Source organism: Cohnella sp. AR92 (genome assembly GCF_003990975.1).
In the GTDB taxonomy this organism is placed as follows: domain Bacteria; phylum Bacillota; class Bacilli; order Paenibacillales; family Paenibacillaceae; genus Cohnella.
In genome coordinates this window covers 57,672-113,866 of sequence record NZ_RZJR01000003.1, presented here as the reverse complement: position 1 = coordinate 113,866, position 56,195 = coordinate 57,672, and the positions used below count along the sequence as shown (strand labels likewise).

The 56,195-nt window shown below is 53.6% G+C and carries 60 protein-coding genes and 1 pseudogene (1 of these 61 only partly in view); 14 read left to right on the top strand and 47 right to left on the bottom strand.

Going from position 1 to position 56,195, the window contains the following annotated elements; genetic code table 11:
- Nucleotides 1-377: 377 nt before the first annotated feature.
- From ELR57_RS05340 to ELR57_RS28040, 3 genes are all read right to left on the bottom strand, one after another.
- Nucleotides 378-602 carry a DUF1450 domain-containing protein gene (locus ELR57_RS05340; protein WP_126957992.1) on the bottom strand — a complete coding sequence of 75 codons (225 nt, stop codon included), beginning with the start codon at nt 600-602 and terminating at the stop codon, nt 378-380.
- A gap of 91 nt (nt 603-693) precedes the next feature.
- A complete protein-coding gene (locus ELR57_RS28045) occupies nt 694-840 on the bottom strand; it encodes a hypothetical protein (RefSeq protein ID WP_192896522.1) in 147 nt (48 codons plus the stop codon).
- Nucleotides 837-1,064, bottom strand: a complete 228-nt coding sequence (locus tag ELR57_RS28040; protein ID WP_192896521.1) for a hypothetical protein — start codon at nt 1,062-1,064, stop codon at nt 837-839. Before ELR57_RS28040 ends, ELR57_RS28045 begins: the two co-directional genes overlap by 4 nt.
- Nucleotides 1,065-1,091: 27 nt before the next feature.
- Between ELR57_RS28040 and ELR57_RS05330 the strand changes: the two genes are divergently transcribed.
- Nucleotides 1,092-1,952, top strand: coding sequence for a metallophosphoesterase (locus ELR57_RS05330; protein ID WP_126957990.1), 861 nt, complete (start codon nt 1,092-1,094; stop codon nt 1,950-1,952).
- Nucleotides 1,953-2,030: 78 nt separating this feature from the next.
- Here the strand turns inward: ELR57_RS05330 and ELR57_RS05325 are convergent, their stop codons facing one another.
- The 5 genes from ELR57_RS05325 to ELR57_RS05305 form a co-directional block, all read right to left on the bottom strand.
- On the bottom strand, nt 2,031-2,399 hold the full coding sequence (locus ELR57_RS05325; protein WP_126957989.1) for an IDEAL domain-containing protein: 369 nt from the start codon (nt 2,397-2,399) through the stop codon (nt 2,031-2,033).
- A gap of 181 nt (nt 2,400-2,580) precedes the next feature.
- On the bottom strand, nt 2,581-3,393 hold the full coding sequence (locus tag ELR57_RS05320; RefSeq protein WP_126957988.1) for an alpha/beta hydrolase: 813 nt from the start codon (nt 3,391-3,393) through the stop codon (nt 2,581-2,583).
- 229 nt (nt 3,394-3,622) lie between these two features.
- Nucleotides 3,623-4,345: a class I SAM-dependent methyltransferase gene (locus ELR57_RS05315; protein WP_238162412.1), complete on the bottom strand. Its 723-nt coding sequence runs from the start codon at nt 4,343-4,345 to the stop codon at nt 3,623-3,625.
- 9 nt (nt 4,346-4,354) lie between these two features.
- Entirely contained in the window at nt 4,355-4,810 is a 456-nt protein-coding gene (locus tag ELR57_RS05310; protein WP_126957987.1) for a GNAT family N-acetyltransferase, read from the bottom strand.
- A 167-nt stretch (nt 4,811-4,977) separates the two neighbouring features.
- Nucleotides 4,978-5,922, bottom strand: a complete 945-nt coding sequence (locus ELR57_RS05305; protein WP_126957986.1) for an acetylxylan esterase — start codon at nt 5,920-5,922, stop codon at nt 4,978-4,980.
- 316 nt (nt 5,923-6,238) lie between these two features.
- Between ELR57_RS05305 and yyaC the strand changes: the two genes are divergently transcribed.
- Together yyaC and ELR57_RS05295 are read left to right on the top strand one after the other, a co-directional pair.
- On the top strand, nt 6,239-6,805 hold the full coding sequence (gene yyaC / locus ELR57_RS05300; RefSeq protein ID WP_126957985.1) for a spore protease YyaC: 567 nt from the start codon (nt 6,239-6,241) through the stop codon (nt 6,803-6,805).
- Between the two features lie 5 nt (nt 6,806-6,810).
- Nucleotides 6,811-7,911 carry a CapA family protein gene (locus tag ELR57_RS05295; RefSeq protein ID WP_126957984.1) on the top strand — a complete coding sequence of 367 codons (1,101 nt, stop codon included), beginning with the start codon at nt 6,811-6,813 and terminating at the stop codon, nt 7,909-7,911.
- An 88-nt stretch (nt 7,912-7,999) separates the two neighbouring features.
- Here the strand turns inward: ELR57_RS05295 and ELR57_RS05290 are convergent, their stop codons facing one another.
- Nucleotides 8,000-8,869: a stalk domain-containing protein gene (locus ELR57_RS05290; protein ID WP_126957983.1), complete on the bottom strand. Its 870-nt coding sequence runs from the start codon at nt 8,867-8,869 to the stop codon at nt 8,000-8,002.
- A gap of 181 nt (nt 8,870-9,050) precedes the next feature.
- Here ELR57_RS05290 and ELR57_RS05285 point away from each other — a divergent pair, with 181 nt between their 5' ends.
- The gene (locus tag ELR57_RS05285) at nt 9,051-9,512 is read left to right on the top strand and encodes a hypothetical protein (protein ID WP_126957982.1); all 462 of its coding nucleotides are present in this window, start codon (nt 9,051-9,053) and stop codon (nt 9,510-9,512) included.
- 89 nt (nt 9,513-9,601) lie between these two features.
- On the opposite strand, the gene ELR57_RS05280 is transcribed toward ELR57_RS05285, so the two are convergent.
- Entirely contained in the window at nt 9,602-10,738 is a 1,137-nt protein-coding gene (locus ELR57_RS05280) for a hypothetical protein (RefSeq protein ID WP_126957981.1), read from the bottom strand.
- Between the two features lie 88 nt (nt 10,739-10,826).
- Here ELR57_RS05280 and ELR57_RS05275 point away from each other — a divergent pair, with 88 nt between their 5' ends.
- Nucleotides 10,827-11,768 carry a VanW family protein gene (locus ELR57_RS05275; protein ID WP_238162411.1) on the top strand — a complete coding sequence of 314 codons (942 nt, stop codon included), beginning with the start codon at nt 10,827-10,829 and terminating at the stop codon, nt 11,766-11,768.
- 2 nt (nt 11,769-11,770) lie between these two features.
- Here ELR57_RS05275 and ELR57_RS05270 read toward each other — a convergent pair whose 3' ends face one another.
- From ELR57_RS05270 to ELR57_RS05260, 3 genes are all read right to left on the bottom strand, one after another.
- Nucleotides 11,771-12,682: an EamA family transporter gene (locus tag ELR57_RS05270; protein ID WP_126957980.1), complete on the bottom strand. Its 912-nt coding sequence runs from the start codon at nt 12,680-12,682 to the stop codon at nt 11,771-11,773.
- Between the two features lie 234 nt (nt 12,683-12,916).
- Nucleotides 12,917-14,011: a threonine aldolase family protein gene (locus tag ELR57_RS05265; protein WP_126957979.1), complete on the bottom strand. Its 1,095-nt coding sequence runs from the start codon at nt 14,009-14,011 to the stop codon at nt 12,917-12,919.
- 28 nt (nt 14,012-14,039) lie between these two features.
- On the bottom strand, nt 14,040-14,852 hold the full coding sequence (locus ELR57_RS05260) for a helix-turn-helix transcriptional regulator (RefSeq protein ID WP_126957978.1): 813 nt from the start codon (nt 14,850-14,852) through the stop codon (nt 14,040-14,042).
- Between the two features lie 154 nt (nt 14,853-15,006).
- Between ELR57_RS05260 and ELR57_RS05255 the strand changes: the two genes are divergently transcribed.
- Complete coding sequence (locus ELR57_RS05255) at nt 15,007-16,986, top strand: glycoside hydrolase family 127 protein (RefSeq protein ID WP_126957977.1); 1,980 nt, start codon at nt 15,007-15,009, stop codon at nt 16,984-16,986.
- An 85-nt stretch (nt 16,987-17,071) separates the two neighbouring features.
- Here ELR57_RS05255 and ELR57_RS05250 read toward each other — a convergent pair whose 3' ends face one another.
- The 4 genes from ELR57_RS05250 to ELR57_RS05235 form a co-directional block, all read right to left on the bottom strand.
- The gene (locus ELR57_RS05250) at nt 17,072-17,611 is read right to left on the bottom strand and encodes a VanZ family protein (protein ID WP_126957976.1); all 540 of its coding nucleotides are present in this window, start codon (nt 17,609-17,611) and stop codon (nt 17,072-17,074) included.
- Between the two features lies 1 nt (nt 17,612).
- Nucleotides 17,613-18,476: a M15 family metallopeptidase gene (locus ELR57_RS05245; RefSeq protein ID WP_126957975.1), complete on the bottom strand. Its 864-nt coding sequence runs from the start codon at nt 18,474-18,476 to the stop codon at nt 17,613-17,615.
- A gap of 82 nt (nt 18,477-18,558) precedes the next feature.
- The gene (locus ELR57_RS05240) at nt 18,559-19,668 is read right to left on the bottom strand and encodes a sensor histidine kinase (protein ID WP_126957974.1); all 1,110 of its coding nucleotides are present in this window, start codon (nt 19,666-19,668) and stop codon (nt 18,559-18,561) included.
- Complete coding sequence (locus ELR57_RS05235) at nt 19,661-20,350, bottom strand: response regulator transcription factor (protein WP_126957973.1); 690 nt, start codon at nt 20,348-20,350, stop codon at nt 19,661-19,663. Before ELR57_RS05235 ends, ELR57_RS05240 begins: the two co-directional genes overlap by 8 nt.
- Nucleotides 20,351-20,517: 167 nt before the next feature.
- Between ELR57_RS05235 and ELR57_RS05230 the strand changes: the two genes are divergently transcribed.
- On the top strand, nt 20,518-21,504 hold the full coding sequence (locus ELR57_RS05230) for a copper amine oxidase N-terminal domain-containing protein (RefSeq protein ID WP_158629937.1): 987 nt from the start codon (nt 20,518-20,520) through the stop codon (nt 21,502-21,504).
- A gap of 80 nt (nt 21,505-21,584) precedes the next feature.
- Here the strand turns inward: ELR57_RS05230 and ELR57_RS05225 are convergent, their stop codons facing one another.
- From ELR57_RS05225 to ELR57_RS05170, 12 genes and pseudogenes are all read right to left on the bottom strand, one after another.
- The gene (locus ELR57_RS05225) at nt 21,585-22,151 is read right to left on the bottom strand and encodes a GNAT family N-acetyltransferase (protein WP_126957971.1); all 567 of its coding nucleotides are present in this window, start codon (nt 22,149-22,151) and stop codon (nt 21,585-21,587) included.
- Between the two features lie 24 nt (nt 22,152-22,175).
- Nucleotides 22,176-22,622, bottom strand: a complete 447-nt coding sequence (locus ELR57_RS05220; protein WP_126957970.1) for an aminoacyl-tRNA deacylase — start codon at nt 22,620-22,622, stop codon at nt 22,176-22,178.
- Nucleotides 22,623-22,673: 51 nt separating this feature from the next.
- Nucleotides 22,674-23,138 (bottom strand): hypothetical protein, encoded by a 465-nt coding sequence (locus tag ELR57_RS05215; RefSeq protein WP_126957969.1) that lies wholly within the window; start codon nt 23,136-23,138, stop codon nt 22,674-22,676.
- 324 nt (nt 23,139-23,462) lie between these two features.
- Nucleotides 23,463-23,897: a hypothetical protein gene (locus ELR57_RS05210; RefSeq protein ID WP_126957968.1), complete on the bottom strand. Its 435-nt coding sequence runs from the start codon at nt 23,895-23,897 to the stop codon at nt 23,463-23,465.
- A gap of 32 nt (nt 23,898-23,929) precedes the next feature.
- Nucleotides 23,930-24,316 carry a tautomerase family protein gene (locus ELR57_RS05205; RefSeq protein WP_126957967.1) on the bottom strand — a complete coding sequence of 129 codons (387 nt, stop codon included), beginning with the start codon at nt 24,314-24,316 and terminating at the stop codon, nt 23,930-23,932.
- A 16-nt stretch (nt 24,317-24,332) separates the two neighbouring features.
- On the bottom strand, nt 24,333-24,863 hold the full coding sequence (locus ELR57_RS05200; RefSeq protein ID WP_126957966.1) for a hypothetical protein: 531 nt from the start codon (nt 24,861-24,863) through the stop codon (nt 24,333-24,335).
- 19 nt (nt 24,864-24,882) lie between these two features.
- A pseudogene (locus ELR57_RS05195) lies at nt 24,883-25,347 on the bottom strand (GNAT family N-acetyltransferase).
- A gap of 25 nt (nt 25,348-25,372) precedes the next feature.
- Nucleotides 25,373-25,867, bottom strand: coding sequence for a signal peptidase I (gene lepB / locus ELR57_RS05190; protein WP_238162410.1), 495 nt, complete (start codon nt 25,865-25,867; stop codon nt 25,373-25,375).
- A gap of 75 nt (nt 25,868-25,942) precedes the next feature.
- Nucleotides 25,943-26,572 carry a pyridoxamine 5'-phosphate oxidase family protein gene (locus ELR57_RS05185; RefSeq protein ID WP_126957965.1) on the bottom strand — a complete coding sequence of 210 codons (630 nt, stop codon included), beginning with the start codon at nt 26,570-26,572 and terminating at the stop codon, nt 25,943-25,945.
- A gap of 176 nt (nt 26,573-26,748) precedes the next feature.
- Nucleotides 26,749-27,225, bottom strand: a complete 477-nt coding sequence (locus ELR57_RS28575) for an inositol monophosphatase family protein (protein ID WP_158629936.1) — start codon at nt 27,223-27,225, stop codon at nt 26,749-26,751.
- 136 nt (nt 27,226-27,361) lie between these two features.
- Nucleotides 27,362-27,763 (bottom strand): hypothetical protein, encoded by a 402-nt coding sequence (locus tag ELR57_RS05175; protein WP_126957964.1) that lies wholly within the window; start codon nt 27,761-27,763, stop codon nt 27,362-27,364.
- Nucleotides 27,764-28,067: 304 nt separating this feature from the next.
- On the bottom strand, nt 28,068-28,907 hold the full coding sequence (locus ELR57_RS05170) for a PHP domain-containing protein (RefSeq protein WP_126957963.1): 840 nt from the start codon (nt 28,905-28,907) through the stop codon (nt 28,068-28,070).
- Between the two features lie 375 nt (nt 28,908-29,282).
- On the opposite strand from ELR57_RS05170, the gene ELR57_RS05165 reads away from it, so the two are divergent.
- Nucleotides 29,283-29,528 (top strand): hypothetical protein, encoded by a 246-nt coding sequence (locus ELR57_RS05165; RefSeq protein WP_126957962.1) that lies wholly within the window; start codon nt 29,283-29,285, stop codon nt 29,526-29,528.
- A 123-nt stretch (nt 29,529-29,651) separates the two neighbouring features.
- On the opposite strand, the gene ELR57_RS05160 is transcribed toward ELR57_RS05165, so the two are convergent.
- The gene (locus ELR57_RS05160; RefSeq protein ID WP_126957961.1) at nt 29,652-30,062 is read right to left on the bottom strand and encodes a VOC family protein; all 411 of its coding nucleotides are present in this window, start codon (nt 30,060-30,062) and stop codon (nt 29,652-29,654) included.
- A 1,018-nt stretch (nt 30,063-31,080) separates the two neighbouring features.
- Here ELR57_RS05160 and ELR57_RS05155 point away from each other — a divergent pair.
- Together ELR57_RS05155 and ELR57_RS05150 are read left to right on the top strand one after the other, a co-directional pair.
- Nucleotides 31,081-32,028, top strand: a complete 948-nt coding sequence (locus tag ELR57_RS05155) for a phosphodiester glycosidase family protein (RefSeq protein WP_126957960.1) — start codon at nt 31,081-31,083, stop codon at nt 32,026-32,028.
- Between the two features lie 13 nt (nt 32,029-32,041).
- Nucleotides 32,042-33,052 (top strand): bifunctional glycosyltransferase family 2/GtrA family protein, encoded by a 1,011-nt coding sequence (locus tag ELR57_RS05150; RefSeq protein ID WP_126957959.1) that lies wholly within the window; start codon nt 32,042-32,044, stop codon nt 33,050-33,052.
- Between the two features lie 39 nt (nt 33,053-33,091).
- Here ELR57_RS05150 and ELR57_RS05145 read toward each other — a convergent pair whose 3' ends face one another.
- Nucleotides 33,092-33,295, bottom strand: a complete 204-nt coding sequence (locus tag ELR57_RS05145; protein ID WP_126957958.1) for a helix-hairpin-helix domain-containing protein — start codon at nt 33,293-33,295, stop codon at nt 33,092-33,094.
- 15 nt (nt 33,296-33,310) lie between these two features.
- Nucleotides 33,311-33,937: a TetR/AcrR family transcriptional regulator gene (locus ELR57_RS05140; RefSeq protein WP_238162409.1), complete on the bottom strand. Its 627-nt coding sequence runs from the start codon at nt 33,935-33,937 to the stop codon at nt 33,311-33,313.
- Between the two features lie 281 nt (nt 33,938-34,218).
- Between ELR57_RS05140 and ELR57_RS05135 the strand changes: the two genes are divergently transcribed.
- Nucleotides 34,219-35,658 carry a DHA2 family efflux MFS transporter permease subunit gene (locus ELR57_RS05135; protein WP_126958294.1) on the top strand — a complete coding sequence of 480 codons (1,440 nt, stop codon included), beginning with the start codon at nt 34,219-34,221 and terminating at the stop codon, nt 35,656-35,658.
- 60 nt (nt 35,659-35,718) lie between these two features.
- Here ELR57_RS05135 and ELR57_RS05130 read toward each other — a convergent pair whose 3' ends face one another.
- From ELR57_RS05130 to ELR57_RS05100, 7 genes are all read right to left on the bottom strand, one after another.
- Nucleotides 35,719-36,045 carry a hypothetical protein gene (locus ELR57_RS05130; protein ID WP_126957956.1) on the bottom strand — a complete coding sequence of 109 codons (327 nt, stop codon included), beginning with the start codon at nt 36,043-36,045 and terminating at the stop codon, nt 35,719-35,721.
- A 21-nt stretch (nt 36,046-36,066) separates the two neighbouring features.
- Complete coding sequence (locus ELR57_RS05125; protein ID WP_126957955.1) at nt 36,067-36,294, bottom strand: hypothetical protein; 228 nt, start codon at nt 36,292-36,294, stop codon at nt 36,067-36,069.
- 193 nt (nt 36,295-36,487) lie between these two features.
- Nucleotides 36,488-37,534 (bottom strand): ABC transporter substrate-binding protein, encoded by a 1,047-nt coding sequence (locus ELR57_RS05120; protein WP_126957954.1) that lies wholly within the window; start codon nt 37,532-37,534, stop codon nt 36,488-36,490.
- 28 nt (nt 37,535-37,562) lie between these two features.
- The gene (gene yjfF, locus ELR57_RS05115) at nt 37,563-38,528 is read right to left on the bottom strand and encodes a galactofuranose ABC transporter, permease protein YjfF (protein ID WP_126957953.1); all 966 of its coding nucleotides are present in this window, start codon (nt 38,526-38,528) and stop codon (nt 37,563-37,565) included.
- A complete protein-coding gene (locus tag ELR57_RS05110; RefSeq protein WP_126957952.1) occupies nt 38,518-39,561 on the bottom strand; it encodes an ABC transporter permease in 1,044 nt (347 codons plus the stop codon). Before ELR57_RS05110 ends, yjfF begins: the two co-directional genes overlap by 11 nt.
- Nucleotides 39,562-39,565: 4 nt before the next feature.
- On the bottom strand, nt 39,566-41,077 hold the full coding sequence (locus ELR57_RS05105; RefSeq protein WP_126957951.1) for a sugar ABC transporter ATP-binding protein: 1,512 nt from the start codon (nt 41,075-41,077) through the stop codon (nt 39,566-39,568).
- Between the two features lie 94 nt (nt 41,078-41,171).
- Nucleotides 41,172-42,239: an ABC transporter substrate-binding protein gene (locus tag ELR57_RS05100; RefSeq protein WP_126957950.1), complete on the bottom strand. Its 1,068-nt coding sequence runs from the start codon at nt 42,237-42,239 to the stop codon at nt 41,172-41,174.
- A 246-nt stretch (nt 42,240-42,485) separates the two neighbouring features.
- Here ELR57_RS05100 and ELR57_RS05095 point away from each other — a divergent pair, with 246 nt between their 5' ends.
- The 3 genes from ELR57_RS05095 to ELR57_RS05085 are packed head-to-tail and all read left to right on the top strand — an operon-like array spanning nt 42,486 to nt 46,862.
- Nucleotides 42,486-44,279 carry a sensor histidine kinase gene (locus ELR57_RS05095; protein WP_126957948.1) on the top strand — a complete coding sequence of 598 codons (1,794 nt, stop codon included), beginning with the start codon at nt 42,486-42,488 and terminating at the stop codon, nt 44,277-44,279.
- 14 nt (nt 44,280-44,293) lie between these two features.
- Nucleotides 44,294-45,889, top strand: a complete 1,596-nt coding sequence (locus ELR57_RS05090) for a response regulator transcription factor (RefSeq protein ID WP_126957946.1) — start codon at nt 44,294-44,296, stop codon at nt 45,887-45,889.
- Nucleotides 45,879-46,862 carry a sugar ABC transporter substrate-binding protein gene (locus tag ELR57_RS05085; protein ID WP_126957944.1) on the top strand — a complete coding sequence of 328 codons (984 nt, stop codon included), beginning with the start codon at nt 45,879-45,881 and terminating at the stop codon, nt 46,860-46,862. The genes ELR57_RS05090 and ELR57_RS05085 overlap by 11 nt, the downstream gene beginning before the upstream one ends.
- A 55-nt stretch (nt 46,863-46,917) precedes the next feature.
- Here the strand turns inward: ELR57_RS05085 and ELR57_RS05080 are convergent, their stop codons facing one another.
- The 8 genes from ELR57_RS05080 to ELR57_RS05045 all read right to left on the bottom strand — a co-directional run.
- Nucleotides 46,918-48,078 carry a family 8 glycosyl hydrolase gene (locus ELR57_RS05080; protein ID WP_126957942.1) on the bottom strand — a complete coding sequence of 387 codons (1,161 nt, stop codon included), beginning with the start codon at nt 48,076-48,078 and terminating at the stop codon, nt 46,918-46,920.
- 71 nt (nt 48,079-48,149) lie between these two features.
- Nucleotides 48,150-49,724: a response regulator transcription factor gene (locus ELR57_RS05075; protein ID WP_126957940.1), complete on the bottom strand. Its 1,575-nt coding sequence runs from the start codon at nt 49,722-49,724 to the stop codon at nt 48,150-48,152.
- Nucleotides 49,725-50,055: 331 nt separating this feature from the next.
- Nucleotides 50,056-51,372 carry an extracellular solute-binding protein gene (locus ELR57_RS05070; protein WP_238162408.1) on the bottom strand — a complete coding sequence of 439 codons (1,317 nt, stop codon included), beginning with the start codon at nt 51,370-51,372 and terminating at the stop codon, nt 50,056-50,058.
- Between the two features lie 62 nt (nt 51,373-51,434).
- Nucleotides 51,435-52,289 (bottom strand): carbohydrate ABC transporter permease, encoded by an 855-nt coding sequence (locus ELR57_RS05065; RefSeq protein WP_126957936.1) that lies wholly within the window; start codon nt 52,287-52,289, stop codon nt 51,435-51,437.
- Nucleotides 52,290-52,292: 3 nt separating this feature from the next.
- Complete coding sequence (locus tag ELR57_RS05060; protein WP_238162407.1) at nt 52,293-53,144, bottom strand: carbohydrate ABC transporter permease; 852 nt, start codon at nt 53,142-53,144, stop codon at nt 52,293-52,295.
- A gap of 190 nt (nt 53,145-53,334) precedes the next feature.
- Nucleotides 53,335-54,747, bottom strand: a complete 1,413-nt coding sequence (locus ELR57_RS05055) for an ABC transporter substrate-binding protein (RefSeq protein WP_126957933.1) — start codon at nt 54,745-54,747, stop codon at nt 53,335-53,337.
- A gap of 112 nt (nt 54,748-54,859) precedes the next feature.
- On the bottom strand, nt 54,860-55,648 hold the full coding sequence (locus ELR57_RS05050) for a response regulator transcription factor (RefSeq protein WP_126957931.1): 789 nt from the start codon (nt 55,646-55,648) through the stop codon (nt 54,860-54,862).
- On the bottom strand, nt 55,645-56,195 hold the final stretch of the coding sequence (locus ELR57_RS05045; RefSeq protein WP_126957929.1) for a cache domain-containing sensor histidine kinase. Its footprint extends 1,240 nt past the window's final position; 551 of the gene's 1,791 nt are visible here — the last part of the coding sequence; the start codon falls outside the window, past its right edge — the gene reads right to left on this strand; its stop codon occupies nt 55,645-55,647. The genes ELR57_RS05050 and ELR57_RS05045 overlap by 4 nt, the downstream gene beginning before the upstream one ends.

Genomic DNA, 56,195 nt, shown 5'->3' with positions numbered 1-56,195 from the left:
CATCGGAGACTAACTCGAGCGCTTACGCACGCTGGGGGGCGGAGTTAGTCTCATTGGAGACTAACTCGAGCGCTTACGCACGCTGGGAGGCGGAGATAGTCTCATTGGAGACTAACTCGTGCGCGAACGCACGTTGGGAGACGGAGTTAGTCCCATTGGAGACTAACTCGAGCGCTTACGCACGCTGGGGGGCGGAGTTAGTCCCAAATGAGACTAATTTGAGTACGCACACACGCTCGAAGGTGGAGTTAGTCCCAAATGAGACTAATTTGAGGACGCGCACGTCCGCTGGGGGCGGAGATAGTATCGCTGGAGACAATTTCACAAAAAAGAGCCTCCCGAATTCGGGGGCTCCCGCTTTACCTATCTCTCGTTCTTTATCCGATCCGCTGCTTCAGCTTCTCATAGAGCAGCTCCGGCGTCTTCGCCCTAACCAGCTCCGTCTTGCCGATGCGAGCCATGCATACTCTTGAGCATGCCCCGCAGCTGCCGATGCAATCCTTCTTCTTGTGCTTGTAATCGGGAAACTCGTTCTTCATCGCTTTGTAGACGGACTTCGAGCCCAGCTTGAAGTTCCTGCAGCAATACTTGATCTTGACCATTCCTCATCCGTCCTTCGCGCTTCATCTCGAAGATCCCTCCTTCAAATGATAAGTATTCTCAATGGATGTGTCAATGAAAATAATTCTCACTTTATCCGATCTGCCGAAGTGCCATCGTCCGGGAAGTCTCCTCTTCCTCTTCCTCTTCCTCTTCCTCTTCCTCTTCCTCTTCCTCTTCCTCTTCCTCTTCCTCTTCCTCTTCCTCTTCCTCTTCCTCTTCGGCTCTCTCCCTCCTCACCCTCTTCGGCTCTCTCCCTCCTCTCCCTCTTCTTGCTCTTCTTCCTCTTCTTGCTCTTCTTCCTCTTCTTGCACTTCTTGCACTTCTTGCACTTCTTGCACTTCTTGCTCTTCTTGCTCTTCTTCCCCCTCCTCCTTCCCCTCTCCCCTCCATTTTTTGTGATCGGCTATCATTTCTGGTAATCTAAAAAAATAGACTGACTTCGAGGACAAGAACACCGGCATTCGCCCCATGCAGAGAGGAGCTTTGCGATGAATGACGTTGTCCTGGTCATCCTGATTCTAGCGGCCGCTGGAGCGCTGATTGCCGCCTATGCCATCGCCGTCGAGCCGCGCAGGCTTAAAGTGACGCGGCATGAGGTACGTTCGCCGCACGTTCCTTCTGGCTTCGACGGCAAGACGATTCTCCAGTTCAGCGATGTCCATATCGGCCACTATTATTCCCTGAGGCGGCTTGAGAGGTTGGTCTCCTTGATCAACGATCTGAAGCCCGACATCGTGGCGTTCACCGGGGATTTGTACGACGCCAGAAGTCCGAAGACGGAGAGCGACCCTGCGGCTTCTCCTATTCTGGAACGGATTCGCGCGCCGCTCGGCAAGTTCGCCGTGTACGGCAATCACGACTTCGGCTACACGCGCAACAAGCGCACGTCCGGTCCGCTTCTTGCTAACGGAGGCTTCGACGTTCTCGTTAACGAGACGAGAACGATCGCTCTTCCGAACGGAGAAGCGATCTCTATCGCGGGCTTGGACGATTATGTAAGAGGGCGTCCGGATGCGGCGGGAACGCTGTCGCAGCTGCGCGAAGAGACATTCAATCTGCTGCTCCTTCATGAAGGCGATCCGGCGGATGAGCTTGCTGCGTATCCTGTCGATCTGCATCTGGCGGGGCACAGCCATAACGGCCAGATCTGCCTCCCGCTCGTCGGGGCCTTGCACCGGACGAATCTCGGCAGGGTGTATATCGGAGGCATGTATGCCATCGGCGCTTCGAGACGAAGAGATCGTCCCTATCGCCTATATGTCAACCGGGGGATCGGAACGACGACGTTCCCGATCCGATTCGGGAGCGTCCCGGAGATCAGCGTGTTCACCCTCCGGTCCGGCAAGTAAGAACAAGAAAGGGCTATTCATCTTCTCGGTCGGGATCGACCTCGGGATGGATAGCCCTGCTGCTAATATAGGCGCCCGTCACGAACGGAATACGATGCGATTGCGCCCCTTCGCGGTGATCGAAGCCGCGCTGTCTTGACGCTTGGCGCGGGAGCGAACCGACCCCAGCTTGGCCGACAGCTCCTTGAACCAGTCTTCATCCTTGGTCATCAACGCCATATCGATATAATTGAGCAGACCGCTCTCGTCGTTGCCGGTATAGCTCGGCAGCTTGCGAACGGATGAGTTCCGCAGGGCAATCGCGCTGCCGATAGCGGCTTCCCGATCCGAATCCGTCACGAAGATCTCCACCGTTCCTTGGCTGGCATGAACCGCTTCGATGAAGCCGCGCACCAGTTCTCCCTCGCTCGAATGCCCCGACACCCAATCTCCCACTTCAAAATTCATGATCGTCCACCGCCTTTTCGCTCTTTTTTAGAAAATTTCGAATTCATCGCTTAGGCCAGCCGTTTTGCAGCTTCGCTTTACTGTAATAATAATAGTTACAGTAGCGGATGTCAATGGGTCGGTTATGGAGAAAAAGCCGGACCCGGTCATCACCTCCGACGACGGGACCCGGCTTCTGGTTTTATCCTTCCATTGAGGCCATTCGTTCCTTCGCCTTGCGGCCGAACAGCGCCAGCGCCTCTTGGATATGAGCGTCCCAATAGCCCCACTCATGATCTCCCGGACCTTCCTCGTAACGATAATTAGGGTACCCCGCCTTGCGGATCGCGTCGCGGAATCGGATATTGTCCTCGTACAGGAAGTCCTCCGTCCCGCAGCATTGATAGAGCTCCGGAAGCTCCGCGCTTCCTCGGGGAAGCCTTCCGAGAAGCTCGAACAGATCGTCCGGGGACCCCGTCACGGCCCGCTCCCCGAAGATGAGATCGAAGGCTCGCCCGATGGCGGGGTTGCTGGGATTCGCCTTCAGCGCCGCGATGTCCAACACGCCCGATAGGCTGGCCGCGGCGGCGAAGCGGTCCGGATGCGTCAGCGCCCACTTGAACGCGCCGTAGCCTCCCATGGATAACCCGGCCACGAAGTTCAGCTTCGGATCGTCGGACAGCGGGAAGAATGACCGCGCGACCTGCGGAAGCTCCTCCGTCAGGAAGGTCCAGTACGGATCGCCGTATTCCATGTCCGTATAGAAGCTCTTGTGCGCGTTGGGCATCACGACGGCGATACCAAGCGAAGCCGCGTAGCGCTCAAGCGAGGTGCGGCGGCTCCAGATCGTGTCGTCATCCGAGAAGCCATGCAGCAGGAAGAGCGTCGGGTGCTTGCCGGCGAACGCTTTGCCCTTCATTCCTATCTGGTTGATCGTCTCTTGCGGTAGAATGACCGTCATGCTCGTGTTGATCCCGAGAACTTCCGAGTTGAATTGACATTGGATAAGCGCCAAAGCGAGTCCCTCCAAGATGTAGGCTTTAGTAGGTTTGGATGTTTGGATAGCCGAACAAAGAATACTATCGTAGATTTGGACGGACGATGTCAAGGAGGGCGCGGTTCCATTATCCGATCATTCGGTCATTCAATCATTCGGTCATTCAATCATTCGGTCATCCAATCATTCAGTCATCCAATCATTCAGTCATCCGATCTACCGATCATCCGATCCTTCGATCATCCGTCTAAACGATCGGCTCTCCGTTCTTCGTGCGCCACCATACCCCGGTGCATTCGGGAACGATCGCAGACCCTTCTTGTTGGATTCGGTCGCCCGCCTCATCTCCGAAGAAATCCCGGCATAGCTGCTCGGCTTGTTCGGCCGAATCGAACCGATAATCCGTTCTTATCGCCGTATGCTGGAAGCCATACGGCCCCTCCAGCGCTTGATAATAAGGCAGCAGGTATTCGGGAGGCATCGGCGTCTCTTGTCCGGTTCCCAACGTCTCCAAGATAATAACCGTCCCGTTCGGTCGAAGAACCCGATCGATCTCCCTCATGACTTGACGGATATCCTCTTGCCATCCCGGATTGTTCGAGCTTCCGGCATAGCAGATGCTCCATCCGGCCATGACCACGTCCACGCTCCGGTCATCAAGCGGAAGCCTCCGATAATCGGAGACGACGGCTCTCCAATTCGTCAATCCGAGATCGGTTAATTTGGAGGCGGTCTTCCGAAGCATGTCCGCGGCGGAATCGACCGCTACGACGCTATGGGCCAGCGATGCCACCAGCGTCGTCAGTCTCCCGGTTCCCGCTCCCAGATCCGCCGCATCCTTGCCGTTGAAGTCGCAGATGCCGAATAGCGTCTTCGGAATGTTGTTCAAGTAATCTTCCTTGGAGATCAACAGATCGTAAGGAGTCGAGATATGGCCATACGCATCGTCATTTCGTAACAGGCCGATCACCTTCCCTTGTCATAGGCTCAGAAAGTAATGGTAGAACTCCTCGTCCCTCTTGTAGCCCTTGCTCTCGTAAAGTCTTTGGGCTCTCACGTTATCGAGAGCCGTCGACAGCTCGAGTCCTTTGGCTCTCGTTCTCTCCGCATGCTCCTTGGCCGTTTGCAGCAGCAGCGAGGCGGCTCCGCGCTGGCGGTGCTCCTTCCGGACGAACAAATCGTTCAATACCCATGTTCTCTTCATGGAGATGGACGAGAAAGAAGGATACAGTTGCGTGAATCCGACATACTGGTTCTCTGCCTTGTCTACGGCGACGTATAGAACCGATTCCGAGCGTTCGAAACGATCCAACAGAAACCGTCTTGCCCCTTCAAGGTCCGAAGCCTGTCCATACCAGACCCTATATTCATCGAATAGGGCTGCCGCTTCCTCTACATCCGCAACGGTTGCTTGACGAACGATAATCCCGCTCATGACTGCCATTCCTCCCGATTTTATTTTGCAAACCCGCTCTTCTATTCTGCTTCAAGAGTGATCGCGGAGCCATGAATTCGATGACGGACTGTTTGGATTTCTTGCAAGCAAAAGAGAGGCCCAAAACCAAGACCTCTCCTGTCATCCGGTTTCTCTATCCTTCGGCTTCAGTCGCCCCTCAAGAAAGCGATCTGCTTGCTGAAGTGGTTCTCGCTCGTAAAATGGCCGTTGAACGGATAGACGACAAGCTCCTTGGGCGCATCGATCCGGTTGTATACGGCGAAGATGGTCTCCGGCATGCAGATCGTATCCTTCAGGCCTACCGACACGAGAAGCGGCGCCCGCAGACGATCCGACAGGTTCAGCAGATCGAAGTAGCTTAACGTATGAAGAACCGTGTCCAGATGCTCCGGATGATCGGAGACGAAGCCGGCGGCCTCGGTCAGAGAGCCCGTCGACTGGGAGATCCCGAAGTCCATATGGCACATGTTCGGCACGTCCGCAATCGTCTTATGAGGCACGTCGCTTAGCGCGGAGACGATCAGAGAGAGTCCTCCCCCCTGGCTGGTTCCGACGGTTGCGATTCGCGAAGCATCCGCTTCCGGTTGGCGCGAGACCCATTCCACGGCCTTCAACGCGTCCACGGTGATCGCCCGATAATAGCTTAGATAAGGATCCAACAGCCCTTGGTTCATCCAGCCTCTCGTCATTCCGTACGTCTGGGGAAGCAGGTTGCCCGTCTCCCCGCCCTGGCCTCTCACGTCGACGGCGAACACCGCGTAGCCTGCCAGAAGCCAATGGGCGTAATCTTCCGGATACCCCTTGCTGCCGGTATAACCGTGATAGATAACGACGCAAGGGAACGGCCCCGCTCCCGCAAAAGAAGGCACCAGGTACCAGCCGTGAATCGGCGTCTCGTCGAAGCCTTCATAACGGACGCGGTAATGCGTGATGTATGGCGATATTCCGTTCACTTTCTCTTTCCTATCTTTTAGCGGGCGCTGCGCCGCTTCCGTAAGCGTTCGTTCCCAGAACTCGTCCAGATCCTTCGGCGCCGTTCGGTCCGGACGGTAGCTCTTCAGCTCCGCCACTCTTCTCTCCAGATAATTCACGAATACTCCTCCGTTCTACTCCAGCTGACGACAATCCCTATCTTCCCTATCTTCTATCTTACCGGATTTCGGAAATTTCGGAAGCCGCCAGAAACGATTTCCGTCAGAAACGCCTTGTTTTCGCATTTGCCAGTCTCCGCCATTCCATAAACGGCGGCTTGTTCCGGATAATCCGACAGGAAAGGGCGCCGATCGCGCCCAAATCAAGACTTGAGACCTAAACTCGCCCTTCAGCAACTGACAGACTTTTTGTGATACGTTTCGTATCATTGAAGAAATTGCGACTTCTTGGTCCGAAAGGAGATACGATCGATTCATGCTCAGCTTGCCAACCGATAAGGCTCCGCTCAAAGTATCCTATACGGACCCTACCGCTTCCCTTCAAATCTCCGCAAGGCTCGCCCGATTCTTCCAGGAGCTGCACGACGGCAGGAGATTGGCGATCGTCTGTCTGGGAACGGACCGTTCCACCGGCGACTCGTTAGGCCCTCTGGCGGGAACGGTTCTTAGCCGATACTCCTCCCGTCGCTTCCACCTCTACGGCACGCTCGAGAACCCCGTTCACGCCCGCAATCTGGACGACACCCTGGTCCGCCTGCATAACGAGATCGAGCGTCCCTACGTGGTCGGAATCGACGCCTGCCTGGGCAAATCGTCGAGCGTAGGCTGCATTCTTCTGGGCGAAGGCCCCATTCATCCCGGCGCGGGAGTGAACAAGCAGTTGACTCCCGTCGGAGACGCCCACCTCTCCGCCGTCGTCAATGTCGGCGGCTTCATGGAATACCACGTTCTGCAGAGCACTCGCCTTCACGTCGTCATGTCGATGGCCGAGCTTATCGCGGCAAGCTTGATGAATGCCGTGAATAGCTCGCTGCCCAGGTGATCCCCATGAAGGCGCTAGGTTACGTTCTCATCTCTCTATGGCTGAGTCTCCACTCCTCCGCGGCGTCCCCGCTTCCGCATCCGGCGGCCGCCGCGAAAGCCTCTTCGTCTTCTTCGATCTTGGAAGAACCGTTAGCGGCAGCGGCCGACGCAGAGGAAGCTCCCCCTCCCGAGCTCCCGATAACCCTGAACTTGGTCGGCGATATCCTGCTGGATAACCCAATCGATTCCTATATCCGCAAATACGGAATCGACTACCCGTTCCAGCGGACGGCAGACACGCTTGCCAACGCGGACATTACCTTCGGCAATCTGGAGACGTCGGTATCCAAGCGCGGCAGCCCGGCGGACAAGCAGTTCACGTTCCGTTCTCGCCCCGAGACGCTCGAATCGCTCGTGAACGCGGGCTTCGACGGCGTGAGCATCGCCAACAATCACACGCTTGATTACGGCTTCCAAGCGCTCGACGATACGATTGCCAACCTTCAAAGCTACCATCTGGGGCATACCGGAGCCGGTCAGAACAACGACGAGGCGTTCACTCCATATGTGAAGGAAGTGCGCGGCAAGAAGGTCGCCATCATCGGCATCAGCCGCGTGCTTCCGTATGCCAGCTGGTATTCGGGTAAGAACAAGCCGGGCATTGCCCATGGCTATTCGATGGAGCCGATGATGTCCTACGTCAAGAAAGCCGTCAAGGACGCGGACTACACGATCGTGTTTATCCATTGGAATAAAGAGCGCGAGGATTATCCGGAAGACTACGCGAGGAGCTATGCCAAAGCCTTCATCGATGCCGGAGTGGACGCCGTCGTCGGCGCGCACAGCCACTGCCTGCAAGGGATCGAATGGTACAAGGGCAAGCCTGTCTTCTATTCGCTGGGCAACTTCGTCTTCACCTCCAAGACGGAGAAGAGCAGCGACTCGATGATTCTTCAGTTGGCCTTATCGGATTCGGAGATCGGAGCCAAGGTCGTGCCGGCCAAGATCGTCCAGACCCAGCCGAGGCTGATGGACGACAAGTACAACCAGGCCGCCTATGCCAAGCTCAACAAGATCTCCTTCAACGCGAAGGTTCTTCAAGACGGAACGGTCGTGGAGAAATAGAAGCGGCACCGAGCAAAAAAACGCATCGCAAAAGCCGGGAACGTGTCGTCCGACGCGTTCCCGGCTTTTGGCGGTTGTGCGGCTAGGATTAGTTGAGCGGCTGAACGGTCAGTCCGGAGCCTTCCTCCGTCGAAGCTCCGCCGTTGTCGTTCAACACGACCAGATAGAACAGCGAGCTCTGAGGCGGCAGGCTGCGCGTGGTGGCCGGACCGTAGTAGGCGCGAACCTTCGTGCCTTCCTTCAGATCCTTCCATTCCACCGGCTGGCCTTCCTCGTTGATGACGAACGTTTCCTTGCCGGAGTTCAGGACGAGGTCGGTCGTCTTCTCGCCGTTCTCCGCGGCGGCGAAGCTGACTCTCCAGCCTTCATCCGTCTTCTCGATCGCTTGGATCGCATCCTCCCTCACGAGACGGGAGATTCCGACCGTGATCGATGCGGCATGCGATTGGCCGGGATAGCTCATCGCCACGATCGGGCCGTAATCGGCATTGATCTCGGTGCCGGCCTTCAGATCGGAAGCCGCGACTGCCTTGCCTTCCTTATCCTTAATGACGGTATCCTTATCGGCGTACAAGATGATCCAGTTCGCCGCGCCGCGGCCCAAGACTTCCAGACGGTATTGTCCGTCATCCGTCTTCGTGACGGTCTTCAGGATGCCCGCGATATGCGCGTATTCGATCTGTTCTTCCTGTTGAACCTTGTTCAATTCGATTCTCTTCTCCGCGGAGTTATAGCTAACCTCGTAACCAAGTGCGGCAGCTTCATCCCGAATAGGAAGATAAGCTTGTCCATTGATATAGACCGGTTGAAGGTTCGTCGACTCTCCGTCTACCGATATTTTAACGTCGTTGCGAATCAGGCCGGTTACTTTATCGAAGACTCCGGTCGCTTGCGCCGCGGCGGACGTGCCAAGCAGGCCGACCAACGTCGCGACGACTACCCATTTTTTCTTATTCATTCGAACATCTCCTCTCTAATCTTGGTGCAGCACCCCTATAAACGCACAAGGATTTCATAAGGTTGCACCTGTCGCATAATTTTTCCTCCAAGCTTCCTTCCGGCATAAACTAAACGAACGTACAAGCGGCAATAGGTCAATGGAATACAATGAAGAAACAGGCGAAAGCGAGGTGAACGGCATGAGTTTACCAGCCCGCAGCAGATTAAGCGTTCGCGAGCAAGCTGCCCGAACGGCCGATGCGCCTGTCCTCGTTACTCTGACGGACGGACGCCAATACGTCGGCAGAATCCAAAGGATCTGCAACGGCCAGCTGTATCTAGCGGGAATGGAAGTGCAGAGCAAGCCGAAGAAAAGACAGCGGTCCGCCGCGAAAAGCTCGGCTAAATCCTCCCGCCGCCAAGCTCGGACGTCCGCATTTCTGGTTCCGCAGCTTCAGACGGGAGTGGATGAAGCCACCGCCGGCACGGTCCAGGCGGAACAGGCTTTAGCCTCCGCCCAGCAAGGAGGCGGCTTCGGCTTTGGCGGTTTAGGAGGGTTAAAGGATTGGATGGGGTTCATGGAGAAGGCATTGCCAATGATAAAGATGGGGATGGGCGTCATTAAATCGATTATGCCCCTGCTTGGCGCCTTGAAGATTTAAATCCCGCTTCGTCCGGCAGGCTGGTCTGCAGCGAAGACCCTTACTCGCCTCTTCTTCTCTGCAGGCCAGCGAAAGCCTTGTTTCAGCGCTTAAAGCTCTTCCGTCATCCGATGAATCCGCCAGGGGGCGGCCGGGGACAACCGGACGAATTCGAATCGCAGCGGCTTCGACTTCTTGCCTTTGCCAGACCTCTCGTAGGCGACCGTCAGCTCGCCTTCGGCGGTCAGCAGGTCCTCCTCGAAATGCATCCGTTCGGGCGACGCAGGACGGATAGCCAGGATGGTATCCGTTATGCCCAGCAGCCGATCCGTCTGCGCCTTCCCCGCTCTTTCCAGGAACAATCGCACCCATTCCCGATCCTGCTGATTCATCGCCTCGGACAAGCTCTCCGCCTGCGTGAGCGGGGTCAATCGCTGAAGCAGCGCGCGGGGCTGGCCGGCCGCCTTGAACACCATCAGCTGATGGGCCAGATCCGGCACCTCGGATTTGTGGGTCGAGCTGTCCAGGAAGTGAATGCAGAAGTGTCCTTTGAAGTCGTTGCCCGGAATTCCGTCTCCGCCGTGAGGCATTCCGTTCATCGAAGCCGCCAGCTGCCTTCCGTCCGCGCGGACCAGGATCGCTTTGCGGCGCCAGCTCCATCTGCCCTCGTAGATTTGCTTCATAATCGCGCTGTCTTCTCTCGATACCGGCTGCACGTCGGCATGATCCCTTCCCGCTCTTCTCTGCACGCGGAAGGACAAGCCCGTCTCCAGATCGACAACCGTAAACACCTTCAATCTCGGAACGATCCGGCTGGCTTCGTTCCAATCGACGAGTTCTCCGAAGTGGGCGCGGCTAAGTCTCTCCGCTTCCTTCCGCAGGAGAAGGGCGGATTCCCGCGGCAGCTTGACGGCCCCGCCATTGTCTTCGCTCCATAGATTGCCGGAGACGTCCATCCGATACAGGCTCGCCCTCCCGTTCTTAGTCGTCTCTACATAGAGATCTCCCAGCTCGGGAGCTTCTTCCGACGTGCGAGGAACCGCCGTTTCGAGCGTCTTCGCCAATTGGGAATCGCTCCACTTCTCATGCAGAGCATAGACGGCGGTCGGGCTGGACTTGACGAGGATTCGGACGGTAAGCTCCTTGGAGTCCTCTCCTCTTGCGATAGCGGGCATTGCGAGAATGCCGACCAATATGGCGAGGACGGCTTTTCCGACGAGAAACCGGCGTGATAAGGATCGGTTCATGCGAATGCGCTCCTTCCCGTAATAATTCGGCAGCCGAAAGGGGATGGTATGGAATCGGGCAGACAGGATATCTCATTCGAGGTGCTTTATGAACAATTGGCTATGGGCGTTAGGCGTAACAAGCATGGTTCTAGGCAGCGAACCGAACAGCGGCGTCCGGCCGGACACCATCTCTCTTCTGCACAATGGGGAGAAAATCGCTCAAGTGGAACGCTCTTCCTATACGTTGCCCTCATTCCCTCTCGTTAATCCGATTCGCATGGATGAGCTGCTGGCCAAGATAGACCGCAAGGTGCTTACCCCGCCGCAGAACGCGTATATCGGCGACAGCGGCCGAATCGTGCCGGAGAAGGCCGGGGCGAAGCTGGATTCGCGCAAATTCGCGGATCGGTTCCAGCACTATTACTACGGCGGCGGACAAGTCTCGTTCGAGATTCCGCTGAAGCCGACCTACGCGAAGGTAGACAGCGAGCTTCTCTCCTTGATTCGGGAGAAGCCCATCGGCCAGTACGCGACCTACTTCAATTCGAACAACCGCAACCGGGCCAAGAATATCGCTTTATCCGCGAAGGCGATCGACAATCGGGTGGTTTTTCCAGGGGAGAAATTCTCGTTCAACCAGACGGTGGGCAGGCGGGATTCGTCCAAAGGGTACGTTCGCGCTCCCATTATCGTTCGAGGGGAATTATCGGAAGGGATTGGAGGAGGGATCTGCCAGGTCTCCTCCACCTTGTTCAATGCGGCCGACCGGGCAGGCCTCCGCATTCTGGAGAGGTATTCGCACAGCCGCCACGTTCCTTATGTAATGCCCGGACGCGATGCGACCGTCAGCTGGGGCGGCCCCGACTTCGTCTTCTCGAACCCGTACAACCAACCGGTCTTGATTCGGGCATTCGCCGGAGCCGGCTCCCTCTACGTATCCATTTACTCCTCGGAGCAATTGGATTACGCGCCGCGTCACGTTCCGCGCATGTCGAGGCGGATTCCGGAAGAGATCGCGGTCGACGGTATCGAAAATAAACCTGATTGACTTTAAGAAGCAATGCGGAGCACCACGATGCCGCCCAGCGTCAGGACGATCCCGATCATCTCCCGGCGGCGCATCTCTTCCTTGAGGAAGAACTTCGCATAGCCGAGAACGATGGCGGCATTCATCGCTCCCAACGCGGACACGATCCCCGTCGTCCCTTGCTGGAAGGCGGGGATCAGGAACAGCATCCCGGCGATGTTGGTCAGGCCGACGGTCATGCCCCACCATAAGGTGCGGCTTGTCGTCCATCCCGTTGCGTGAACGCGGATGCCCCCATCCGCTTCCTGCTCCAGGCCTGCCGCCGTCTCCCGCTTGATACGGGAGGCGCTAATAGACCCGAATAGCCATTGTCCGGCGAACAGGAGGGTTCCCGTTGCGTACATAAGGATCAAGGTCGGCAGCGTCTCCCCTCCGCTAAGGGTGGACTGCTTCGACGTCAGGTCCGTGAAGCCGAAGAAGAACAGCGTAAGCAGTCCCCATTGCAGACCGCGCAGCTCGCCGTTACGAAGGTCGCTCGAATAGCGGATGGCGATAAGGCCGATCAGAACGACGACGAATCCGGCGAGCTGCCCGAATCCCAGCTTCTCTCCCCAGAGGAAGAAGGCAACGGACGCCACCACCAATGGGGGCAGAGCGGTCAATAAGGCGATAAGGGAAGCCTTGCCGACGGCATAGCCTTTGTACATGGATGCATTCGCCACGAACGAGAAGCTGCCCATCAGCACGCCCCACCACGCTCCGTCGGTCCATTTTTGCCCCAGTGCGGCATTGATAAGAATGGCCACCAGCATTCCGCTCAGATAGACGCCGAACAGCAGGGCATTCCTATTCAGCCTCCGCTGCGACGACCATTGATACAGAATCCCTCTCACTCCGAAGCAAGCCGCAGCCGCTATGCCATAGACGAACCACATGACGATGTCCTCCAAATTCTGTCTAACGCGTATTCAACATTCCAAAGTGTATTGCCCATTGGCGAACGAATTGCCTGTAATAAAAAGCAGACCGCCTGTTTAGGAGGACTGCTTTGGGTCGGATGAACATTGTTGCAAGAACCCCGTAACCCGACTTTATCGGGTTACAGCTTCAAAATCGACGCTCGCGCTCCCTGCAACCCGGCTTTATCGGGTTACAGCTTCAAACCAGAATCACTTGGCCGCAAGCTGCTCGTTCAAGAGGAGGAACGCCCGCCGCAGCCGATCCTTCGGCAGCGTCTCGTACAGGTCGCCGATGCTGATCTCGAAGGAGCAGGCTTCCTCGTTGACCGAATTCACGCGCGCCGTCAAGCCGATTCCCGTCTGCCCGTAAACCGCGATCAGCGCGGCCTCCAGCATCGGCGCCGGAACGGAGGCATGAACATGGAACATGTTCGTGACCGGAACGGCCGGGCGGGTCTCGATGGAGTCGACGCCGTTGTACAGCTCGGCCAATTCAACGGCTCCGCGGTAATACGACTCCATCTTCGGGAGTCTCCTCTCGAAGTAGTAGTCGGAGCTCAGGATGTACGGATACAGCGAGATCAGGTCTCCGCCGTGCCTTCTTTTCCAGATCTTCGACGCTTCCGTCAGCTCGGTGTCCCCGGCAAGAATCGCTCCGGCGATGCCGCCGATTCCCTTGTAGAAGCTCACGTACGCGCTATCGAACAAGCTGCAGATCTCCGCCGCCGTCTTCCCGTAATACGGAAGAGTCTCGAACAATCGCGCGCCGTCGAGATGAAGCTTGATGCCCTTCCTGCGGCAATAAGCCGCGATCGCTTCCAGCTCTTCGAACGAAGGCAGCTGCCCGCCGATCTCCCGCTGCGGAAGCTCCAGCAGCAGCACAGCCACTCCGTCCGGAAGCCCTCGCACATCCTCCAGAGTAATCAACCGATCCTTGTCGGCCAGCAGAATGGGCTCGATCCCGTGAAGCTCCTTCAGCCCGTCCTGCTCGTGAATCTCCAGGTGGCAGAGCGGATGGTAGGCCACCTTCTTCGTTCCCAAGCGGTCGCACCAGATCCGCAGAGCGATCTGCTGAGCCATCGTGCCGCTCGGGAAGAAGACGGCCGACGGCTTGCCCAGATAGTCCGCCAGCTTCGTCTGGAAGCTCTCGATGACCGGCCCCGTGCCGTATTGGTCGCCGACCGTCTCTCCGTCCACGCGGTCCAGCGCTTCCTTCAGCACTTGCACCGTTCTCTTGCCGTTGCCCGGAACTTGAAACTCCGTTTGATTATACGCTTCCAGGAGCGTTCTGCTCTCGTTCGCCATTCGTTCCTCATCCTTTCCTATGCTTGTATTATACATTGTTTAGCCGGGTTCGGGCGAAAGCGAGCCGATATTCCGTCGGCGTGACCCCGGAGAGCCGCTTGAACCACTTCGCGAACTGCTTATCGTCGTCGATTCCGATTCGGGCAGCGACCTCCTTCACGTGAAGACGCGTGCTCGACAGCAGTTCCTTGGCCGACTCCAGCTTGATCTGGTGAATGTAGCCCAACAGCCCGGAACCGAAGCGGCGCTTGAACATTCGGGACAAATAATCCTTGTTGTACCCCATCTGGTTCGCAATCTTCTCCACCGAGATGTCCCGGTCCAGCGCATGCAGGCGAGTCCACTCCAGCAGCTCCGCCAGCTCGGGGCTTAACGCTTCCCGTCCTTCGGAATCCTGAAGCTGTTCCGCCAATTCGATCAGAAGGCAGGTTAGAAAATAGTCCCCGGCCTGAGGAATCGAATAGCCGCCGTTCGCCGCATGCAGAAGCTGCCTCGCCAGAATGTGGACGCGATTCGGGTTCGGACAGCTGGCATAGCGCGGGATCCGAACGCCGGGATCCTCCCCGGAAGCGTCCGGTTCGGCGAAGTGGAACCAATAGAAGCTGACGCCCGGCGAAGACAGCTTGTAGCCTCGGTGGTGCTCGCCCGGCATCAGAATCAGGATATCGCCTTCCCTAACCTCGTATAGCAGTCCGGCCGCCTCAAGGAAAACGACTCCCGAGACTCCGATGATCAGCTCGCAATCCGTGATAATGCGCTCCGTGTGCGACCAGCTCTCGTCGGACAGGAAATGCCCCCCCATATGAAGCCGATAAGGTTCTCTCAGCGCTAAAGGCAACAATTCGCTCAACTCCTCTATCTATGGCCCAACGGAAACATGGTCAGTTTTTGACACCTATTATACCGGATCCGCTACCGACAGACCACCCTTGCCTCGCTTATGATAGAGGACAGAAAAGCTTGTATAACATTCCACTAACGGAGAGTGACCTTCCATGGCTCATCGCGTTGCCGCCCAAATTCCCCATCCGCTTGACCTGCGGTCGATCCGCATTCAAGACAGCTATTGGAGCTCTTACGTCGACCTGATCCGCCAGACCGTTATCCCCTACCAATGGGAAGCCTTGAACGACCGGGTGCCGGATGCGGAGCCCAGCCATGCCATTAAGAACTTCCGAATCGCGGCCGGCTTCGAGAAAGGCGAGTTCGGAGGCTTCTTCTTCCAAGACACCGATCTGTACAAATGGCTGGAAGCCGTCGGCTATTCCCTCGCGACCCACCCGGACCCCGATCTGGAGAAGGTCGCCGACGAAGCGATCGAGCTCGTCGCCGCCGCTCAGCTGGAGGACGGCTATCTGAACACCTACTTCACCGTCGCCGTACCCGGCCAACGCTGGACGAACCTGCTCGACTGCCACGAGATGTATACCGCCGGCCATCTTATCGAAGGCGCGGTTGCTTACTACTACGGAACAGGCAAGACCCGCCTGCTCGATGTCGCCAGACGGTTCGCCGACCATATCGACGAGCGCTTCGGCCCGAATCCCGGCCAGCTTCGCGGCTATGACGGCCATCAAGAGCTGGAGCTCGCCCTCGTGAAGCTCTACGAAGCGACGAACGAGCCGCGATATCTGGAGCTCGCTTCCTTCCTGATCGAGGAGCGCGGACAGGAGCCGAATTACCTCGTGGCGGAATGGGAGAAGCGCGGCAGAACGTCGGCTTGGGCGCCGGGAATCGTTCAGAAGTCGCCGCCGCACATGCCTTACCACCAAGCCCATAAGCCGGTTCGGGAACAAGAGGTCGCTTCCGGCCACGCCGTTCGCGCCGTTTATATGTACACGGCGATGGCCGATCTCGCGCTGAAGAAGGGCGACGCCAGCTTGCTGGAGGCTTGCAAGCGGCTGTGGAACAACGTGGTGAACAAGCAGATGTACGTGAACGGAAGCATCGGCTCCACCCATCACGGGGAAGCGTTCACCTTCGATTACGATCTGCCCAACGACACGAACTATTCGGAGACTTGCGCTTCGATCGGACTTATCTTCTTCGCGCGCCGCCTGCTACAGCTCGAACCGCGAGGCGAATACGGCGACGTCATGGAGCGCGCGCTCTACAATACGGTTACGGCCGGAATCGCCGGAGACGGCAAGCATTACTTCTACGTCAATCCGATGGAAGTATGGCCGGCGGCCAGCGAAGGCAATCCGGGCAAGCATCACGTCAAGGCGGTTCGCCAGAAGTGGTATGGCTGCGCCTGCTGCCCTCCTAACGTCGCTCGCCTGCTCTCTTCTCTCGGCCATTATATCTACACGGCGAACGAGGATACGCTCTATACGCATCTCTATATCGGAAGCGAAACGAAGCACTCGCTCGGCGGTCGCCAAGTGACGCTCTCGCTGAAGAGCAGCATGCCCTGGAGCGGCCATGCAAGCCTGAAGGTCGAAGCCATCGAATCCGCCGCGACGGGAACGTTCGCTCTCGCGCTGCGCGTGCCTTCCTGGAGCAAGAACACCGCGTTCTCGCTGAACGGCCAGCCGGTTCAGCCGATCATCAAGGACGGCTATGCTTACGTGACGCGGGAATGGCAAGCGGGAGACGAAATCTCCATCGAGCTGGATATGACGCCGCAGCGGATCTACAGCCATTCGCAGCTTCGCGCCAACGCAGGCCGTGTCGCGTTGCAGCGGGGACCGCTCGTGTACGCATTCGAGGAGACGGACAACGGGGCTCCTCTGGCTGCCTTGTCCCTCAAGCGCGACTCGGAGATCCGGCCAGCGGCCAGCGAGTGGCGCAGCGACGTGGTCATGCTGGAGATGGACGGCGTTCGCCTCGCGGAGCCTGCCGACCGGATTGCCTCTCTGTACGGCGACGCTCCTCCGGTCGAGACGCCGCAGAAGCTGATCGCCGTGCCTTATACGCTATGGGGCAATCGTAAGCCGGGCGAGATGCTCGTCTGGATTCGCGAGTCACGCTGATTGGATTCTAGCAGCGACCTGAATGGCCATCAGCCCCTTCGATATCCAACCCAATCAGAGAAACAGGCTTTCGCCTGCTTCCCGCCTACAAGAGGCGGGGAGCGGCGGAAGCCTGTTTTTCTTGCGGCGGATCCTTGGGCATAAGATTCTTGTCGAGCGCTTGAGCCGCGCGTATCATCGCGTATCCCAGAACGCCTCCGGATGTATTCAGGATCATATCGTCCACGTCGAAGGTACCGATCGAGAACACCAGTTGGGACGTCTCCAAGCCCAGACTGATCATGAAGCCGATGAGCAAGGTCATCAGGAAGCCGCGTCCTAGTCCGAGCCGGATCAAGATTCCCGCCGGCACGAACAAAGCGATATTGCCGAACAGGTTCAGGTAGTCCGTCGAATAGGACAGATGATGCATATTCTGCCTAATCGTATCTCCCGGAATCAGGTTGCCGAACTCCAAGCCCCGCTTCAGCCTCTCCGGATCCTCGATCGCGCGCCGAAGCTGCTCCATCAGAAAAGGAGGGTTCGGCGTCCCGAACTTGAACAGAATGATTTTGACAAGCAGATAGAAATAAACGATGGACACCAGAAGCAGGATCAGCCGGAATACGCTATTCTTCTTAGCCATCTCACGCCGCCTCCTTCAGAGGGACCGTTACGATCACGCCGCCGGAATTATCCCCGGAGATCGTATATCGGCCTTCCGCCGGAACCGGAACGTCCGTCTTCTTGGATACGGACACGTATTCGATCTGGTAATGGACTCCGTTCGCCTTGGCGAAGATGGTCTTCTTCTCCTTCAAGTACGCCAGGTATTCCTCCAGGACGAAGTTCTTCTCCTTCATGATCAGGCTGTGCGGAAGGCCGACGTAACGGAAGTGCCAAGGCTCGTACTGAATGCCCGTGGTGCCGGACTTATCCTTCGGATAACGAAGAACGAACCCATACTTCCAGGCATTCTTCTTCAGCCATTTGCCCTCGGACGACTGATCGATCCCCCCGGCCGTCGAGCCTATGTCGAGCGACAGCCCCAGATTATGCTCGCTGTGTCCCGCCGGCAGCGCATAGTCCGGCCCCTTCTCCTCGAACAGCTTATCCTGTTCGGAATTGTTCCGGTACCCGCTGCTGATTCGAAAATGCTTGACGCCGTCGCGGGCGGCAGCCGCCGTCATCTGCTCGAACTTGAGCGCGACCTCCTTGGATAATTCCAGCGAAGGATCCAGCAGCGCGAACCCTTCCGTCAGCTCCGGGTGTTCTCCCAGACGGATGATATCGTCCGGCAGAGCCTCCGGGCGAATGGCCTTCTCCCGGTTCACCAGCACGAGATCTCCTTGATAAACCTGGTCCTTTCCTACTTCCAGCGTGGTCCAATTCTGCGCATAGGCCAGCTTGGTATTCGTCCCTTCGCTAACCTGCGTATCGGATGCGCCGAAGCCGCTAAAACTGCAGCCCGACAGCAAGATAAAGGCGGACGCCAAAAACCACTTCCTCATCGACAGCAACTCCCTTGAACATGGTTCCTTAAGAGTAAGGGAAATTGTTTAATGAAGAAGTGGGGAAAATTTTAAGTTTTTCTTAAACTCCGTCCGTGCGAGGTTCGTGAGGCAATCGGACCTGGAACGCCGTTCGGGTCACGCTGCTCTCCGCGGAGATGGAGCCTCCGTGCTGCTCGACGATATTCTTCGCGATGAACAGGCCAAGCCCCGTGCTGCCGCCTTGGTGAGTACGCGCGCGATCCCCGGTATAGAACATATCGAACAGATACGGAAGCTCCTCTTCCGGGATCCAGCTTCCGTAGTTGACGACCCTCACGACGACTTCCGCGGGCTCCTCCACGCACTCGATATCGACGAACTGGCCGTCTCTTCCGTAATGCGCCGCATTCATCAACAGATTCTCGAACACGCGGGCCAGCAGGTCCCCCTGCGCCATGATCATAAGATGAGGAGGGACGTTAAACCTCGCCGTAAGTCCGTTCTTCTCGAATACGGGGTACAGCTCTTCTCCCAACTGGCTGAGCAGCTCGGCGAGATCGATAGGCTTCTTCTCGATCGTTACCTTGCCGTAGTTCATCCGCGTAATCTCGAACAGCTCCTCGACGAGCCCCTCCAATCGACGGGACTTCGTGTAGGCGACGTTGGTGTAATGCTTCATCTGTTCATCGGTCAGGTCGTTGTTATGGAGAATAAAATCCAGATAGCCGATGACCGACGTCAGCGGCGTTCGAATGTCATGCGCCAGATTCAGCACCAACTGGTCCTTGCTGCTCTCCGCGAAATCCCCTCTCTCCACCGCCATTTTCAGCATGGCCCCGGCCCGGTTGATGTCCTCCGCGATGATCTCGAATTCGTCGTTCGTGCGGATCTCCAGCCTCGTCGAGAAGTCGCCGCCCGCGAGCTGATGAATCCCTTCGGACAGCTGCTTGAAGTAGCGAACGTAAGGCTTCGTGTATAAGTAGAAGAACAAGACCGCCAGCGGGAGGAAAATAAGCAGAAAGAAGTTGAGGTCCCCCACCGTGTTCAGGACCGATCGCAGCAGATCCATCGTATCGCCGACGCGGGCGTTCTTGCGATAGTAGTTCTGCAGCAGCCGGTAGAGCATGTACGTCAACACTCCGGACGTAAGCATGCTGAGTCCGAAGATGACGAGAATGTTCGTTCGGAAGCTTCTTCTCTCTTTAGCCATTGAACGTGTACCCTACTCCCCAGATGGTCTTGATCCACTTGTCCTTGTCCTCGCCTAGCTTCTTCCGAAGCGTACGGATATGGACCATGACCGTGTTGCCGCCTTCGTAGTAAGCCTCGCCCCACAGCTGCCGGAACAGATTGTCCGCGCTGAATACTTTGTTCGGGTGGCTGGCCAGGAGATGCAGAATATCGAATTCCTTCGGCGTCAGCTCGATCGGCTGCCCGTAACGGGCGACCGACCTCTTGTCGGGATCGATCGTCAGTCCGGCGATCTCGATGACCGGCGAGCCGGCCGCCGCCGGCTGGCTCAACTGCATGGAACGGCGAAGCTGCGCCTTGACCCGGGCGACCAGCTCCATCGGGTTGAACGGCTTCGTCATGTAATCGTCCGCTCCGATGACCAGCCCCGTAATCTTGTCCATGTCGGACGTCTTCGCGCTTAGGAATATTATCGGCATGTGCGCTTGTTCGCGGATCAAGCGAGTCGCTTCCAGCCCGTCCATCTTCGGCATCATGACATCCAGAATCGCCAGGTCGATCGGATGGGATTGCACGGCTTGCAGCGCTTCCTTCCCGTCGGCCGCCTTCAGGATCCGATAGCCTTCCTTCTCCAGATGGATCGCCACCAGGTCCGCGATCTCTTGGTCGTCGTCCGCTATTAATATCGTGATAGGTCTCATGATTTCTCGTCCACTCCTGCTTCCAATTACCTTCCATTGTAGCTTGTTTAGAAGAATCATGCACGTCCATCAAAGCTCTCATGGATCATATTGGGTCCATTGCAACTTTCGCCCAGCGCATGCGTCTAATCAGTCGATCTTGTTATCTTGAGATAGAGAGGAAAATAATGATGCGTCCGTTTAGAAAAAAGTTCTTCTTGATCATGCTGCTTGGGCTAGTTGCGTCGAGCTTTGGAGGTACCGCAAACGCGGCAGCGCCAGCTCTTCAGCTGTCGGTAAGCGGGAAGCTGGTGAAAAGCGAACTGTCGCCGATTGCGGTTGGTGGCAGCGTGCTCGTCCCGCTTCGGACGGTGTCCGATGCCCTTGGCGCCACGCTGAGCTTTACGGCTTCCACCAACACCGCCACCATCGGAAAGTGGCAGACAAGCGTTGCGCTGACCGCAGGCAGCGGCATCGCTAAGGTGACGCGTTGGACTCAGGAGCCGGCGGAGCTTAAACTTACTTCCGTTCCCAAGATCATCAATGGAAGGATGTACGTCCCGATTCGCTTCTTGTCCGAGACTTTCGGGTATGTCGTCTATTACTCCGGCGGTACGGTGTTCATTCGCCCTCCCATTAACCCTGCCGATCAAGCAACGTTAACCTCCGGGTCACTGGAGGATGCGCGGCAGCTGATGATCAAGCTGGTCTTCGGAAGTGCGCTTCGCTCCGAGCCGGAACCGCTGAAGCCGAACCATACGAGCGAATATTACGGCTTCTCTTATCTGTTCCCCAGAGGCGAGGCGCTTCGCTTCTACTACTTCGAAGACGATACGGTCCGCTGGATCGAATATCGGGAAGGCTTCCTGGTTGCGACTTATCAGGCTCGCCTGAATGAAGACGATCCGGTCCGTCTCTTCCTCCAGGGCAAGTGGACGGAAGCGCGAGGTTCGACCCCATCGCCAGGTAAAGACGGGTTCTATTACTACTCCTATGGCTACTCGGGAGATAACAGGGAGGAATCGAGCGGCCAGGTCGATGCCGGCGGTAAGCTCGACGTCACCGCTTATTACCGCAAATACGGCCCTCCCGAGCTCAACATCGGGCAGATCGCCTATTCCCTTCCAGGGGAAGCGCGAGCAGAGCGGGTCAAGATCGACGTTCCTCAGGTTTAAGTAGAACTGCGACGCAATCCAAAAAAGGCGGGGCCGGGATAGCCTCCGGCACCGCCGATCTTCTCAATCACCCTTCAAATTCACCCTTCCAATTCATCCTTAATAATGGAATACAACTTGACGTCTTGAAGCTCATCTTTAGCCCACACATATCGTCTTAACAATCCTTCAAACTTCATGCCGCTTTTCTCCATGACTTTGGCGGAGCCCAGGTTGTCCGGATGGCATCTCGCTTCCACTCTCACGAGTTCCAGCTCTTTGAATGAGAATTCAAGAATTCGCCTGACGACTTCCGTCATGATCCCCATGTTCCAATACCGGTTGGACAATACATACCCGACTTCGGCTCTTAAACAAGGATTGTTCCAATTCACGAAACTGCAGCTTCCAATCAATCGTTTGGTTTCTTTGTATTCGATTCCCCACGGACCGACCTTTTCCTCTTCATATCGTTTCCGAACAAAATCAATGAATCCTTTCGTATCGTCCTTATTCCGGTGGTAATCCCACGTTGTATATCTGGATACTTCCGGTACGGAACAATATTCATACATGTCGTCCACATCGGAACGAGTGATTGGCCTCAACAAGATGCGATCCGTCTCAAGAATCGGAAAGCTCTCAAAATGGTCTTCGATTCGCTTCACGCTGTCACCTCATTTTTTGACGAGCTAACGAACAAATGCGACAATCTGGTTTAATTTCTCTACATCGCCTGGCCCTATCTTTAATGTCGAGTTAGAAGACCCCGTCCCCCCATAAATAAAGGCATAGCGATTTAATTGACGATCTATAATCGTAGGCAATTCATGCCCTATTAAAGGAACGCTCCCAATCTTAAATCCTGTCATATGCTCTACTTCCTGCGGACTGGCGAGTTTTAAATCCTCGCATTGCAAGATAGCTTTAATCTCCTCGAGATCGATTCGACCGTAGTCCCCTGAAATAATAATGGCGTAGTAACTTTTTTCCGATTTTAACACCAAAGTGGGAGCTGTCTGTCCAATCTCGATCCCCAGATATTCAGCCCCTTCTTTTGCCGTTTTTAAGGCTTTTTCATGATTGATTATTTCAAAAGCGATTTTATGCTCGTTAAGGATCTTTTCTAATGGACTCATTTATAAGGTTCTCCTTTCAAAATTCCCCAACCATCCTCAGCCAATCTAAACTCAAGCTCTCAATATCTTTTCTTTTATTAATTTATTCGCTTCTTCTCTGGTCGAAGCCGGCCCAAATACGTAACCGTCGATCCGGTATCTCTCATCGATGGCATCAAGCTTTAGCCAGATATCCTTGATATCTCTTGATACATAGACAGTTCCAATTGTTCTTAGATTTGCGCCGTTTGTTTCCATGAGTGGATAGAAAAAGTGCGTTCTGTTATCTCTAAGCTTAATGTGATATTTGAGGTCCTTGTCTACCGTTATTTCCCCGAGTATAAGGTCTCCCCCAAAAGGATCCCTATGTAATTTCCCTTTCAGCGTAATTGATGTCTTCTGTTCGAATCCCTCTTCGAAGGAATAAATAACGGACGCAAATTCCTTATTAATGGGTTTTGGCTTTAAATAGGCGAAAGTAACCAGCCCGATTGCTACTACAAGCAAACCTAAGATTATTAGGAGTTTTCTCTTCATGTGATATTACCTCAAAGACTTTTGTGTTTACTTTTCCATCGTAAAACTCTCACGAAAATAACGCCGACAATGATGTATATTAAAATAACCCAAAATGAAAATACGTTTGGATTCTCAGTGGCCGTTATCCAGAGTGGCGGCGAATTGGTATTCCACGAATTGAGCATGTGGGGGTCAAAATGATTCTCACGATACACGATGGCCCAAATTTGATAAATCTTTGATGTTACATAACCTACAACCAATCCAATCAATGCTCCTAAATAATAGTGCGGGTGAATCTTCCCCATAAGTCCCATAACCCACCTCTCTTCGCCACATAGTTTAGAACCTCTCGCTTACTAACCAATCTTTTGCTTGATCAATACTTGAAAAATAGTTGATGCCTAAACTGGAAACCTCTTTAGTCAACCTTTTCCTAATGTTATTCTTTGCGGTTCTATTAGCGCCAACTATTGCAATCTTAAAAATATTTTGACTCGACCTGGAAAGGCTTTCCGTCATATATCCTGCTATTTCATATGTAACAGCTGTCCCGTCTATATGATACAACACACGAAATTGTTTATTTTTAGTTCTCATTAAGTCCTCATTATTACTAATCTTTTCTCTAATTAAATGAATATCCGAACCAAGATTATCTATGCACGATACCCAAATTTCCCCTCCATTATGATGGAGTAAGAAAGATGGCCTTAAATCTGGCACGCTTTTTAATTGTTTTTTGAAAATGGCTCGAAGCCCATTCCGAATATTCATTTTTTCTCCTCAAGACAGCCGTTATATTAGTTTTATACATCGACCTTATAATTTAGCGTTAACTCATCTCCGGGCAATCCTCTAATTCCCCAGTTACTCTTTGGCGTCTCGAAAATGGTGATTTCAATATCATTAACATCGAATCCAAGCACCTGGAGCCTCTCATAAATCAACCTAATCAGTTTCTTTTTCACTTCGTCCGATCTGCCTTCAAACATGCTTATTTCAATTATTGTATACCTCTGAGATCGATCATCGGGGTAATTAACATCATCGTTATTCATCAAAATAAAACGATGAAATCGCTTGTCTTCAGGCAGCTTCAATGCGTCTACTAGACATGAATGCAGGATCTCTGAAAATTGTGTCTGACATGGTTTTAAAGATTCAAAGATCCCATAAATCTTTACTTGTGCCATCGAAGCTCACCCTCTTCTAGGACCTTAATTCTTTAATGTAGTTGTAAACGTTCTTAATTTCACTTAGCTCCAACCCTTTTTGCAGCTTTTCAACAATGAATTTATGATCATCCGATCTCGCTTGTAATTCTTCCTTATAGTTCTCGTCGTAGTCGTTTATAAAATCCAGTTCATTTTTATAGATATCGAACCTTTCTAGAATATACAATTCCTTAAGCTCGATGAATAAAGATAATAAGTCGTTTAGATTTCTTGCAACTAATTTAACTTCATTGCCAAAATCCATTGGTTGAATAAATACGATTGGAGCATCTTCTAAATCATCGACTGCCCCACTCTTTGTTAGAAAAGCAAAATGGTCCCCATCCACACCTGTACGTCCTAAAATTATCGCGTCATCGGGTGTACAATCGTATCTATCTTCATCATTATTAAATGAGAGGATCAAACCCATATATTCCTCAAGGGAACTATTTTGTTCTTGTAATTCCTTATCGATTTGAGTCAGTACTTTTAAGGCCTTCGGTTCAGCGTATAATCTAGACAAAATTGTTCCTCCTCATCCGCTAGCTCAGATCCATTCTAAGCCTTATCATGTCCCGACATTGGATTCCGTCTTCAAAGATCTCTTCCTCCTAATTCCTAATAAAATAATCATGATCGATTCCAATCATTCTAAATCCGCATTTCTGATACAGCTTTAACTGATGAATGCTTGAATTACCAGTCCCTATTTCAATTGAATTTGCGTTAAGTTCCTTAGTAACCTCAATCGCCTTTAACAGCAATTTCTTTCCGATTCCTTTTCCTTGATGCTTCTCACTGACTGCTATGTTTACGATCTCGTATGTTCTGGGATGCGTTTGAATTAATACGAACACCCCAACGAGTTCTTTCCTATGAAAGGCTAAATAACAATGGCTGCGATTCAGATATTCATCTATAAGTTCTTTAGAAGGATCTGCGAGCAAAAGTAGATCGTAAGGGATGCTGTCTTGGTTTGGATTCAGTAAAACAAAATTAATCTCCATAGCTTGTGGATGCTTCCTTCCTGATTTACTGATAAAGATAATGTGTCGGTATATTGAGTATTACTTTCCCGATTAAGTCTTTTCTTTCTACAAACGGCACGTCCCATGCATGTGAATCAAAACTATCATTGCGATTATCTCCTAGAAAGAAATATTCGTTCTCCGGTACGCTCACGGGTCCGTAAGTATAGTTCATTGGCTCCTTCACATACGGTTCAATTACTTTTTCATTATTTCTATACAGAGTCCCATCCTTAATTTCGATAATGTCTCCAGGCATTCCGATTAACCTCTTTACCAACCTTTTAGCTCCTTCAATTTTAACCGGCGGGTAAAAAACAATAATATCTCCATGATGTATTTCGGTTACCGGCATTACCTTCTCTACAACTATTCGATCATGAATCCTTATCGTAGGAATCATTGAACCCGAAGGTACTACCATCGCTTCAACAATGTAAGTACGAACAACTAATGAAACGATAATTGCGATCATAAAACTAGGCAGCCATTGTTTCATGAATCTTTTCATCTAAGTCACCTCAGTCTAATTTCTTGATGAATCCTGTTTAACTCCTTTGCAAATCCATGTATTCTAATACAGTCTTTTGGTGTAACTCTCGTGCAATGCCTTCGATACTTCTTCTTCGGATAATCCTATTTGCTTAGCATGAGCAGAAATCATTCGAGCTACATTAGGCAACTTGTCCTTGTTCACCCAAGAATTCGCGTCCCACACGCTGGATCTTTTAAAAGCTTTAGCACAATGAACATAACACTCTTCAATTAGAATACCTATTCCTAGTAGAGGTACTTTTCCATTGACCTGCATATGTAATAGTAGTTCGCTGTCTTTTATAATTTGAGCTTGTCCATTTATTCTTAATGTCTCTTCTAGTCCTGGAATAAGAAATATTAAACCTACTTTGGGGTTCTTTATTATATTTCTCAGTGTATCCATTCTTCTATTACCAGGTCTTTCAGGAATAACGATTCGCTTATCATCTAAGATATAAACAAATCCTGGCGCATCCCCTCTGGGGGATACATCGCAAAATCCCTGATCGTCTGAAGACGAAATAAATACCAATGGAGAAAGAGAGATGAAATCACTACAATGTGAATCCAAATGATGAATGACTTTATGATTGACAAGTTCACTCGGATAACCGACTAAATTCCTTAACTCCTCTTCGGAATTAACAACATTATTAAAGTCGAACATTTTATTTGCACCTACTTTTGTGTTTTACACAATAGCCCTTTAATCAATTGCTCGCTGAATAGAATGAAATGACTCCGATTACTGCAAAAACAGTAAGAATAGTACCTATGCTTATTATTCCTATAATTAACTTTCTACTCATCTTTACCGGCCCCTCCTTATCGATCTCGGATTTGTTACTTCAACGACTTTGATGTACGTAATAGGTTAAGGAGTTCTTCATAGATGCCTGGATTGGCACTAATAAATTCTTCTCCAAATAAATCCTGTGGTACGTCATAAGGTACAGCTCCCACGTGGCCTGTAATCATACCAGCCTCTCGTGCGATTAGACCAGCCGCAGCGACATCCCATGGGGCTAAACTCTCTGTATGTGCATCCAGCTTTCCAGATGCTACATAACAAATGTCTATTGCGGGCGCAGCCAAACGACGAATGTCTCTACAGTGGGTGGTTAGGATATTTACTCTTGCAAGAGCCGGATGTACTTTTGCTTTATCGTGGGGGAATCCGGTTCCATCTACCGCAATTGTTGCAGAGATAGCAAAATGCGGAATGTGTTGCGGGTACGAACTGGAGATTGCATCGCGTATTGTCTTATCAGATGCAAGGTCTGCTGAGGTTACAAGCTCTCCCGCACTCTTATATGTCACTTCAACCTGTGACTTCGTCTTTAATTCGATAATTTTTTCCCTGCAAATTCAACCACTTTCTCCGCAAATTTCGACCATTCAATTGCATCTTCCCTCACTTTAAGACTCTCCCCTCCTTTAACGTCGATCTTCAATATCAAAGCCACGATTTTACATTCTTTATATTTATCACTGCTTTCGTTATCTTATAATAATGTAATTCAATCTCTGTATTTTCATCTATGTCCTTCAATAGATCTTTATTTACCCAGAACTTCTTATACTCGCCATCAATAGTGTTTATTTTTATGATGTTGCCTTTCTTAAAATCCACTCTACCAAATACGGTCAAATAATCTTTTCTTACCAGATCAAGTGAAGTAATGATTGCAATAAAAATAAATATTAGATTTGGAATTAATAGCAACAAAATAAGCCAGTTAGGCCTATCCTCTAGTACATTGATAACTATTTGTATCGAAGAATTGAAAATCATTATTAATGAAAAAAACAGTAATAACTGAAGCGATTTTTTAGCTTTACTCTTATTCTCTTTCATTATGTATTCCTTTCATTTCGAGTTGCTGTCAATTAGTCTTTAATCAAGTCCTCATCAAAGCCCTTATTCGGAATTGTATACCATTCAAATCCATTTTTCACTACTTCTTTCCAACAAATAGGCTCCTTGATCTATTTCTTTCGACCAGGAGCAATAATTGAATATCTTCGGATCAAGGGGCCGTTCGGACTTTAGATGAAGTTACCAGACTACTCCGAAATCACTTACGGAAGTGCACCAAGATTCTAGAATCATTAGTCATTCCTCAATATAATAATAAATTCATTGTATTTGGACGGAAGTGTTAACCCAGAATCTCAATATCTTGCAAATTCAACTTACTATAATCAACCTTAATTGCCCCCATCTCATAGATCACATCTGTCCTATTATTAAATCCACCGTGGTCATCGTTGCCTATGGTTATTAGCAGATTATTCTTTTGACAAAAGTCTATAAGAGCATTTGTTGTATCTTCTGTATGAGTTGTGTAATAACATTCAAAACCATCTGCGCCCATGTCTTTAAGTTTTTTCAAACGAGGTTCTATTTCAGAAAGATTATTCTTCATTGTTTCTCCGATATGGGCAATAACTGCTTTACCATTCGCGTTATGTATTACATTGATTACATATTCTATTGATGGAAATGAATTTTTGGGTTTAATATTATATTCCCTGATGAGTTTAAAAAAACCAGGAACATCCATAACCAAGTTTTTGCTTTTTAAGTAGTCAATCCCCTTCCAACCACCGTTTTTTGGATTTCGATTGTAAGAATTGAACTCTTCAATACTAACTTCCTTATAGTCAACACTTATCTTTTTTATTAATTCTAAATCAAGATCCGCATAAACCGTCTCGCATTGTTTGCATGTCTCAATTATCTCTTTATTTTCAAAATCGAAGCCATACGCGAGGACATGAAATTCTTTATCTTCAAATGTGGTAGAGATTTCAGCTCCTCGTATTAATTTAATATGGTTAGCTTTACAGAGAGGTATAAGCTCGTTATAAGCTGCTGTTGTGTTGTGGTCGCTTACGCATAATAAGTCAATGCCGAGCTCTCTTGCCCTCTTAACAATGTTCTCAGGAGAACGGGTACTATCGGAATAGTGCGAATGCATATGTAAGTCTGCATACATGATATTTCACCTTCACCTCTAACTTGAATTTGTATTTACTTTACGGACAATATGAAATGATAAAATTAAAACCGCAATATGCGGTTTTGTCAGAACGCTTGTGGTTATAACAGTCCCTTTGTTTGGAGTAGTTCATATTTATTATTTGGAATACTGCGTAATAAGATGTGTTCGCTGCTTCCACTTCCCTGCCATTCGCTTCTAGCGGTTCAACGCATCAGAGCCTGCGGCTCCTCGGTCCGCTTCGCCGTATCCTAATGTGAAGCTAATTAGCAGCTTCTCTGAATAAACTCTACTAAATTTTAAATATTAATTTATTTCAAAGAATTTCCGAATAATTTAATATCTATTTTATGATTCGAGGTGTTTTCCGAATTGAACAAACGATTTTTGGTACTTAAATATCTTCAAATTTCATTATATACCCTCAAAACTGTGACTTATGGTGCAATGGCTTTATTTACTTATACTCAAATCCAAATGAAAGGGCTACATGCTCCCGAAGACGTAATGAACCTAATTGATGGGCCTCTAGGGAGAATAATTATAGCCGCTGCTGTTCTTGAAGCAATACATAATTTCATTGGACTTGCAAAACGAATTTATTCAAGAAACACTTAAAAATCTTATACGACGATTTCTTATAACGTTCATGTGTTCACGACGTCCAACTCCCTTAAGCCCGAAGGGCGGCCGCGATGCGGTTAGGGAGTTGGATGATCCTTGTTGGATCATTAGATAAGTTCAAAAACAACAAACACCCATATAATGCCCGTTTATTTCATAGAAATTAAAATATTGCAGGTTACCTTCATCTATTATTTGTTCTTCAGTAAAGCCATACTTAGAGAGGATTTGATGAGCCCTTCCAATTTCATTTGTATAAAAGTTCATATATGGATGTTTCTGTCCATTCTTAGTAAAACAAAGTGGAGAAAAATTTTCTGATTCTACAAGCGTGATCATCGCTTGTCCAATTTCAATGTTTGCCGATTTTCCTTCTTCTAATGATTTTGAAACGTTTAAAGCGGCATATCCGCTTTCTTCTTTCCAAACCAAAGCGCAACCAAGCATTTCAACATACCAATTAATAGATTCCTCTAAATTAGAAACAGGTATGAAATTACAATCGATTCTTTGAAATACACTATTCAAAAGATCATCTCCTAATTATTTAGCTCTTGGTCCGTTTCATAGAACGTTCCTGTATCCACGACGTCCCACCGACTTAAGGCTGCGCCAGCAGTCGGCCGTGATGCGGTTAGTCGGTACGGATGTGTCCGCCTGATTCACTCCCCTGCCCATCCCCTTCTGGCTGACCGAGGAGCCGTCAGGCTCCGAAGCGTGGATATGATGTTATATGAAGTCCTAGACTTCTTCGAACATCCTTACAAATAATATTAATTCCTTTTAATTCATTAATAGATCACTCTTGTTTGTCATTCCCAATTGCCCTTCATTTACTTGAAAATAATCACTTTGGTTTATAAATTCTATTGCTCTGAATCGATTATTCAAATAATTTTAATATTTCAATAAGGCTTTCATTTAATAAGATCTATTCCCTTAATAAGGCTAGTTTTATCATCATAAGTAATAATACTGATACCAAAAGTGATACTCCACCCCAAAGCATAATATTTATTGTGAAGCTAAAGACAAGATCATCATCTAGAGATTTATAAAAATAACCAACTAATAAAGTAATTACTACGGCTATGACATACAAGACTATTAAACCGATTGCAGAGTAATTTAAAATATTACGGATTTTCTCATTTTTGCTGATCTTAATCACCTCACTTTCAAGGATTTCATATAATGTCTTATTTACGATCTTCATCATTCCTTCAATATATTACATATTCGCGTAAAAATTGTACTTTCCTGTCCTTTCGATGAATAACAACTGCTGCCGTTGTTACAGCATGAATTGGTTACGAACCCCCGATCGGCTCGCGTCGTATCGGGTACTTCCCCATCGCGCCAAATAATCCGTCCAACCTAGAGGAACGGATTTTTTGCATTACCACAAATGTCTCGTACGCATGCCCCCGCTCGATTCCTTCCGCGTTTTAGCCTACCTTCAGCTTCTCCTCAGACGGAATTCAGGAACCGCCTCCATAATGGCTCTACCGCTAAGGTTTATCGCAACAGCCAAGGAGTGATCATCATGCAGCGAATGCGCACAAGAACCAAAGTTATTCTCATCATCGCCGTTATCCTCGCGATCTTAGGCGGCATCGCCTATAAACTGGCGGATCGATACTTAATCGAGCACGTACAGGTCGTTGTCGATCCCAAAGTTCAAGCGACGGCCGACTCCGGAACCGCAGGAGGGGATTCACCTGCATCAACCGGCCAGGTTGAATCCGACGACTGGAATTACAAGAGCGACAAAGAGACGATCAGCATCAAGAAAGTGGAGACCGGCTCCGGAAGCGACAGGATCACTTACTACGTGGCGGACGTCGTCGTGAAGGATGCTTCGAGCTTGCTGACAGCCTTCGCCAAGGATTCGTTCGGAACGAACATCGTTCAGGATACGTCGACGATCGCGTCCAACCACAACGCTATTTTCGCCATTAATGGGGATTATTACGGCTTCCGGGATACCGGCGTCGTTATCCGCAACGGTCAATTGTATCGGGATGAGCCTGCCCGCGACGGATTCGCCACATTGGCGGACGGTACCATGATGTCCTATGACGAAGAAGAAGTTTCCTCTTCCGAGCTGCTGTCCGAAGGCGTCACGAACACTTTCTCCTTCGGTCCGACTCTCGTGAAGAACGGCGAGATCGCCGGTGATTTCGACAAGGTGAAGATCGACACGAACTTCGGCAACCGTTCCATCCAGAACGCGAATCCCCGTACCGGAATCGGGATGATCTCCCCTAACCATTATGCGTTCGTCGTCGTCGACGGGCGCAGCAGCGGCTACAGCCGAGGGATGACTCTCGATGAATTCGCTAAGCTGTTCGTCGATCTAGGCGCGACCGAAGCGTACAACCTCGATGGCGGCGGCTCCTCGACGATGTACTTTAACGGCAGAGTCGTAAACGATCCTCTAGGCAAAGGCAACGAACGCGGAGTCAGCGACATCATTTATCTTGCGGAATAAGGAGGCCAACCACATGACGATCTTAATCCCCTCCTACGAACCGGACGAGCGCCTCCTCGGACTCATCCATTCCTTAAAGACGGATGACAACCCCTCCATCCTTATCGTAGACGACGGAAGCGGAGAAGACTATCGGGAGATCTTCGAATCGGCGCGGGAGGCTGGATGCACCGTCGTCACCCACCCGACCAATCAAGGGAAGGGACGTGCCCTCAAGACCGGATTCGACTATATCCGCCAGAACGATTGCACGGAAGGCGTCATCTGCGCGGACAGCGACGGGCAGCATCTGCCCAAGGACATTATGCGCGTCGCTCATGCGGTTAGGGAGAACCCGAAACATATCGTGCTCGGCAGCCGAAGGTTCACGGGTAAGGTTCCCGCTAGAAGCCGATTCGGCAATACGGCGACCCGGATGGTCTATTCCGTCGCGACCGGAACTCCGATTCGCGACACTCAAACCGGACTCCGAGGCTATTCTTCCGATATGCTGGACTGGTTATGCCGCATTCCCGGCGAACGGTTCGAATACGAGATGAACATGCTGCTGGAATCCAAGTCGGCGGGGTATCCCTTGCTTGAGGTTCCGATCGACACCGTCTACCTGGAAGAAAATAAATCCTCCCACTTCCGTCCGTTGATCGATTCGGCGAGAATCTATTTTCCTTTTATCAAATTCTGCTTCTCTTCCGGCTTCTCGGCCATTCTGGACTTTATCCTTCTGTTCCTGATACAGGCCATGGGCGGCAGCCTGCTGTTGTCGGTCCTAGGCGCCAGAGTCGGGAGCTCCCTCTTCAACTTCGCCGTGAACCGCAGATTCGTATTCGCCAAGCAGGGCGAACGGTCGGCGAAACGAGCCGCTTCCCGCTATTACGCGCTTGTCGTCCTCCTCCTAATCTGCAACTACGGCCTTTTGTATGCATTCAGCGAGAGCATCGGAATTCCGTTATTCTGGGCCAAGCTCATGACGGAAGCCCTCCTGTTCGCAATCAGCTTCATGGCGCAGCGAAAGTTCGTGTATTAACGAAGAAGAACCCTCCATCGCCCGATGGAGGGTTCTGTTCTAGGTCTCTCGGAAGGAGAGGCCGCGCTCGGACAGCTCCTGGCGGAGCAAGTCCAACGCCTTCGGTCCCATTCCGTGCAAGGCGAGAAGCTCGGTCTCGCTTCTAAGGGTTAGCTGCTCAAGATGCGCGATTCCGGCATTCGCGAGAGCCCTTATTGCCGGCCGGGCTAGCTTGGCGGGCCATGGCGAATCGATTCGGCTCACTGTCGCATCCCCTCCTCACTTCCGCTCGATTCGCTCAATGGACGACATATCGAAATGATGCGGCATCATCAGCGACAGCTGCTGAGCCAAATAACGCGGGGTATAAGGCATCCCGGATCGAAGCCAGGAATTGATCGTGCCGATCAGCGCGGCGGAACCGAACCAGATCGCGATATCCTTCGGGATCTCCGACTTCGCGAGGAAGGAATCCTTGCCGATATTCTCCACTTGGTTCGTGATGATCCCCACCAGCGGCTTCAGCAGACGGTCCGTAAATACCGGAGAACGCTTATAAGCCAGGATGACCGTGTAGAACTTCGAATTCTCGGCGATATGCTCGAGAAGTCGGACGAGCAGCGGCCAATCCTCCTGTTCCGGATTCGCCGGCTTCGAGTTCGGCTGCGGGCTTCTCAAGAAGCTGTAGATGTTCTCCATCATCTCGTCCGCCATCTTCTCCTGCATGTCCGGAATGTCCCGGTAATGAAGATAGAACGTCACCCGGTTGATCGTCGCTCGTTCCGCGATTTTGTTCACCGAGATTTTCTCCAGGTCCATCTCGTGAAGCAGGTCAATGAAGGCTTCCTTGATCAAATGCCGAGTTCGAAGGATCCGAGGATCTGTTTTGGAAGATGCGTTGCTCAATTGGCGGCCCATCCCTTCTATCCTTAAGCTACAAATTCGGCGCTATGCGTTGAAGTTTCTCTTGCTAGATGACGTTTAACCCGATACCTGTCAATTAGTTTACAGATCGTCTCGATTCGTCGCTTGTAAATGGAGGGATTCGGTCTATAATCTAATTCATACCTCGTCAATTATACTACAGAGTGTAAACTAGCTACAAGAGAGAGAAAGGATGGAGAAGGTTGAGTACCGCTAAAGCAAGCATTGGTTTGGACATTAAGAAAGGCCCGATCTTATTCATTATGATTCTGGGGGCTTTCCTGGCGACGTTGAATCAGACGGTCATGACCGTTGCCGTTCCGGAATTGATGAAGGACTTCGACATCGTCGCTTCGACGGCCCAATGGCTGACCACCGGCTACATGCTGGTAAACGGGGTCTTGGTGCCGATCACGGCGTTCTTCATGAGAAGGTTCTCCACTCGCCAGCTGTTCCAGGCGTCCATGTTGATTTTCCTGGCAGGCACGATCGTGTCGGCAATCGCGACGAACTTCCCGGTTCTGCTGGTCGGACGGATGATTCAAGCGGCAGGCGCCGGCATTATCATGCCATTGCTGATGAACGTCATCCTGACGCTCTTCCCGCCGGAGAAGCGCGGAGCGGCGATGGGCATGGTCGGGTTCGCCATTATTTTCGCGCCGGCGATCGGACCTACCCTGGCCGGTTACATCCTCGAGAACTTCGCCTGGGAGACGATGTTCTACGGCATGATTCCGCTGGCGCTGATCGTCATCCTCTGCGGCTTCGTTTACCTTCGGAACGTATCGGAACCCGCTCCCGCCAAGCTGGACGTATGGAGCGTCGCGCTGTCGACCATCGGGTTCGGCGCGGTATTGTACGGATTCAGCAGCGCCGGAAGCGCAGGCTGGGGGAGCGCCGAGGTTCTTCTATCGATCTCTGTAGGCCTTGTCGCCCTCGTCTGGTTCACGCTGCGGCAATTGTTCGCTAAGGAACCGCTTCTGGACCTGAGAGCCTTCAAGTACAATATGTTCTCGCTCACGACGGTAATCAATATCTCGGTTACGATGGTGATGTACGCGGACATGATGCTTCTGCCGCTTTACCTTCAGAATACCCGCGGCTACTCGGCCATCGAGTCCGGCTTGCTTCTGCTTCCCGGCGCGCTCGTGATGGGCTTTCTGATGCCGGTAACCGGAAGGCTGTTCGACCGCTTCGGGGCCAAGTGGCTTGCCGTTATCGGACTTCTGATTACGATCGGGACCACGCTGGGCTTCGTCAACCTGTCGGACTCGACGAGCTACACGTACATTCTTCTTATGTCCACCGCCCGCCGGATCGGCATGGCCTTGTTCATGATGCCGATTCAGACCGCCGGCCTTAACCAGCTGCCGCAAAGGCTCAATGCTCACGGCACCGCTATCTCCAACACGGTACGGCAGGTCGCCGGCGCTGTCGGCACTTCCTTGCTGGTGACGATCATGGCTAACCGCACCGCGACCCATGCCAAGGATATGGCAGCCTCCGGTGCAGCGAGCGGATTGACGAAGGAGCAATTGATCAACCATGCGACGATCGAGGGCATCAACGACGCTTACCTGGTCATCGTAGCCATCGGCGCGGTCGGCTTGCTCCTCTCCTTCTTCATCAAGCGCGTGGCCCATGCGGCGGAAGAGAATGCGGGAGATGCACGGAAGAAGGTTCAAGTACAAGAGCAAGCCTAACAGGGCAGCGGATATACAGATAAGAAAAACGACACCTTCGAGGTGTCGTTTTTGTCTTGCTTAGAATTCCTTCTCCGCACCCATCTGCAGATTCATGGAATCGATATGGCTCTTGGTCTCTTCCGTGCCGAGCCGATTCAGCAGGCCATAAATTTGCTTTAAGGCATAATCGTAACGATCATTCTGGGAATCATGATGATAGGGAATGCCCGGGTAATGCGCCCGGAAGAAGGTGTCCTGGTCGTATTCGTCCAACTCGGCGAACAAATCCTTCAGCTTATCGACTTCCTCCTCGGAGGCGACGATCTCCAGCTCGTAAGGGGCATCTCCCTGGTTGTGCATGATCGTCTTGGATTGTACCGACACGTAATAATGCTTGTTGTCCATGCTCGACTCCTCCTTTGCCGCTTAACGGGTGAACATCGCCAGCACGATCGCCCCAAGAATGACGACAATCGGGAACACCCAATAGGCGATAACCATCGGATTGGCGGCAATGGGATGGCGCACCGTCCCCGAATGGATGCTTTTGTCCAATTCCTTCCCGCCCTGTTTATTAATAAAGTAAATAGAACTTATCAGCGAGAATACGCACACCGCTGCGGCTATGATCAGCAGCCAGGTAACCATCGACATCCCCCGCTTACCTCCTCATCGCTATGATCCTTAGGTTCATTTTCCCTCGGGCAAAAGCTTTCTATGCACAAGGTACGGACGGCAGCGACCGGCTGGCGACTTATGGAGGCGGTGACTGGATCTTGCGTAAGTTTAAACACGACAAAAAGAAGACGGCCTTCATCCGACTGTTGTCGGGAGCCGTCTTCCTTCATTAGAACTTTCGATTGCCGACTTCCTTCGCCGCCCTGTCCTGCGTGAAAATGTCTTCCGGCGGAACCATGCGCTTCGGCAGCGTTCTCCCGGCCATGATCTCCTTGGCAGCCTGCATCAACAACGGGCCTAGCAGCGGGTTGCATTCCACGACGGCGCTCATCTTGCCATCGGCGAGCAGCTGCAGCGCCCGGCGAGAACCGTCTACGGAGACGATCTCGATATCCGCGCCCGGCTTCAGTCCCGCTTCTTCAATGGCCTCGATCGCTCCGATCGCCATATCGTCGTTGTGCGCGAACAGCACTTGCGGCCGCTCCCCGGCGGGAACCTGAAGGAAGCCGCGCATGATCTCCTTGCCCTTGCTCTCCGTGAAGTCGGCGGGAGCGCTCTGGGTGATGACCATGTCTTCTCTGGCGTCGATGACGCTGCGGAAGCCCTCGCCCCGGCGAATGGACGGCGCCGAGCCTGACGTTCCTTGAAGCTCCGCGATCCGGATCGGCCCGGCGCGGTTGCGCATGAGATCCATCAGGTACTTGCCAGCCTTGACCCCTTCTTCCTTGAAGTCCGAGCCGATTGTCGTGACGAACAGGGAGGAATCCTCCACGTTGACGGAGCGGTCCAGGATCACGACGGGAATGCCGGCTTCCTTCGCCTCCTGCAGGATAGACTCCCAACCGGATTCCACGACGGGCGCAATGGCGATGACATCCACCCTCTGACGAATGAATTCGCGAACGGCCTCGAACTGTTTCTCTTGGGATTGCTCCGCGTTCGCCATCACGAGCGTGATTCCCGATTCTTCGGCCGCCTCCTGAACGGATGCGGTGTTCGCGTTCCGCCAGGCGCTCTCGCTGCCAAGCTGCGAGAAGCCGAGCACGATGCGCTTCTCCGACTTGATCGCCGTGGCCGACGACTCCATCCATTCGCTGAGCGAAGGCGGCTTGCTCGGTTCGACGGGCGGGGCGAGCGGAGCGGCGCTCTCCGACGTGCACGCCGGAAGAATTAACAGCAGAAACAAGATGACGAATCCGTATGCTCGACGCTTCATTCGCTCCCCTCCCGTCTGTCCGTTAGCTCTATGATTTGACCGTTATCCTGCGTTCGCTTAACACCCGCTGGAACAAGATAAACACGAACAGCAGCAGTCCGATGACGATCTTCGTCCACCAGGAGCTCAGCGTTCCTTCAAAGCTGATTATAGTTTGGATAACCCCTTGGATCAATACGCCGAGGAAGGTTCCCGCGATATAGCCGACTCCTCCGGTGAGCAGCGTCCCGCCGATGACGACGGCGGCGATGGTATCGAGCTCAAGCCCCATCGCATGCAGGCCGTAGCCCGACAGCATGTAGAAGGTGAAGACGACGCCGGCAAGAGCGGAGCAGAAGCCGCTCAGCGTATAGACCAGGATCTTCGAACGCGCGACGGGAAGCCCCATGAGCAGCGAGGACTGCTCGCTCCCTCCGATCGCGTACACTCGGCGGCCGAATCTCGTGTAATGCGCCAAGAAGACGGCGGCCAGCACGACGACCAGGGCAATGATGACATTGATCGAGACGAACCCGCCCGGCATGCGCACCTTCGTCTGGGCGACCTTCGTGAAGAAGGAATCGGTAATCGTGATCGTATCGATGCTGATGACGTAGCACAAGCCCCGCGCCAGAAACATGCCGGCCAGCGTTACGATAAACGGCTGAATCCGGAAGTAATGGATGATGGCTCCCATCAGCGCCCCGAACAAGGAACCCATGATAAGCACCATCGGGATGACGACGGCCGGCGGCCAGCCATGCTGCTCGACCAAGCTCGCGCTCACCATCGTCGTCAGAGCGATGACCGACCCGACCGACAAGTCGATGCCGCCGGATAGAATGACGAACGTCATCCCCACGGCGGTTATGAGCAGGAACGCGTTGTCGATCAGGAGATTATAAAGCACCTGCATGGAGAAAAACCCGTCGTACCGAAATGATCCCGCGGCGAACATGACCGCGAATAAGCCTAACGTCACGAGAACCGGGACATATTTGCGATTAAGAGACATGGCGGGCGACCTCCTGCTCGGCGGGATAATTCCGTTTGCGCCATCGAATCACGATGGCCTTGCGGAACGACTCCGATTGAATGAGACACACGGCCAGCACGACGAACGCCTTCACGACAAGCGTGATTTCCGGCGGAACGCCAATCGTGTAGATCGTGGTCGTGAGCGTCTGGATGATCAGGGCGCCGATAACCGTCCCCATCAGGTAGAACCGGCCGCCGTTCAGCGAAGTGCCTCCGATGACGACCGCGAGAATCGCGTCCAGCTCATACCAGAGGCCGGCATTGTTGCCGTCCGCGCTGGAGACGTTGGAGCTGAGGATCAGCCCCGCGATGCCGGCGCACAGTCCGCAGAACACGTACACGGACAAGATGACCGTGTTCGACCGGAGTCCCGCTAAGCGGCTCGCTTTGGCGTTGTTGCCGACCGATTCGATGAACAAGCCGAGCGCCGTCCGGCGCGTCAGCAGGGACGCGACGATCAGCACCGCCGCCACGATAAAGATCGAGAAAGGAAGAGCGGCAAGCGATCCGGCTCCGATGTACTCGTAGGAATCGCTGGATACCGTGATGATCTGCCCGCTCGTAATCAGCTGCGCGATTCCGCGTCCCGCCACCATTAAGATCAGCGTGGCGATGATCGGTTGGATGCGCGCGGCGGACACCAAGGCTCCGTTCCATAGGCCCAACACGACGGATAAGCCCACCGATGCGAGCACGGCGCCGACGACGAGAACCAGCGAGCTTTGATCCGAGCTCTTGCTGATCGTCAAGCAAGCCATGGCTCCGGAGATCGCGACGATCGAGCCGACGGACAGGTCGATGCCGCCGGTCGCGATGACGAGCGTCATTCCGATCGAGACCAGAATGAGCGGAGCTCCGAAGTTGAGAATGTCGATAAGGCTGCCGTACAGGTTCCCGTTGCGCACGACAAGCGAGAAGAAGTCGGGCGAATAAATCAAGTTGAAGAGCAACAAGGCCGCCAATACGCATAACGGCCAGAACAGATGATGCCGTACGAGCTTGCTTGCCATGGGGTCAACCTCCTGCCATCGCTTGCATGATTTGCTGCTGATTGATCTGATCGCCGCCGAGCTCCGTCACTTTGCTCCGGTCCCTCAGGACGGCGACGCGGTCGCTTACGCGGATGACCTCTTCCATCTCCGAGGAGATGAAGAGTACCGCCATCCCCTGCTTCGCCAGGGAGAGAACGAGCTTCTGGATCTCCGCCTTGGCGCCGACGTCGATGCCGCGGGTCGGTTCGTCCAGAATGAGCAGCTCCGGCTCGGTCAGCAGCCAGCGGGCGAGCAGTACCTTCTGCTGGTTGCCGCCGCTCAGGTTCTTGATCAGATGCTCCGAATTCTTCGGATTGATGTTGAGCATCTGAATGTACCGCTCCGCGATCTCATCCTGCTTCTTGCGCGAGATCGGGCGGAACCAGCCCCGCGATGCCTGCAGCGCGAGAATGATATTCTCCCGAACCGTCAGGTCGTCGATAATCCCCTCGGTCTTCCGATTCTCCGAGCAGAAGGCGATTCTCTGTTCGATCGCGCTTCGCGGCGATTTGACCGTGGCTCCCGTCGCTCCGACGGTCAGCTTCCCTTCGTCCGGACGATCCGCCCCGAAGATCAGTCGGGCGATCTCCGTTCTTCCGGAGCCGAGAAGCCCCGCCAACCCGACGACCTCTCCCTTGAGAATATCGAGGTCGAACGGCTGAATCGCTCCCCTTCTTCCCAGACCGGACGCGGAGATCATCTTGTTTCCCGCCTGCTTCTTGAATTCGGACGGTAGCTTCGGCAGCTCTTCCAGCAGCTTGAGATCCTTGCCGATCATCTTCAGCACGAGCTCGAATCTCGACAGCTCCGCCGCCATGTATTCACCTTCCCGTTCTCCGTTGCGCAGAACGGTCAGCCGATCGGACATCTCATAGACCTGATCCAGAAAGTGCGTCACGAACAGGATCGCGAGCCCTTCGCTCTTCAGCTTGCGCATGACCGCGAACAGCTGCTTTACTTCGTTCTGGTCCAGGCTGGACGTCGGCTCGTCCAGAATGAGCACCTTGGCCGAGATGCTGAGCGCGCGCGCAATGGCCACGAGCTGCTGAATGGCGACCGAGTAAGACTGCAGCGGCAGCGTCACGTCGATCGACAGATGGAGCCGTTCCTTCAGCAGCAGCTCGGCATCCCGGTTCATTTGCCGCCAAAGGATTCTCCCCAGCTTCCTCGGCTCTCTTCCGATATAAATATTCTCGGCGACGGAGAGATTCGGGCAGAGGTTCACCTCTTGATAAACGGTGCTGATGCCTGCCTTCTGCGCCTCGAGCGGGCTGGCGATCGCGACCGGACGGTCCTCTATCGAGACCGAGCCTTCATCAATGGAATAGACGCCGGTCAGCACCTTGATCAGCGTCGACTTGCCCGCTCCGTTCTCGCCGAGAAGCGCATGAACCTCTCCCGGGAAGAGCCGAAAGTCTACGTTCGACAGCGCCGTAACCCCCGGGAAACGCTTCGTAATGCCCGTCATCTTAAGAATCGGAGATGGATCTGCCATGGAGTTCTCTCCCTTCTATGACGCGAGAAAAGCCACTCGGAGGCGAACAGCCCGATAGAGTGACTTTTCCCTGCGTATCCAAATCTAGCTTCGATTAATATTCGCGGGAAGGAAGAGCTTCCTTCGCCTGCTCGGAGGTGAACGTCGTTTCCTTCGTGACGATGCGCGGCTCGATCTCCTTGCCGTCGACGACGGCTTGAACGGCTTCCATCAGCTGCGGTCCGAGCAGCGGGTTACATTCGACGATAAAGTTGATCTTGCCTTCCGAAGCGGCCGTCATTCCGTCTTTGACCGCGTCAACCGAGATGATGGTAATATCTACGCCCGGCTTGAGGCCTGCGGCTTCGATCGCCTGGATCGCGCCAAGCGCCATGTCGTCGTTATGCGCGTAGAGAACGTCGATATCCTTATGCGCTTTGAGGAACGCTTGCATGACTTCCTTGCCCTTCGCGCGGGTAAAGTCGCCCGTCTGGGACGCGATGATCTTCAGGTGAGAGTTGGCGCCGATTACTTCTTGGAAGCCCGCCTTGCGGTCGTTCGCCGGAGCGGAGCCCGTCGTGCCTTGCAGCTCGACGATGTTGATGTCCTTGTCCGTGTCCTTGTACTTATCCAAGACCCATTGGCCGGCCTTCTTGCCTTCTTCGACGAAGTCGGAGCCGATGAACGTCTTATACAGCGTCTTATCCTGCGAGTCTACCGCGCGGTCCGTCAGGATGACCGGAATGCCCGCGTCCTTCGCTTCCTTCAGCACCGTGTCCCAGCCGGATTCGACGACCGGCGAGAAGGCGATGACGTCCACTTTCTGTTGAATGAAGGAGCGGATCGCCTTGATCTGGTTCTCTTGCTTCTGCTGAGCGTCCGAGAACTTCAGATCGAAGCCCGCGTTCTTGGCCGAATCCTGAATCGACTTCGTATTCGCCGTCCGCCAGCCGCTCTCGGCGCCGACTTGGGAGAACCCGAGCGTAATCTTCTTCGAGCCGGATGTCTCCGCGCTCTGGCTTGGACTCGGGCTTGCGCTTTCGCTGCTCGTCGCCGCCTTGGACGGCTCGGGAGAAGCGGAATTGCTTGCTTGGTTGTTGCCGTTGTTGCTGCCGCAAGCGGCCGTTAATGCGATCAGAGCGGCGAGCGCCAGACCTGTACCCCACTTTTTCTTGCTCTTCATATGGCTAATCCTCCCCATTGTTTCACCGGCCTCGGTGTGACCTCATTATAGAACCGGCCGCTTTGCCGTTTATATGGAGTCCTTTTCGGGTTTGCTGGGATTATTTGCGCAGTTTGATCGCGGGGCGACGGAAAGTGGATTTTCTTATGGAAAAGGTGTATTATTTCGCGAATCTCTCTATCGGATGCGGAAATAAGTTATAATTAGGCTCTATAAGAGAATCCTTCCTTCCGAGAGGAATGGCCTATGAAGCTGTTCAATTGGATAACTTCCAGCCTGCGAGCCAAGCTGCTAAGCATGTTCATCATGCTGACCGCCGTGCCGCTCCTGGCCGTCGGACTTATCTCCTATCAGAAATCCTATTCCGCGGTCTCGAACCACAGCAAAGCGTCTACTCAGCTTGCCGCGGAGCAGTTGGCCCGCAATATCGATATCCTGTTCGAGGACACGGAACGGCTGCTGGAGCTGGGCAATAACCCTCAGGTACTTCAATTCCTCTACTCCCAGTCCGAGACGTACGAGGAAGCCAAAGCGATTCTTCAGACGTTCCAGCTCTACCGGGAGACGAACAAGTTCGGCAACGTGCTGAATATTTCGATGGTCAATTTCTATGGCAAAGGCATCAGCGAACGGAAAGGCGTCTTCCAATTGGATCGCAACCCGCTTCGCAACCCTCATTTTCAATATTTGACCCAATACCCGGATGTCATCCTTAGGCTGCCTTACTCGTCTACCTCGGACATCGACCGCCTGGACGGCTTCGCTTACCCGCAGAAGAATGCGCTTTCTATTATGGCGGCCGTCAAGCAGCGCATCACGCATGAAGTCATCGGCTTCATCGTCATCGATCTGGACGACTCCATGATCGACGATTATTTATCGAGCGCCGTCATCGGGCGAACGGGTTACTTCTATATAATGGACGCCTATGGCGCGACGGTCTTCCAGCCCCCGTCCGATCGGGCCGATGCCGAGATGATGGCGCGGATCGCCGCCGAACCGCGGACGGCGGACAGCGACAGCTTCGTGCTTAAGGGCTCCTCGCGGCAGCAATTCGTCGTGTACGGCGCTTCGAAGCAGACGGGATGGACGATCGTCGGAGCCGCCCCGCTCAAGGAGATCGTTGCGGAGGCATACGGCATTCGGCAGCTTATTTTCCTAAGCGTCCTGCTCAGCGCCGTGTTCGCCTTAACGTTATACTTCTTCCTCACCAAGCGCATTACGAGGCCGGTTCAGATCCTCATGAACAAGATGCGCAAGGCCGCCAGCGGTTATCTGGATGCCAAGGTAAGGCCTCACGGGGACGACGAGATCGCCGATCTAGGGAACAGCTTCAATATCATGCTGGAGAAAATCAAATCCCTCATCGACAGAAGCAGGCGCGAGCAGGAACGGGTGCAGATGGCGGAGCTGCGCACTCTTCAAGCCCAGATCAATCCTCATTTCCTCTACAATACCTTGGATTCGATTCTGTGGATGGCCGAGGCCGAGAACAAAGAGAACGTCATCAAGCTGGTCAAAGCGTTATCCCGTTTCTTCCGATTAAGCTTGAACAAAGGCCGGGATTGGATCTCGATCAAAACGGAGCTGGAGCACGCGGAGAACTACCTGGTCATCCAACAGATGAGGTATCGAGATATTCTGCAATACGAGATCGATGTCGACCCGGCCCTGCAGGTGTATCCGATCATGAAGATGTCGCTGCAGCCGCTTGTCGAGAATGCCATTTATCACGGGATCAAGAACAAACGCGGCCAAGGAATGATCCGGATCGGCGGTTACGCCGAAGGGGACTACATGGTGCTTACCGTCGAGGACAACGGCATCGGCATCGCGCCGGAGAAGCTGGAGTCTCTGCGCGAGGAATTGGAGAAGCCGGCCGACGCTCATGTCATGGCGGACGATGAACGGGAGGGCGGGTTCGGACTGCTCAACGTCCAGCACCGGATTCGCCTCTACTTCGGAGCTCCATACGGAATCGAGCTGGATAGCCAATACGGGGTCGGTAGCAGAGTGACGATCCGAATTCCGAAGAAATAAAGGAGGCCTTATTCATGAAGAAAGTCATGATCGTGGACGACGAGATTCTGATCCGGGAGACGATCCGCCGATGCGTGGATTGGGAGAAGGAAGGCTTCCTGTATTGCGGGGACGCTTCGGATGGCGAGGTCGCCCTGCCTATAATAGAAGAACAGAGACCGGATATTCTGATCACGGACATCAAGATGCCGTTCATGGACGGCTTGGAGCTGGCCTCGATCGTGAATAAGCAGATGCCCGAGATCAAGATCATCGTCATGAGCGGGCACGATGAATTCCGCTATGCCCAGGCTGCTATCCGACTCGGCGTGGAGGACTATTGCTTGAAGCCGATCAGCGCGTCGGAGCTGATCTCGCTGCTTCACAAGGTGAGCCGCAAGATCGACGAGGAACAGCAATTGAAACGCAGCCAGGGAGTCACGAGAGAGAAGCTTCTCTCCGACCTGTGCGGCGGCTTGATCGGAACCTCGGAGGCGATCGAAACCGCTAAGAAGCTCTCCCTCTCGCTTACCGCCCGTTTCTACGCCGTTACCGTTCTGGACATCCGCTGTCACGAATCCGCCAATGCGCCGGACGAGGCCGATCTGAAGGGCATTCAGAGCGAGCTTGACCTATTGGAGACGCCGGGAGTCGAAGGCTTCACCTTCGTCCGCGGACGCACGGAGCTGGTTCGCATTCTGAAGAGCGGCTCCGCGGAGAGCATCTCGGAGGCGATCGAGCAGATGGGCTCCCTGATCCGGGCGAAGCTGGAGGATCGGTTCGGCTGCGAGATCGCGATGGGAGCCGGGAGCCTTCAGGAGAGGCTGCAAGGCATTCACGTCTCCTACCTGGAAGCCCAAGAGGACCAGCATATTACTCGCCTAACCCGCCAGAACAGGGTATCTCTCCGAGAAGCGACCTACCGCGAGAAGATGGACGTCTTGCTGGACCGCGCCGGATTCCTCGACTTCCTGAAGATCGGCACGATGGGCCAGCGGGATGCCTTCGTGAGGGAGTTCTCCCAAGATCTGAAGCAGGTCGATTGGAGAGCTTCGTTATACGGCTTCTACTTGCTTAACGACTTGACCTTGGAGGCGTTCCGCACCGCCAAGATATGGTTCCGCTCCTCCGAGGATCCGGCCGACAGCATCGGGCGCATGCAGCAGGCGCTGCGCAAGGTCTCCTCCTGGGAAGACAGCTGCGACTATTTGAAAGCGCTCTTGCAGCAGCTCTGGCTGTGGAGAATCGAATCGTCCGACAAGTACGGGGATACGATCGAGAAGGTCAAATCCTACATTCAAGAGCATTATCCCAACGATCAGCTGTCCCTTAAGGATATCGCCGCCCACGTCCGGGTCAGCCCGAGCCATCTGAGCAAGATCTTCAGCCAAGAGATGGGACAGACGCTGACCGAATACCTGACTCAGGTTCGGATCCGGCGGGCGATGGAGCTTCTGCAGTCGACGCCGAACAAGACGTTCGAGATCGCCTTCGATGTCGGCTACGGCGATCCCCATTATTTCTCGAACCTGTTCAAGAGATTCACGGGCATGACGCCCAAGGAATATCGAAACCAAGGAACCGCCGAGCTCAAGGCCGGCCGCCTGGAGGCATTCAAAGATGGCTCGTAAGGAGATAATCAACCGGGCATTTCGCCTCTTCCTGCCGGGAGCGGCATTCGTACTCGCCATCGCGTTGCTTGGCGGCTGCGTGGGCTCCGGGCGGGATTCGCCTGCGTCGGCGACGCCGGACGCCTCATCGCCGGTCGGCCAAACGGCCTCCAAGACATTCGGCATCATCTATCCGATCGCTTATACGACCTACGAGACGATCACCGAACAAGCGAAGGCGGCGGCGGAGAGCCGGAACGTCTCCTTGATCGTCAATGCTCCGGACGAGGCCAATACCGAGCAGCAGATTCGGATCATGGAATCCATGATCAAACAGGAGGTCGACGGAATCGCGATCTCGCCGGTCGATGCCGCCGCCCTCTCCCCCGTTATCCGGAAAGCGACCGCTGCCGGCATTCCGGTCATCACGTTCGAATCGGACGCTCCGAAGAGCGGAAGAACCGCCTATATCGGAGCGGACAATTACGTCACCGGCAGGCAATTCGCGATCACGATCAGCAATCTGCTGGGCAACAAGGGCATGATCATCGTCGAGACCGGCATGCAAGAGATGCTCGGCCTGCATCAACGGCTCGAAGGACTGCTCGATTACCTGGACAAAGAATCTTCCATCGAAGTGCTGGAGGTTCGGTATAATCAAGGAAGCGAGGATCGCGCGATGGCCGACATCGAGAGCATGATCAATGCCCACCCTCACTTCAGCGCGATGGTCAGCCTCGACGTCGTATCGACTTCCGTCGCCACCCTCATCTGGAAGGCCAAAGGCCTGGATAGGATCTCTCTCTCGATGGGCAACAATCCGACCAGCACCGAAGCGCTGCAGAACGGACAACTGACCGCGGTTATCTCGCAGAACGAGCAGGATTGGGGCCGCGCGATCGTCGAGACGCTGCTGGAAGTAAGCGAGGGACAGAAGGTTCCGGAGTTCACGGACATGGGCATCAAGGAGATTCGCAAGGAGGATGTCGAATAGAACAAACAAGCGACCGATCCTCAAGGATCGGTCGCTTGCGCGTCTTACAGCCCAATCAGTTGCTCTCCGGCTTCCAGATTCGATAACGCCCGCTGAGAGCCAGCATCGCGAACAGGTACAAGCAGTTGTCGTAATACCTTCTCTCTCCTTCGCGTACGGGCGTGTTCCAGAAGAGTTCTACCGCTTCCCGCGCGTCAGGTCCCGCAGGCGAAGCCAACGTAGCGCACGCGTTCGTCGCGATAAGGCCGACGGGATGCAGCGCCTTCTCCTCGAAGGGCTCCCCGTCGATGCGGTAGCGCCGCAGGTCCGACGGGTCTTGGTTCGCGAAGAAGCGCAGCAAGCGGTCCGCCTGCAGCCGCGACCATTCGCTGCCGCCGAACCATTCGGCATCGAGTCCGACATTCGCCGCAACCCGGTAGGAGTCGCTGAAGAAGTGGCCGAAGCCGTTCTCGTTATTCGGCGTTCCGTCGTAATAAGCGTACTCAGGGGCGAGTCCGGTCTCCGGATGGCAGGCAAGCTTCAAGTATTCGCGGCTCGCCTCCGCCGCTTCCTTCCAGAACGGTCGGTCCTCTTCGTAAGCCCACAGCGCGAACAGCTCGTAGAAATGAGGCAGATGATAAGAAGGATCGGAGTACTCGAATTCCGGAATGAACTTGATCAGCCGGTTCTCTCGATTCCACATCGGCCAACCGGGGCCGTTCTCTCCGTTATGAAGGCACGCCCGCAGCAGCTCCCGGGCTTTCGTGCCGTAATCCAACGGATGCTCGCCGTCCCCCCAGCGATGCGAGGCGAAGAATAGCGCCAGCGCGAAGTACTCTTCCCCGTCGGGCGCGGGACCGTGCGCCCTCTTCGTGCCGTCCGGGTTGCAGGACCAAGCGAAGTAGCCCGCATGGACGCCCGTCGTCATGTACATGTAATCGTAAGTCCATCTCCACAGCCGATCGAACAGCTCCCGGTCGTCCATCTGAACGGCCATCATCATGCCGTAAGACATGCCCTCCGTCCGAACGTCGAGATTGCCGGTGTCGAGCAGGTAGCCCTTGTCCTCTCCCGCCGGATAATAGATTCTCGTCGATTCGTTAGGACCGAACAAGAGCTCCCACGTCGTCTTCAAGCGGGCGTCGATCTCTTCCGCCGAATATCCGTACTCCGCCAGCAGATTGCGGTAGCTCTCCGTATGGAAGGCTCCGGCCTTATTTTCCTTAGTCGCGGTCATTGGCCTTCATTCCTCTCAGCTGATCTCGCTTCACGAGCTTGATTGATCTTATCGAAGGATCCGATAAAGGGTCACACATTGCCCAACATGGCGTTCTTGTATTCGGTAGGGGACTTCCCCTCTACCTTCTCGAATTGGGAGACGAAGTAATCCGGGTTGCCGAACCCTACGCTTGCCGCGATCTCGTATACTTTCTTGTCTGTCTGCCGAAGCTGGCGTTTGGCTTCCCGAATGCGCAGCTGGAGAAGGAATTCGTTGAAATAAGAACCATAGGTTTTCTTGAATAGCTGGCCCAGATAGACCGGGTTCATGTAATACCGCTTGGCAATGCTCTTCAAGTTGATATTCTCGCAGTAATGGCTCTCGATATAAGCTTTGATTTTGCCGATATCTCCCTTCCCGATGGCTCCGCGAAGCTCGGTAACGTACTCCGCACAATCGGTCAGAAAGCCCAGCAGCAGCTCGCGAATACCTCGGAGCGTCCTCGGTTGTTCCGCCCACTCCAGCAAGGGCTTCAAGGTCGCTAGCTTCGTGGAATCGCCATGCATGTTCGTAAGGATACGAGAAGCTTCATGCACGCAACGAGAGATCGCGGCGCGAATGGACTCGGCCGACATCCCTTGCTCGCGGAACGCCCGGAGCATCTTCTCGACCGTTTCCATCATGGCGTCGATCTTCTGCTCTTCCAAGCGTTCGATCAGCTCGTCGTACAGATCGTTGTCGATCTCCCGGTAGTTCAGCTCGATTCCCTTCATCTCTTCATGCAAGAGCACATTCCGGTCGTCGAGCGCGTACTTGCGCTTTATCCCGTCCGCAATGGATAGGTACGACTGGCGAATCTGGCGAAGACCGATAACCGCTTCTCCTATGTAGATCTTCGGAACGACGGAACCAAGGCCCGCGCAAGCCCTCTCCAATTCCTCGCCGATTCTTCGAGCTTCCAAACCGGCTGCTGCATCGGGCACGAGCACTCCCAGCTCATGCTCCCCCCGGCGGTGAATGTAGGGTTCGGTGAACTGCGAAGATCGCGCCAATGCCTTCGAGATCGCTCTCTTCGCCTTCTCCGACAGCTCGATTCGTTCGGCATCGCTTGCGCTAAGCGGCATATCGTTCAGCTCCACGGCCATGTAGCGCAGAGTCGCATGCTCCGGCAATCCGAACGCGGCTGACGCGGCGCGAATCGAATCTTCCTCCGCCCTGCCCGAGAGCAGGTTCTCGAACAAAGAAGCATGCAGAAGAGCCTCGCCGGCCTCCAGCGATGAACGCTCCTTCTCCAGCTGCTTGCGAATCCGAATCAGCGCATCGACAAGCTCTTTCTCGTCGATCGGCTTTAGCAAGTAATCCTGTACGCCGAACCGAACCGCTTGCTGCGCATACTTGAAGTCCCCGTGTCCGCTGATTATGATGAAGCCAATCTCTTTGCCGCCCCGTGCCCGCACTGCCTGGATCAATTCGAGACCGTCAATGACCGGCATGCGAATATCCGTGATGACGACATCCGGCTCCGTCCGCTCGATCAAGGTAAGAGCATCTTCCCCGTCTTCCGCTTCGCCTACGACTTCGTAGCCGTATTCCTCCCATGGAATCATGCCCACAAGTCCAAGGCGGGCGAGCCTCTCGTCATCGACCAGGATCACTTTTCTCATGCGCGCCTCCCCTAACCCGGACGGTACCGTTCCGTTCGAATCAACTGTAATCGCTTACAATTATATCACAATAAAAGACCTCCCTGTCCCTGCAATCAATAGATGTATTCTAGTTGAACATCCCCCCTTTTGCACTTTGGAAACTTTACCTTATCCTTTGGTTTATATAGTTCTTCTAACAAGCAAAACCTCCTGCGGCGTCCTTTGGACGCTAAAGAAGCTTTGCGGAGGTTATTCGGAAAATAGATAAGAGTGGGACTTTAAAATTCTGAATTATTTAGAAAGAAGACCATTCCGCCGCTGGCGGAACGGTCCCGTTCCTGTTGGTTTCTTATGGATTGGCCCTAAAGGCCTGGTCGTGCATGGCGGCGAACTGCGCGGGAGTGACGGCTTGGCCGAACAGCGCCTGGATTTGGTTCAGGTGAACCTCCGCCGCTCCCGAAGTCATCTGAACGTCCGCGAACAGCGAGATGCTCGTCGCTTTCTTCAACTCGTTCAATAGATCGGTATAAAGCGGCGGGAGCCAAACCTTCGTCGTGTCCACCTTGGTCGCCGGTATGACGCCTGCGACCCTTACCGACTCTTCTCCCCAGCGCTTCACGAAATAATCGACGAATTTCTTCGCTTCTTCCTTGACAGGCGAATTCTCGGCGACGAACAAACCGACGCCGGGGCCTCCTACCCAGCTGTCGATATTCCCCTTGCCCCCTCGAACCGTCGGGAACTTGAAGAATCCGATGTTGTCGCGAAGCTCCTGAGCTACGCTCCGGTTGGTCGTATAGTTGGGAAGCTCCCAGGTTCCCATCAGGTACATGGCGGCTTTGCCTTGGATAAAGTCTTCTTTGACCTCATCGTTCGAGAGCCCGTTAAAGCCTGCGTTGAAGGCATCCATGCCGACTAGGTCTTGAATGTTCTTCGCCGATTGGATCAGCCCCGGATCCGTGAAGCTGGCTTTGCCCTTGATCGCGTTCGCGAGCATCTCCGTACCGGATATCCGGTCAGCCATGTACATGTACCAGAGGGAACCCGTCCATCGGTCCTTGTTGCCGAGAGCGATCGGCACCACTCCGTTGTCTTTAAGCGTCCTTACGACCTTCAGGAATTCGTCATAGGTCGTTGGAACCTGAAGGCCGTACTCCGCAAAGATCTTCTTATTGTAATAGATCGGAGCGAGGTTGAACTCGAGCGGCAGCGCGTACGTTTTCCCGTCGATGGCATAAGCTTCGGTAGTGCCCGCAACGAACGAGTCCTTCAAGTCGCTCTGCAGCAGATCGTCCAGAGGGGCGAAGAGGCCGCCTCCCACGAAGGGCTGGAGGTAGCCGGCCGCCCAAGTCATGCCGATATCCGGGAGATCGTTGATGGCGGAGAGCACCTTGATCTTCGCCTTGTATTGCTCGTTGTCGAGCACTTCCTGCTTAATGACGATGTTCGGGTTCTCCGTTTGATACTCTTTGATGATTTTGTTTACGATCTTGTACTGCGCCGCCGCGCCCGATTGCGGGTAGATGTGCATCATATTGATGGTGACTTTCTCGTCCGTAGTCTTGCCCGAATTCCGATCGTCCTCATTCGAATGGCTGTCGCAACCGGTTGCGACAAGAGCAAGACTGGCTGCAAGCACCGGAAGCAGCCGCCATTGTTTGTACACGTCTGTCTCCCCCATGCCGATCGGATAGCTTTGGCGCGCTGCGAAAGAACAAGGACTTTAAACTACTCTTTCACGCCGCCTAGCGCCACGCCGGCGATAATGTATCTAGACAGCAAGAAGTATATCACGAACAGCGGAAGCGCAGTCAGCGACAGCCCCAAATAAATCGAGCCGTATTCCGTCTTGTAGATATCGCCTCTCAGCAAGCTTACCATGATCGGCAAGGTATACTTCTCCTTCTGCGTCAGGAGGATCAACGGCATAAACAGATTGTTCCAGCTCGCGACAAAAGCAAAGATAGCTTGCGTCGCCACAGCCGGGACCATAATCGGCATGATGATCCGGTTGAAGGTGGAGAACTCGCCCGATCCGTCGATGCGCGCGGCTTCCACGATCTCCAAGCTCAGCGTTCCGAGCAGGTATTGCCGCATGAAGAACACCATCGCCGGGGATGCGATCGCCGGCAGGATGAGCGGCAGGAAACTGTTGGTCCAGTGCATCTGATACATGAACTGATAGAAACCGATGGCGCTCGCCTGCGCCGGAACCATCATGACGCACATGATGAACGTAAAGAACGGCTGGCGCCATTTCCAGTTGTACACGACTATCCCGTAGGCGGTCAGAGACGAGAAGTAGACCGCGCAGAGCGTCGAGATGCCGGAGATGATCATCGAGTTGAAGAACCCTTTAAGCGGATCGAAGCTCTTGCTCGTGAGTACGTGCCAGTTCGTAGACAAGTGAGTCGATGGAATGAGCGAGAGGCCGCTTTGAATTTCGGGCGTCGAACGAGTCGCATTGACGAACATGATCCAGAACGGAAGGATGCTAAGCAGCGCCAAGACAATGCATACGATATAAATGATCGTCTTGTTGATTCCGTGGGAGACGGATGATCTTCTCTCTAAATTCGCCATGGATTACGCCTCCCTTGCCGCTGCTTTGGCAGCTTTCTTCAGCTTTTTCTGCTGTTTCTTGAATTTCGAAGCATCGCGGTCGCGCATCAAGTAGAAGAGCAGCGCGGACATTGCCGCCGCAATCACGAACATGATCATGCTTGCAGCTGCGGCTTTGTTATACATATAGCTTCCCTTGAACGCTTGCCCGTAGATGAACACCGAAGTGGTGAGAGTAGCGTTGTCCGGTCCGCCTGCCGGGGTGATGAACAGCTGCGGAATATCGAACATCTGCAAACCGCCGATCATCGACGTGATCAGCGTGTACAGCATGATCGTCCGCAGGCTTGGCAGCGTGACCCGGAAGAAGGTCTGGACCGCGTTCGCTCCGTCAATGGAAGCAGCTTCGAATAAAGCGGGATTGATGCCCATAACGCCTGCGATAAGAACGATCATCGTGTTGCCGTACCACATCCAGAATTGAATGAAGCCGACGATGCCGCGCGCGGTCATTTTGTCCTGAAGGAAGTTGATCGGAGCGTCGGATATGCCCAGTGCATGGAACAAGCTGTTCACGGGACCCATCGGATAGGCGAACAACGTACTAAATAGCACGGCAATCGTACTGGCCGTGATAATATTCGGCATATAGAGCAGCACTTTAAACGCGCCTTGCCCCTTTAGATTGAGGCGCTTGTTGGTGAACCAAGCGGTGAGCAGAAGCGCGAGAGCTATCTGAGGGATAAAGTTGATAATCCAGAGAAAGAAGGTGTTGCCGAGAGATTCCCGGAATGAGACGTTGTCGAAAAGAAGATCCTTAAAGTTCTGGAACGGATTGTCCAGGATATGGATCGGCTTCGGAATTAATCCCTTCATGTCGGTAAAGCCAATAACCGCGGTATACAAAATCGGATAGAGAGAGAAAACCAAGAAGACTAAAATAAATGGAAGACTGAAAATATAACCGTATTTCGCGTAGCTTACTCCCTTGCGGCGCATGTTCCCTCACCCCGTTCAATTAGATAAAGGGGCGGGTTAAAATTCGCCCGCCCCTTCGGCGCCTTTATTACTCGCTTTCGATACCGAGCTGATCCTTGACGGTCTGCTTGAAGGCCTTGAGCGCGTCTTCGCGGCTCTTCTGGCCGGAAGCGTAAGCGCGCACCTGGTCGCGCCAGATTTGGTTGATCGACTCGTCGTACTGGGTCAGGTTCTTGCCCGTCGCGTTGGCGTTGGCCGGAACGAATACGTCGAACATGTTCTGTCCGCCCAGGAAGTCGAGCGTGCCGTTAGACTTCGACATGACAACGGAGGAAGCTACGCTGTCCTTCGTGCCTTGCTCTCCGTCCTTAAGCGTGCCGTTAGCCCAGTAATTCTGGAGGCCCGTGTCGGAAGTGTCGAGAGTAATCCACTTGATGAACTCGGCAACGGCTTTCGCCTTGGCGTCGTTCTTGGTGACGTCCTTGTTGGCGAGAACCCAAGTGCCGCCCCAGAAGAAGCCGGTCGTCGGCTCGGTAACCGCCCAGTCGCCTTTCGTATCCTTCGCATTATCGCCCATCGTATAGTTAATGAGCCATGCAGGACCGAAGAAGCCGAAGACCGGTTTAGGGCCGGAGCCGGACATATCCGCGAACCAAGATTCCTGCCAGTCTTGCGAACCGTTGGAATAACCTTCGGTAGTCAGCTTCTTGGAATAATCAAGGAACTGCTCGCGCTTCGGATCGATATGAAGCTTGCCGTCCACGATCCAGCCCTTGTCGGAGCTGTTCTCGATCGGGTGCCAGATGTCGCCGTCGCCGGAAACGATCGCATAACCCTTATCCTTCAGCTTGGCGGCTGCGTCGAAGAACTTGTCCCAGCCTGGGCCGACGATGCCCTTGATCGTTGCCGGATCGTCCGTGCCGAAGACGTCTTTGGCGATCGAGCGGCGATAGATGAAAGCGCCGCCAGTTGCTTGGTAGCCGAGGCCTTTCAATTTGCCGTCCAATGTGCCGATATCAACGGAATATTGGGAGATGCCGGCGTCCTTCACCATATCGTCGGTCAGGCCGATGTCCGCGTAGTTAGCGGCATAGCCGGAAGCGTCGCCTTGCGTGTACTTGAGGACGAATGCCGATTCCGCCGCGTAGATGTCCGGCGCGTCTTTGCCGCCGGCGGCAAGAGCTTGGTCAAGAGCCGGTTGGTAAGCTCCGTCCGTCGTCGCGATGATCGTATTTTTGAATTTAACATTCACATCAGGGTGAGTCGCAATAAACTTGGCTTCCATGTTCGGAATCTCGTCCGTGAACGTCCAGAGATTGATGGTGACTTGTTCTCCGGAACCGTTGGAAGACACTTCGGACGTGCTTGCGGAAGAGCTTGGGCTAGCGGACGGGCTCGAGCTTGCGTCGCCGGACGAGCCCGAGTTCGAGTTGCTTCCGCAAGCGCTTAAAGCGGATGCCATAACGAGCGCCGTGGTGGTAACAGCCAGAATACGTTTCATTTCTTTTTCCTCCCCATTTGTACTAGCACAGTTAGCGTGTAACCGCTGTCATACATTCTAGCACCGCTCGCCTCCTTGCATAAGGAAACGACCATTGGGAGAAGTTCCACTATTATTTGATCGTTTCTTCCGGGTCCGAAACCTGCTGACGGTATTGAGTCGGACTGACGGACTCGCTGTCCTTGAACACTTTGATGAAGTATTTCGCGGTCTGATAACCGATCTTCTCCGCGACCTCCCAGATCGGCATCCGGGTCTGGGCGAGCAGCTCCTTCGCGCGCTGTAGCCGCTTCCGAGTCAAGTAATCGCTGAAGGTCATTCCCGTCTGTTCCTTGAACAGCACGCTGAAGTAACTTGCGTTCATATGCAGGTGATCCGCTACCTGCTTCATGCCGATCGGATCCTGCAGGTGCCCTTCGATGTAGGCGATAGCGTCGCGAACATGCTGGCCGTACTTGGCTTCCACTTGCCCCGCTTCCAACAGCTTGGGATCTAGGAGCTTCTCCATCCGGCCGATTCGAAGACGGTCCTCTTCAAGCTCCAGCGCCTTCTCCACGGAATGGATCAGCTTAGTCTTATCCAGCGGCTTCAGCAAATATTCGACGACTCCGAGTTGAAGGGCCTTATGGGCGTACTCGAACTCCGCATGGCCGGAGATGACGATCACGACCGGCTTCGTTGGCGCCTGGGACATCCGCTCCAGCATCTGCAGGCCGCCGAGTTCGGGCATGCGCACATCGGTAATAATCAGATGGGTCGGGTTCTCCTCCATCCATTCAAGCGCTTCCACGCCGCTTGCGGCGGTCTCGATTCTTAAGCGTCCGGCCGACCAGGCTTCCAGCGTCTTCTTGACCCCTTGCCGCGTGCGCGGTTCGTCGTCCACGATCAATAGCGTCTTCATCTCGTGCTCTCCTCTGTCCTTGGTATCTTGATCTCGAAGCTGATCGACGTTCCTCTGCCAGGTTCGCTGTCGATCTTCAAGCCGCTAGCCGCGGCTTCTTCCGTCTTATCCGGGAAGTACAGCTTCAATCTCCTCTGCACGTTCGCGATGGCCACTCCCGTTCCCCTCTTGGAGGAGCCGGGCGGGCGGCTCTCGGCAGAGCGAAGAAGCTTCACCACCGTCTCCTCGTCCATTCCCGGGCCGTCGTCGCTGACCTTCAAGACGGCGCAGCCCGGCCGCTCCGGAGAAGCGAACGCTTCGACCGCGACCGAACCGGGACCGAGCTTGCCTTCCACTCCGTGAAGGATGGCATTCTCGACAAGCGGCTGGATCAGCAGCTTCGGAATCGGTACGTTCCGGATTCCGGGTTCCGCTTCGATTCTCCAGCTTAAGCGATCGCCGAGACGCATCGTCATGATCTGCAGGTAGCGCTCGACATGCTCCAGCTCGTCGTTGATCGTGACCCATTCGTCTTCCATCCCGGTCTTGCCGATGACGTATCGGAACA

Excerpts from the sequence above, each read along its gene's own strand:
- ELR57_RS05340 (WP_126957992.1), bottom strand. The coding sequence starts at position 602 with ATGGTCAAGATCAAGTATTGCTGCAGGAACTTCAAGCTGGGCTCGAAG.
- ELR57_RS28040 (WP_192896521.1), bottom strand. The coding sequence starts at position 1,064 with ATGCCGGTGTTCTTGTCCTCGAAGTCAGTCTATTTTTTTAGATTACCA.
- ELR57_RS05330 (WP_126957990.1), top strand. The coding sequence starts at position 1,092 with ATGAATGACGTTGTCCTGGTCATCCTGATTCTAGCGGCCGCTGGAGCG.
- ELR57_RS05325 (WP_126957989.1), bottom strand. The coding sequence starts at position 2,399 with ATGAATTTTGAAGTGGGAGATTGGGTGTCGGGGCATTCGAGCGAGGGA.
- ELR57_RS05310 (WP_126957987.1), bottom strand. The coding sequence starts at position 4,810 with ATGAGCGGGATTATCGTTCGTCAAGCAACCGTTGCGGATGTAGAGGAA.
- yyaC (WP_126957985.1), top strand. The coding sequence starts at position 6,239 with ATGCTCAGCTTGCCAACCGATAAGGCTCCGCTCAAAGTATCCTATACG.
- ELR57_RS05295 (WP_126957984.1), top strand. The coding sequence starts at position 6,811 with ATGAAGGCGCTAGGTTACGTTCTCATCTCTCTATGGCTGAGTCTCCAC.
- ELR57_RS05290 (WP_126957983.1), bottom strand. The coding sequence starts at position 8,869 with ATGAATAAGAAAAAATGGGTAGTCGTCGCGACGTTGGTCGGCCTGCTT.
- ELR57_RS05285 (WP_126957982.1), top strand. The coding sequence starts at position 9,051 with ATGAGTTTACCAGCCCGCAGCAGATTAAGCGTTCGCGAGCAAGCTGCC.
- ELR57_RS05280 (WP_126957981.1), bottom strand. The coding sequence starts at position 10,738 with ATGAACCGATCCTTATCACGCCGGTTTCTCGTCGGAAAAGCCGTCCTC.
- ELR57_RS05275 (WP_238162411.1), top strand. The coding sequence starts at position 10,827 with ATGAACAATTGGCTATGGGCGTTAGGCGTAACAAGCATGGTTCTAGGC.
- ELR57_RS05270 (WP_126957980.1), bottom strand. The coding sequence starts at position 12,682 with ATGTGGTTCGTCTATGGCATAGCGGCTGCGGCTTGCTTCGGAGTGAGA.
- ELR57_RS05265 (WP_126957979.1), bottom strand. The coding sequence starts at position 14,011 with ATGGCGAACGAGAGCAGAACGCTCCTGGAAGCGTATAATCAAACGGAG.
- ELR57_RS05255 (WP_126957977.1), top strand. The coding sequence starts at position 15,007 with ATGGCTCATCGCGTTGCCGCCCAAATTCCCCATCCGCTTGACCTGCGG.
- ELR57_RS05250 (WP_126957976.1), bottom strand. The coding sequence starts at position 17,611 with ATGGCTAAGAAGAATAGCGTATTCCGGCTGATCCTGCTTCTGGTGTCC.
- ELR57_RS05245 (WP_126957975.1), bottom strand. The coding sequence starts at position 18,476 with ATGAGGAAGTGGTTTTTGGCGTCCGCCTTTATCTTGCTGTCGGGCTGC.
- ELR57_RS05240 (WP_126957974.1), bottom strand. The coding sequence starts at position 19,668 with ATGGCTAAAGAGAGAAGAAGCTTCCGAACGAACATTCTCGTCATCTTC.
- ELR57_RS05235 (WP_126957973.1), bottom strand. The coding sequence starts at position 20,350 with ATGAGACCTATCACGATATTAATAGCGGACGACGACCAAGAGATCGCG.
- ELR57_RS05230 (WP_158629937.1), top strand. The coding sequence starts at position 20,518 with ATGATGCGTCCGTTTAGAAAAAAGTTCTTCTTGATCATGCTGCTTGGG.
- ELR57_RS05220 (WP_126957970.1), bottom strand. The coding sequence starts at position 22,622 with ATGAGTCCATTAGAAAAGATCCTTAACGAGCATAAAATCGCTTTTGAA.
- ELR57_RS05215 (WP_126957969.1), bottom strand. The coding sequence starts at position 23,138 with ATGAAGAGAAAACTCCTAATAATCTTAGGTTTGCTTGTAGTAGCAATC.
- ELR57_RS05210 (WP_126957968.1), bottom strand. The coding sequence starts at position 23,897 with ATGAATATTCGGAATGGGCTTCGAGCCATTTTCAAAAAACAATTAAAA.
- ELR57_RS05205 (WP_126957967.1), bottom strand. The coding sequence starts at position 24,316 with ATGGCACAAGTAAAGATTTATGGGATCTTTGAATCTTTAAAACCATGT.
- lepB (WP_238162410.1), bottom strand. The coding sequence starts at position 25,867 with ATGAAACAATGGCTGCCTAGTTTTATGATCGCAATTATCGTTTCATTA.
- ELR57_RS05185 (WP_126957965.1), bottom strand. The coding sequence starts at position 26,572 with ATGTTCGACTTTAATAATGTTGTTAATTCCGAAGAGGAGTTAAGGAAT.
- ELR57_RS05175 (WP_126957964.1), bottom strand. The coding sequence starts at position 27,763 with ATGAAAGAGAATAAGAGTAAAGCTAAAAAATCGCTTCAGTTATTACTG.
- ELR57_RS05170 (WP_126957963.1), bottom strand. The coding sequence starts at position 28,907 with ATGTATGCAGACTTACATATGCATTCGCACTATTCCGATAGTACCCGT.
- ELR57_RS05155 (WP_126957960.1), top strand. The coding sequence starts at position 31,081 with ATGCAGCGAATGCGCACAAGAACCAAAGTTATTCTCATCATCGCCGTT.
- ELR57_RS05150 (WP_126957959.1), top strand. The coding sequence starts at position 32,042 with ATGACGATCTTAATCCCCTCCTACGAACCGGACGAGCGCCTCCTCGGA.
- ELR57_RS05135 (WP_126958294.1), top strand. The coding sequence starts at position 34,219 with ATGATTCTGGGGGCTTTCCTGGCGACGTTGAATCAGACGGTCATGACC.
- ELR57_RS05130 (WP_126957956.1), bottom strand. The coding sequence starts at position 36,045 with ATGGACAACAAGCATTATTACGTGTCGGTACAATCCAAGACGATCATG.
- ELR57_RS05125 (WP_126957955.1), bottom strand. The coding sequence starts at position 36,294 with ATGTCGATGGTTACCTGGCTGCTGATCATAGCCGCAGCGGTGTGCGTA.
- ELR57_RS05120 (WP_126957954.1), bottom strand. The coding sequence starts at position 37,534 with ATGAAGCGTCGAGCATACGGATTCGTCATCTTGTTTCTGCTGTTAATT.
- yjfF (WP_126957953.1), bottom strand. The coding sequence starts at position 38,528 with ATGTCTCTTAATCGCAAATATGTCCCGGTTCTCGTGACGTTAGGCTTA.
- ELR57_RS05110 (WP_126957952.1), bottom strand. The coding sequence starts at position 39,561 with ATGGCAAGCAAGCTCGTACGGCATCATCTGTTCTGGCCGTTATGCGTA.
- ELR57_RS05105 (WP_126957951.1), bottom strand. The coding sequence starts at position 41,077 with ATGGCAGATCCATCTCCGATTCTTAAGATGACGGGCATTACGAAGCGT.
- ELR57_RS05100 (WP_126957950.1), bottom strand. The coding sequence starts at position 42,239 with ATGAAGAGCAAGAAAAAGTGGGGTACAGGTCTGGCGCTCGCCGCTCTG.
- ELR57_RS05095 (WP_126957948.1), top strand. The coding sequence starts at position 42,486 with ATGAAGCTGTTCAATTGGATAACTTCCAGCCTGCGAGCCAAGCTGCTA.
- ELR57_RS05090 (WP_126957946.1), top strand. The coding sequence starts at position 44,294 with ATGAAGAAAGTCATGATCGTGGACGACGAGATTCTGATCCGGGAGACG.
- ELR57_RS05085 (WP_126957944.1), top strand. The coding sequence starts at position 45,879 with ATGGCTCGTAAGGAGATAATCAACCGGGCATTTCGCCTCTTCCTGCCG.
- ELR57_RS05080 (WP_126957942.1), bottom strand. The coding sequence starts at position 48,078 with ATGACCGCGACTAAGGAAAATAAGGCCGGAGCCTTCCATACGGAGAGC.
- ELR57_RS05075 (WP_126957940.1), bottom strand. The coding sequence starts at position 49,724 with ATGAGAAAAGTGATCCTGGTCGATGACGAGAGGCTCGCCCGCCTTGGA.
- ELR57_RS05065 (WP_126957936.1), bottom strand. The coding sequence starts at position 52,289 with ATGGCGAATTTAGAGAGAAGATCATCCGTCTCCCACGGAATCAACAAG.
- ELR57_RS05060 (WP_238162407.1), bottom strand. The coding sequence starts at position 53,144 with ATGAAGGGATTAATTCCGAAGCCGATCCATATCCTGGACAATCCGTTC.
- ELR57_RS05055 (WP_126957933.1), bottom strand. The coding sequence starts at position 54,747 with ATGAAACGTATTCTGGCTGTTACCACCACGGCGCTCGTTATGGCATCC.
- ELR57_RS05050 (WP_126957931.1), bottom strand. The coding sequence starts at position 55,648 with ATGAAGACGCTATTGATCGTGGACGACGAACCGCGCACGCGGCAAGGG.